Below are 54337 nucleotides of genomic sequence, written 5' to 3'. Positions count from 1 at the left end.
CCAGATGGTCGCCGAAAAGGCCGCGCAATATGCGGCCCAGACCGAGAGGCTGGAACAAAGGGTTCAGGTTCTGGAGCGGATCATCACCGATCGCGGCGTTGCCATCGCCGAAGAAATCGAACAGCTGCGCGACGCGCCGCTGAACTAGAAAAAGTCGCGCAGGCCGCGGCAAATTCAAGGAAGCATCGAAATGATGATCGTTATATTCGCAGTGCTTGCAGCACTGGGAGGGGGCGCTATCGCCCTCGCCGAAAGCCGGGATCGCCCCCGCCGTCGCGCGGAACGCCTGGCCCGCGCATCGCAGGATTGAGCGCCGCAAGGCGTCTGAGGGAGTAGAGCCAATGAATCCGTTCGAAATGGTCGTCGCAATCATCGTCATCGTGACGATCGGCAGCGTGATCAAGGCGCGCTACGGCATCTCGAAGGACAAGGAAGGCAATGAAGTCTTCCGCGCTACCGACGGCGCCACCGCGGCCGAAAATGCCAGGCTCCGCGACGAGTTGCGCGCGATCAAGGAACGCGTCCAGGTCCTGGAGCGCGTGATCACCGACAATGAGACGAGCAGCGTCCGCCTCGATCGCGAGATCGAATCGCTGCGCGACAAGAACCCCCTCTGATCCGGGAGGCATGCCATGACTTTGGAACCCAATCTCTACATCACCGTCGCGGTCTCCGGACTTGCCGGGCTCGGCATGATCACCGCAGCGGGGCTCTCCGGCTGGCGCGGCTGGCTCGCCCTCAAGCGCCAGGAACTGCTCGAGCGCCACATGGCGCCTTCGAGCGAAGCAGGCTCGATCCCCTCCGCAGCCTCACGCATCGAAGTCGCCGACTTGAAGGAGCGGATCCGCAAGCTCGAGGCGATCGCGGCGGGCGTGGATTTGTAACGACCCGTCACCCCAGCGAAAGCTGGGGTCTCAGGCGGCGCATCAGGCCCGCGCGGCACGAGATCCCCGCTTTCGCTGGGATGACGACAGGTTGGAATAGCAGCCGGGAACGCTATAGCCCGCCCGATGCAGACGCTCACCGACCTCCAGGAAGAATATGGCTTCCTCGATCCCGACGATCGCTATCGCCTGCTGATCGATCTCGGCCGCAGCCTCGAGCCGATGCCCGATCCGCTCAAGACCGATGCGACTTTGGTCCGCGGCTGCTCGGCCGCAGTGTGGGTCTACCCCACCCGCGGCGAGGACGGCAGGCTCCACTTTCTGGCGGATTCGAACGCCGCGATCACCAAGGGCATTATCGCTTTGGTCCTGTTGACCGTGCAGGACCGCAGCCCGGCCGAGATCGTCGCCACCGATATCGACGCCGCGCTGGCGCCCTTCGACCTGCGGAACCAGCTCAGCTCAAACCGGACCCAGGGCATCCCCAACATGATCGCGCTGATCCGCGCGACGGCGGAGCGCTACGCCGCAGGCTGATCCAGCCCGAGCGCGTCAGCCAACGCGGTAAGATCGGCGCCTTCAGGCACCAACAGCCACTCGCGCGACGCCGCGCCGTTGACCACGGAGACCGCCCCGCGCGGGCAAACCCCCAGGCATTTCACCTCCACGATCCCCGCGGCGCCCTTGCGCCCCTTCTTCAGCCCGAGATGCTTGCGCAGCGCTTTCGCCAGCGGCGTCCGCCCCTTCGGGCCAAAGCCGCCGTCCAGCTTCTTCGAACATTTGGCGCAGACCAGAACCGCGTTCGACCAGTTCGATCGGACGTGGCGCTTCAATCGGGCTTCCAGGTCCGCCGCTCCTCGGCCGCCTTGAGCACCTCATAGGCCGCCTGGATCGCCTGGAAGCGTTTGGCCGCCTCGGCATCGCCCGGCTTCACATCAGGATGGTTGGACTTGGCCATCCGCCGCCACGCCAGCCGCACGCTCTCGAAATCGGCATCGACCTCGAGCTCGAACAGTTCCAGCGCGCGCAATTCATCGCGCGATCGGCTGCCGTCGCCGGGGCCGGCCCAGGCATTATGCTTCGATTCCGAAAAATCCCCCGCATCGCGCCGCTCCTGCGCCTCGCGCTCGGCGGCTTCCTCGGCGGTCAGCCCTTCGAAATAATTCCAGTTGCGGTTATATTCGCCCGCATGGTTCTCGCAGAAATACCAGCGCTCGGGGCTGTTGGGCGATTTGGGGGCGGGCCGATCGCCCTTCTCGGTGCAGCCGAAGCGATCGCACAGCCGCACGGTCACGGCTTCGCGATCGGCGCCATATTCGCGCCAGCGGGGAAAACCCCAATCCGATGTACGAGTTGAACGCGCCATAAGGGGTGGCAGATAGGGGCGCGGGCCCGCAATGGCCAGCGCGCAGGAGGGATAAAGTGCCAGAGGGTCTGTAAGCCGGGTTCTGTCCTCCGCCGTAGCCCCGAAGAGCGTGGGCGGATGTGCGGCCATTCCTCTAGGAGACGGATTGCTCCGCCCCTCAAGCAACCAACCCGGACGACGAGGCGGAACACCTCATGCGCCGTCCCTATTCGGTCTTGCTCCCGGTGGGGTTTGCCATGCCGCTTCCGTTACCGGTCGCGCGGTGCGCTCTTGCCGCACCCTTTCACCCTTGCCCTTACCCCGGCCCGAAAGCCGTGGCAGCGAGCGGTCTGCTCTCTGTGGCACTTTCCCTGGGGTCGCCCCCGCCGGGCATTACCCGGCACCGTCTTTCCGTGGAGCCCGGACTTTCCTCGCGTGCTTGCGCACCCGCGGCCGCCCAACCCTCTGGCTTGGCGGGGATAGCTGCCGAGGGAACAGCATACAATCCCTCTCCCATCGACAGAGGGAATCAGATCAATCATCGCCCTGCGGCTTGGGCAGCAGCAGCGCCAGCAGAAGGCAGCGGCACTCGCCGTCGATCTCCCCGTCGATCATCTCGGGCCGAAACCGGCGTTGAAACGCGGTCACCGCCGCCACCCGATCCTCGACGTCATAGCCGAACCGCTCCAGCGCCAGCATGAACCCCGCATCGGGCCAGCCCGGATCGACCAGGTTCCGGGTCGGCCGCGGCAATGCCAGCCGCAGCCGCGCCAGCGCATGCCAGTTGAACAGCTCGCCCGGATCCCTCTTGCGCGCCGGGGCGATATCCGAATGGCCGACGACGTTGCCCCGGGTGATGCCGTGCCGCGCCTTGATCTCCGCCACCAGCGGGATCAGCGCGCCCATCTGCGAATCGGTGAAGGGATGATAGCCGAATTCATGCCCCGGATTGACGATCTCGATCCCCACCGACGCCGAATTGACGTCGCGTATGCCCCGCCACTGCGATTTGCCGGCATGCCAGGCGCGCTTGTCCTCGTCGACCAGCCGCAGGATCGTCCCGTCCTCGTCCACCACATAATGGGCGGAGACTTCGGCGGCGGGATCGCGCAGCCGGGCGATCGCCGCCTCGGCGCTCTCCATCCCGGTATAATGGAGCACGATCATCGAGACCGGCAGCGCGCGCGCGTTGAAATTGGGCGACGGGGCGTCGACGATGGAAAGGCCGCTGGTCATGCGCCCTCATCGTAGGGGGGCATCCGGGTCCGCCGCAAGCGGGTATCAGCCGTGGGCGCGGCTTGCGTCGCTCCCCGGTTCGCATGCGCGATAGAAGCCGCGATACTCGTCGCACGGCCGGAAACGATCGGTCTGCCCGATCACCGTCTCGCCGGCGCCCAGGACCAGCAGCCCGCCGGGTCGGACCGCCGAGGCGAGCGTTCCGAACACGCGCTGGCGCACCTCGCCGGAGAAATAGAGCATGACGTTGCGGCACAATATGATGTCGAACTTGCCCGGCGGGGCCGGGTCGGCGGTCAAATTCTGCTGGCGGAACTGGATGCGGCGCAGCAGCTCGGACTTGGCCGACCATTCGCTGCCGGCGCCGTCGAACCAGGCCAGCATCCGACGCACCGGAAGCCCACGCTGGATCTCGAACTGCGAAAAGCGCCCCGCGCGCGCACGCGCCAGCGCGGCAGGCGAAACGTCGGTCGCTATGATCTCGGGCGCCGCCATGCCTTCGCGCATGCCCTTCTCGTCGAACAGCATCGCCAGGCTCAAAGGCTCCTGCCCGGTCGAGCAGCCCGACGACCAGATCCGGATCCGCCGCCCCGCATGGCTGGCGACCATCGCCCGCGTCGCCTCGGCGACCTGATCGAGAACGGCGGCATCGCGAAAGAAGCTCGTCTCCTGGTTCAGAAGTGCGTCGACCACTTGATCCCCCAGTTCGCCGGTGCGCGTCGCCACCAATTGCCCCACCAGATCGTCCAGCGTCGCAAGTCCGCGTGCGCGCAATATCGGTTTCAGCGCCGTCTCGATGCGCCAGGCGCGATTGGCCGCGATCTGCTGGCCGGTGCGCTGCTCCAGCAGCGCCGCGATCATGTTCATCGCGCTCGACGATCCCGTCTGGCTGTGGGGATAATGGTGGATCATGCGCCCCTGGCCCCACGCGCGATCAGCCGACCGATCTCGTCTGGAGGCAGCACCGCGCTGGCATTGCCGGCATTGGCGACCGCGCCGGGCATGCCCCAGACGACCGAGCTCTCGCGGTCCTGCGCCAGGATGCGGGCGCCGGCTTCGACCAGAAACTGGGCGCCCTCGGCGCCATCGCGGCCCATGCCGCTCAGCACGACCGCCAGCGCCCTTCTCCCGTAGACTTCGGCCAGCGATTCGAACATCGGATCGACCGAGGGCATGCAGCCGCTCGTCACTTTCTCATGCGTCAGCCGCACCGCCGCGCCGTCGGTCATCCGAACCAGGCGCATGTGCGCGTCGCCCGGTGCGACGATGATCCGGCCCGGACGAACCCGCATCCGATCGGTGGCGACCTCGCACGGACGCCCGCCCAGCACCGCGAGCTGCGCCGCGAAATAGCCCATGAACGAGGCCGGCAGATGCTGCGTCACCAGGATCGGCACCTGGAAGCTCGCCGGGATGCCGCGAAGCAGCTGGCTCAGCGCGTGGATCCCGCCGGTCGATGCGCCGATCGCGACGATGTCGAAATCGTCGGGCGCCGCGATCGGGCCAAAGCTGCTCGATGCCTGCAGCGGCAGACCGGTCGGCGGCTCGATCAGCTTGGCCAGCCGTTCCTCGAGCACTTCGGCAAAGCGCCCGCCGAATGCGCCGACGCCCGGCTTCACCAGCGTGTCTGCGGCCCCCAGCGCCAGCGCCTGAACCGTCACGGCCGCGCCTTCGTCGGCGGAGGATGATACGATCAACACCTTCGCTCCCTTGCCCGCGGCAACGACGTCCGGAAGCGCCGTGAGTCCGTCCACGCCCGGCATCTCGATGTCGAGCAAGACGATGTCGACGGGATAGGTTTTGAGATAATCCAGCGCGGCGCGGACGTTGCCGACTGCGCCGGCGACGCGGAAATGCCGCATCCCGTCGATCATGCGCCCGAGCACCGAGCGTGCGACGACCGAATCGTCGACGATCAGGACCCGCGCGGTGCCCGCGGGCGCAAAGCCGGTATCGGATGGAACAGGAAGGCCGAGCACCGCTTTCGGTCCGTCAGGCGACGCCGACGATCTGCAGCTTGCTTTCCAGCGTTTCACGGTCGAACGGCTTCATCACATATTCGTCGGCGCCCGCCTCGATCGCGGCACGGATATAGGCCATGCCGTTCTCGGTGGTGCAGAACACCACCTTGGGGCGCACGGGAAGTCCCGAATCCTTGAGCGCGCGCAGGAAATCCATCCCGCTCATCACCGGCATGTTCCAGTCGAGCAGGATCACGTCCGGCGGCGTGGCGAGGCACGAATCGAGCGCCTCGCGGCCATCGCCGGCCTCACGCACTTCGAAATCGAGGGTCTCGAGGATGTGCCGCGCAACCTTGCGGATCACCTTCGAATCGTCGACGACGAGACAGCTCTTCATGGTACCCTGAACCCCGCTTGGTGTTTACGCAGCCACTGTGCCCGACAAGGTGTAAGCGCCGCGTTAATCGGACCTTTTAATCCGCGGCGACGGCACCCGGCACGAGCGCGGCGAGGTCGATCGTCAGGATCGGCTCGCCGTCGCGCTCGACGATTCCGCGCGCCGCATCGCGCCACGCCCCGTCCAGCGCGCACCCTCCGGTCAGCGGCAACAGGTCGAACGGTGCGACGTCGTCGAGCGCGTCCACGAGCATCGCATAATAGTGCCCCTCGACATGAGTGATCACCGCCCGCTTCGCCTTGCTGCCGCTTGCCATGCCCAGCGCCGATTGGGTGTCGACCACGGTCACCACCCGGCTGCGCAACGCTGCCAGCCCCAGCACATGATGCGAGGCACGCGGCACCGCGGTGATCTCGCCGATATCCACCACTGATTCGACCTGGTCCGAATCGATCGCCACCGCACGCCCGGCGACCTGCGCGATCAGATAAAGATGCGCCATCAGCCTGTCTTCCCCGTGACGCGCGCCTCGAGCGCAGAGAGCAATCCCGAACGATCATAGCGATACACGCTGTCATCCTCGGCGCCAGCGGCGGCACGCCGCCGCCGCAGCCGCACCACAGGCGTCGTGCTGCGAAGCTCGGACGGCATATCTTCCGACGACAGCACCACCGCGGCAACCTCGCCTTCGCCCAGCGACACCGCGACGCGATACCCCGCCGTCTCCAGCAAGGGCCGCACGAACGACATCATCCAGCCATCGGCGTCGCCCGCGATCAGGCATAGCGGCGCGCTCTCTTCGCTCTCGCGATCGGCATGCTCGTCGAACACCCACAGCACGTCGAGCAGTTCGACCTGCTCGCCGTCGATCAACGCCACCCCCGAGATGGGGCCCGGCTCGCGCGCGGGTATCACATCCTCAGGCAATACGATGATGTCGAGCGCCTCGCCGATCGCGTAGCAGACCTCGCTGGCGCCATCCTTGAGCCTCAGGACGCTCAATTGCGTCCGCCCTTCGATCTCGCCTTGTGTCGCCAGCGGCAGGATCCGACCCTCGATCGTCACGCGGAAACGTCCCGCCGCGAAGCGCACCGTCGACGGGTCGACCTGCTCCACGCGATCGACCGCACCCAGCGGCACCGCGCGCCGCATCCCGTCCAGGTCGGCGAACAGCAAGGCAGGCACCCCCGGCACTTCGTGGACGGCCACTTCCTCGTCAAAGCGATCGACGCCATCGCGGGCGAAATGCAGTCCTGCGACCTGGGCCATCCCGGCGCTGTCGAGCATAAGCATCGGCAGCCCGCTGTCGGGCAGCGTCTGCCCGGCATAGAGCCCCGTGGTCATCACCGCCGGCGATGCCGGCTTGATCACCAATTCCTCATTGTCGAGCACGGTATCGACCGCGAGCGCATAGCTGCCTTCGCTGACCCCGACGATCACGAGCATCTGCCCCTCGTCGCTGCCCGAAGGCTCGATCCCCAGCAAATCCGCCAGCCGCACCAGCGGCATCCGCCGATCGCGCACCGTTGCGATCGCCGCGCCGCCCAGTTCGTCGATACGGATCGCGCCGTTGCGCTCGGTGACGATCTCCTCGATCGCCTGCCGGGGAATAGCGAAGCGCTGGCTTCCCACCCCGACGACGATCGCCGAGATGATCGAGAGCGTCAGCGGCACATGGATTGCCAGCCGCAGTCCCTTGCCGGGCGCGTTGTCCAGCTCGACTCGCCCACCCAACTGCTCGATCGAGGCGCGAACCACGTCCATCCCCACGCCGCGACCGGAGATGGCGGTAACCTCATCCTTGCTCGACAGCCCTGGCTCGAACACCAGCTCCAGCTTGGCCCGCTCCGAAAGCGCGCGCAGCTCGCGCTCATCGCGTCCTTCGGAGACCAGCTTGGCAACCAGCCTCTCGACATCGATCCCCCGCCCGTCGTCGACGATCTCGATGATGATCTGATTGCCGGCCTGCCGCGCCGAGACGACCAGCCGGCCATTCTCGCGCTTGCCGCCAATCCGCCGCTCGGCTGGCGGCTCGATGCCATGATCGATGGCATTGCGGACGATATGGACCAGCGGATCGCGCATCATCTCGATCATCTCGCGGTCCAGCTCGACGTCCGAACCCTCGACATGGAGCGTTACCGATTTGCCCAGCGATGCAGCGGTGTCGCGCACCATCCGCGGCAACGCCGAGAACAACGCCTCGATCTTCTGCATCCGCGTCCGCGTCACGGTATCGCGCATTTCGCCGACGGTCAGCGAAAGCCGCTCGAGTGCGCCTTCGATCATCGGATCGACCTCGCCCTGCCGCAGTCGCCGCGCCAGTTCGTTGCGGGCCAGCACCATGTCCGACATGCCGGACATCATCCGGTCGAGCAGTTCGACATTGAGCCGCACGCTGCGCGCCGGTGCTCGCTGGAGCGGCGAAACCGGAGCCTGCGCCACTTCGTCGGATCCCTTGGCGAGCGCCGCGATCAGCAGATCTTCGCCGCTATCGTCCAGACTGACCCCGGCATCGATCGCCTCGACCAGCTCGCCGATCCGGTCGACCACGCCGAGCACCGCATTGACCAGCGCGCGATCAGGCGACCGATCGCCCGAACGCACCTGTGCCAGCACATCCTCGGCGGCATGGCTCAATCGCGCGAGTCGCGGCAGATCGAGAAAGCCGCAGCTCCCCTTCACGGTATGGACGAAGCGGAAGATCGCATCGAGCCGTCTTTTGTCGTCGGGATGCGACTCCCACGCGACGATCTCACCCGAGAGCGCCTCCAGCGTCTCGCGCGTCTCCGCGATAAATTCCTGAAGCAGGTCGTCCATGGGGCCCCGGTGCAACTAGTCCGGGCCCTTCTGCGCCTGCGCTGGTTAAGGCCGCGTTAGTCTCACCCGACCCGGAAGCCCGCGCCGAACAGCAGCACGTCCGATTCCGGGGGCGAGACCTGGAGCGTGCCGCCCCCCTCCGTCACAAGCGCATGCGCCAGATAGGCGGCAGCCGCGCGCGGGGTGATTGGCTGGTTGTCCTTGCCGCCGGCAAGCGCGCTGCGCAATTCGGGGTCGAGCACGATCCGAGGACCATCGGCGCGCACGACGATCTCGATGCTGCCGTCGACGATTTCGGCACCGATATCCAATTGTCCGCCGCGGATCAGCGCATCGCCGCCGATCAGCGCCAGGTTCAGCAAGACCTTGATCGCCTGCTTGGGCAGGACGGGATCCTCGACCATCCAGCCAAGCTTGACGCGATGATTGTCGCCGAACAGCCCCTCGATCGCGCCCTGCGCCTCGCGCGTATCGACGGTCTCGCCGAAGCCGCCCGCGGCGCCGAAGGCCAGGCGAAAGAATTTCAACTTGTTCGCAGACGCCTTCGCACTCTCGTTGAGCAGATCGAGGCAGCGTGCGCGCATCTCCGGATCCTGCTCGTCGGCGAGCAGTTCCAGCCCATTGTTGAGCGCACCCACGGGGCTCAACAAGTCGTGGCACAGCCTCGAACAAAGCAAGCTGGCGAAATCGGTAGGGCTAATATTCAAAAAAAGGCTCCAGCTTCTCCCGGCCTCTTTGAAGCAGCCGGGGAGAAGCTGCAACCGCTATGCAAGGCCAGGCTAGACGACCTTGCGACCCGAAAAGAGCTGGATGAGGCCGACGATGATGGCGACCACCAGGATGATGTGAATAAGCCCGCCGGCAACGTTCAGCGCGAAGCCAAGCAGCCACAAAACGAGCAGGATTACGGCGATTGTCCACAGCATCTCAGGCAACTCCCTTTTGAACCTGCCAAGCTAACGTAGGTCGGCCCCGAAACGTTCCCGAAGGTCGATCGGGTCGAACCGCTCATGCACGACCCCGCCTTCCACGGCGCGCCAGCAGGTCACCTCCTTCCCCGCGACTATCACCCACAGCTTCCGGTCCGGCGCCGCCATCGCCGCGTCGGTTGCCGATGGCCGCGCATCTCCGCTCGGATGCGAATGCCAATAGCCGACGATCCGAGGCCCCCCGGCCCGCTCCGCCCGCAGCGCGGCAAACAGCGCCGACGGATCCAGCTCGAACCGCGTCTCGGGCGTCTGCGCCACATTCTCCGCAGCTTGGAACGCCGTGATCGCATCGGGTTCGCCGAACAGCAGCCCGCACGCCTCGTGCGGCGCGGCATCCGCAGAAATCCGCCGGATACCGATCAGTACAGATCTTGAAATCCTACACCGCATCCCCATCTTCCTAGGACATGAAACGGGGGGTTTCCATTGTCGAGGCGCGTATTGCGGGGTCAGCCGATGGTTGGCGCCTGGATCGCGCGCTTGCCGACGCGCTGCCCGAGATGTCGCGCGAGCGGCTCAAGGCGCTGATTGGCGCTGGGCAAATCAGCGGGACAGGGGGCCCGGTGCGCGATGCCTCGAAGAAAGTGGCAGCCGGTTCCTTGTTTATCGTTGAGATCCCCGATCCCACCCCGCTGCACAACGAAGCGCAGGATATCGCGCTGAATGTCGTGTTCGAGGACGAGCATCTGATCGTGATCGACAAGCCGGCGGGGCTGGTCGTCCATCCCGCCGCGGGCAATCTCGACGGTACTTTGGTCAACGCCTTGCTCCACCATTGCGCCGGCAGCCTCTCGGGCATCGGCGGGGTGGCGCGGCCCGGCATCGTTCACCGGATCGACAAGGATACGTCCGGGCTGATGGTCGCGGCCAAGACCGACGCGGCGCATTTGGGCCTGGCCGCGCAGTTCAAGGAACATTCGATCGACCGCCGCTACAAGGCGATCGCCGCCTGGCGGACGCAAACCGAGGGCGGCACGGTCAACGCCCCACTCGGCCGCTCGCCGACGAACCGAAAGAAAATGGCCATCGCCCGCGAAGGTAGCGGCAAGCACGCGGTCACCCATTGGCGTAAGCTTCGTCAACTTCGCGACGCGACGTTCATCGAATGCAGGCTGGAGACGGGACGAACCCACCAGGTCCGTGTCCATATGTCCTCGATCGGCCACCCTTTGCTAGGGGATCCGGTCTACGGAAGCGTCAAACAGGCGCAGCGCGAGCTTCTGGCAACGCTGGGTTTCCGGCGCCAGGCCTTGCACGCCGCGCATCTGGGGTTCATCCACCCCGTTAAAAGCAACGCTTTGGCGTTCGATAGCGAAATGCCTGCGGATATGCAGGAACTGTTCAATAAGCTCATCGTATGATGTTCGACGCGTGTGGCTTCGGCTACAGCGTTCAGTGAAGGGAGATTAAGATCATGGCTAGCGGCAGCAACGTCCCATCGACGATTCCCGCTCTCGGCGGAGAGGCGAGCCTCAACCGCTATCTGGCCGAGATCAAGAAGTTTCCGATCCTTACTCCGGAGAAGGAGTATATGCTCGCGAAGCGTTTCCAGGAGCATGGCGACACCGACGCCGCGGCGCAGCTCGTAACCTCGCATCTGCGCCTCGTGGCGAAGATCGCGATGGGCTATCGCGGCTATGGCCTGCCCGTGTCCGAGCTGATCTCCGAAGGCAATATCGGCCTGATGCAGGGCGTGAAGAAGTTCGAGCCCGAGCGGGGCTTCCGCCTGGCGACCTATGCGATGTGGTGGATCCGCGCCTCGATCCAGGAATTCATCCTGCGCAGCTGGTCGCTCGTGAAGATGGGCACCACCGCCGCGCAGAAGAAGCTCTTCTTCAACCTGCGCCGGATGAAGGCCAAGCTCGACGCGTTCGAGGATGGCGATCTCTCGCCTGAGCATCTCGCCAAGATCGCCACCGATCTCGGCGTGACCGAGGAAGAGGTCACCTCGATGAACCGCCGCATGGCGATGGGCGGCGACACGTCGCTCAACGTGCCCATGCGCGAGGATGGCGAGAGCCAGTGGCAGGATTGGCTGCAGGACGATGGTCCGTTGCAGGACGAAGCCGTTGCCGAGGCGCAGGAAGCCAGCGTTCGCCATACGATGCTGGGCGAAGCGATGGACGATCTCAACGATCGCGAAAAGCATATCCTGACCGAGCGTCGCCTGACCGACGATCCCAAGACGCTCGAGGAATTGAGCCAGGTTTATGGCGTCTCGCGCGAGCGCGTACGCCAGATCGAGGTTCGCGCCTTCGAGAAGCTGCAAAAGGCGATGATGCGTCTCGCCGGCGACAAAAGGCTGCTGGCGGCCGTCTGATCCTCCGCCACGACCGCGGGATGTCTCTTGCGGTCGCGGCGACGTCGCGCCAAGCGTGCAGCCATGGCTGACGAGAAGGACAAGAAAAGCCCCCAGGTCCGCTACGCGCGCGCGCAGGTCCCGCCCTTGGCTGACCCGCGACCGCCCGCCGACTGGACCGATTCGACTCCGCCGGAGCCGCCGCCGCTGGGAGAACCGCCCCTCGCCGATCTCACCCCCCTCGGCAGCGCTGGGAGCGGCCCTCGCTTCGCAAGGCAGGGTGCCGCCCCACCCCTGCCGCCTCCCCCGCCACCAGTCCGAGGCCAGATGAAATCGGAGCGTCCGCGCAAGCCCTTATGGCGCCGCTTGCTATTCCTGCTGCTCAAGCTCGTGCTGATTTTCCTGCTCGGCTCGCTGCTGTGGGTCGTGGCGCTGCGGTTCATCCCGCCCCCGATCACCCTCACAATGGTCGGCGACATCGTCGCCGGCCATGGCGTCACCAAGCGCTGGATGCCGCTCAGCCGGATCGATCCGAGCATGGCGCGCGCCGCGATCGGGGCCGAGGATTCGCGCTTCTGCCAGCATGGAGGATTCGACTATAAGGCGATCGCCGCGGCGGCAGTGCGCAACGCGACGGGGACGAAGCGCATCCGTGGCGGGTCGACGATCAGCCAGCAGACCGCGAAAAACGTCTTCCTGTGGCAGGGCGGCGGCTATTTCCGCAAAGCTCTCGAGGCCTATTTCACTGTCCTGATCGAGAATATCTGGGGCAAGCGCCGGATCATGGAAGTCTATCTCAACGTCGCCGAGACGGGGATCGGCACCTACGGCGTCAACGCCGGCGCGATGCGCTATTTCAAGCATGACGCATCCCGGCTTACCGCGCGCGAAGCGGCGCAGATCGCCGCCGTCCTGCCACTGCCAAAAAAACGCGCCGCGATCGACCCCAGGGGCTTCACGCGGCGCTACGGTAACTCGATCAGCAAGCGTATCAGCGTCGTCCGCGGGGACGGGCTGGACGCCTGTCTGCGGTGATCAATCAGGCTTGACTGCATCCTTCGCGGCCGAGCCGACATCCTTGGCTGCGTCACGGACGCCTTCGGCCGCACCCGTGATGGCGTCGGTCTTGGCGGCCTCGCGGCTGTTCTGGTTGATAAGGTAGATTGCGCCGATCACCACCGCGATCAGCACAGCGAGCCCAATCAACAGGCCTGCACCACTACCGCGACGCTCGATAACCGTCGTCGTGCCACCCGTCTCGGTCACGCGCTCCGCGGTCACGCCGTCGGTTCGCTCGGTAACTCGCTCAACCATGATACTCTCCTCCTTTTACTGCCGCAGCAACTGCGGAGCAGGGAGGATTGTTCCGGGCGCGGACCTATCTCGATCAGAAAGGCAGCTTGAAGCCCGGTGGCAGCGGGATGCCGCTGGTCATCTTGCTCATCGTTTCCTGCGATGCCGCGTCGGCCTTGGCCCTGGCATCGTTGAGCGCGGCGGCAATAAGATCCTCGACCATGCCCTTCTCGGAAGGCGCGAGCAGCGATTCGTCGATATCGACGCCGATGATCCGGCCCTTGGCGCTCGCCTTGACCTTGACCAGCCCGCCGCCCGATGCGCCCTCCACCTCGATATTGTCGAGATCGGCCTGCGCCTTGGTGAGTTCGGCCTGGACGTTCTGCGCCATGGCCATGATGTCTTCGAGGCTCTTCATGCCTGATTGCTCCGCTTGTTGGACCAGCCGATCAGTTCGGCGTCGGGAAAGGCTTCCATTGCTGCCGCGACAACCGGCGAGCGCAGCACCGCTTCGCGCTCGGCATTCTGCTGCGCTTCCAGTTCCTCGCGCAGAGTCGGCGCTTCCGCGCTCTCAACGCACCGGAAGCGCCAATTGACCCCGGTGGTCTCGCGCAAGGCCGCGCCTAGATCGCGAAGAAAATCATGTGGCAAGGTCCGAGTTGTGCCGAACTCGACTTCCGATCCCTCGAACTTGCCGGGGCGCAGATAATCGCGGACCTGTTGCGCGAGTTGCCGCCGCTTATGCGTCTCGAGATGCTCGGCCAGTTCGGCCATCCTCGTCGGCATCGCCGTTGCGCTCGGTGACGCCGGTGCAGCTGCAGCCGATACGGAAACCGCCCCGCTCGCAATCTGCCGCGCCAGCTCGCCCGGATCGGGCAATTGCGATGCATGGATCACCCGCAGCAACGCCATCTCGCAAGCCTCGATCGGCAGCGCCGCCTTGGCGACCTCGTCATGCCCGCGCAGCATCAATTGCCACAGCCGGTGGAGCGCCGGGAAGGAAAGCCCCGCCGCCCATCGCTCGAGCGCCTTCACCTCCTCGGCCGACTGCCCCTTGCTGGCCTCGGTGCCCAGCTTGGCCAGCGTCACGCCGTGCACCGTCTCCAGCAGCGTGCGCAGCACCGCCTGCGGATCGACACCCAGGTCATATTGCCCGCGCAAGGTCGCCAAGGCGGCAACCGCGTCCCCGGCCAGCACCAGCGCGAACAGCTCCCGGATCGCCCCGCGATCGGAAAGCCCCAGCATCCCGCGGACCATGTCGGCCTTCACGCCTTCGCCCTCCAGCCCCGCATGTGCGATCGCCTGGTCGAGGATCGAAAGCCCGTCGCGCGCCGATCCTTCGGCGGCCCGGGCGATCATCGTCAGCGCCTCGGGCTCAGCCTCGACGCCTTCGGCTTCGGAAACCCGTGCAAAATGCGCCGCGAGCATCTCCGCGGGGATTCGCCGCAAGTCGAAGCGTTGGCAGCGCGACAGCACCGTAACCGGCACCTTGTTGACCTCGGTCGTGGCGAACAGGAACTTCACATGCGCCGGCGGCTCCTCAAGCGTCTTCAGCAGGCCGTTGAACGCGGCCTTCGACAGCATATGCACTTCGTCGATGATATAGATTTTGTAGCGCGCCGACACCGCCGAATAGCGCGACGCTTCGATGATCTCGCGGATATCGTCGATGCCGGTATGCGACGCGGCATCCATTTCGATCACGTCGATATGCCGCCCCTCGGCGATCGCCACGCAGGGCTCGCAGACGCCGCACGGATCGATCGTCGGGCCGCCCTGCCCGTCCGGCCCGATGCAGTTGAGCGCCTTGGCGATCAGCCGCGCGGTCGAGGTCTTGCCCACCCCGCGCACGCCGGTGAGCAGAAAGGCATGTGCCAGCCGATCGCGCTTGATCGCATTGCCCAGCGTCTGGACCATCGCATCCTGCCCGATCAGCTCGGAAAAGGTCTGCGGCCGATATTTGCGCGCGAGCACGCGATACGCTTCCCCCTTGGGCTGGGGCGGTTCGTCAAGGCCAAGCAGGGAATCGGACATCGTACGCCTATGTAGGCGGGCACGCCGCGGATGTCGAAGCCTCAGAGGTGGCGGACGGCGCTCATCCGGTGGTGGAGAATGCGCTCGGTATGCAGTGTGCTCCGGCCGACCCGATAAAAAATCAGGTGGCTCTCGGGCCGCAGCTTGCGATATCCGCTTACTCGCTCAGGCGCGCTGCCGAGCAGCAGCTGGCCCAGCAATTTCGCATAGGCCGCGTCGAACGAACCGACATAGCGATCCGCTTGCTCCAAGCCCCAACGCTCAACCGTGTAATCGAAGATCGCATCGAGATCGCGACGGGCGGCTGCCGATATGGCTAGCTCAGGCGCTACAACACTTGGGTCCGTCGGCAATGCCGGCGGAATCGGGTGGGAGCCGGAACGACCCGCGGCGAAATCGTTGTGGCTGCTTCCTTCCGGATCTGACCAGGTTGGCGACGACCACGTCCGCCCGACTCCCGCGGCGCATATGGGCGAAACCGGCTCGCCAGGCAAGGGCGCCCTGCCTGGCGAGCCATGGGCAGAACTTAGCGCCGGATGCGAACCTGGCGGCAGATGCGGACGCGCCGCCCGTTGCGCCACTGGCGGCTGCACACGGTCCGTGTCCGCACGCGCCGCGGACCGCGGCGGACATTGCGGCGTACCGTCCGCCGCTCCCAGCGGCGCTCCTGAGCATCGGCAAAGCTCGCCGTGGCCGCGGTCGTCGTCAGCGCAGTCGTCGCCGGTACCGGCGCTGCCGATGCGGCCGGGATCGAAAGCATTGCAGCGGCGGCGGCCGCAACGAGGGTTAGCAGCTTCATATCGAGATTCTCCTGCTCGGCAGCGATTCCTGCCACCGGGTCAATCCCGTGGCGAACGGCTTGTTCCCTGTGAAATCGCTTCAGCGCCCCTGCATGTCGCGATGCGTCGGCGGCATCCGCACGGTTAGCCTGTCGAAATCCGGCGTCAGCACGATTTGGCATGCCAGCCGGCTGGTGCGCGCCGCGCCGATCGCCAGATCGAGCATATCCTCTTCCTCTTCGCTCGCCGGCGGCAGCCGCGCGAAATCATCGGCCGCCACGATCACATGGCAGGTCGAGCAGGACATCTGGCCTTCGCATGTGCCCTCCAGCGGCTGCCCGTCATTCTGGGCCACTTCGAGGAGCCGCGCACCCTCGGCCGCAACCACCTCGCGCTCTTCGCCACTAACGCTTATGAAGCGAACCCGGATCAAGCCATTCTCCCCTGCGCGCGCGCCGCCGCGTCGATTCGCTCGATCGCGGTCATCAGTTCGTCCTCGTCGGTATAGCGCCCAAACCCCAGCCTTATGCTCGATCGCGCTTCCGCGTCGCTCAGCCCGATTGCGCGCAGCACATGGCTCGGCCGCCCCGATCCGCTCGCACACGCCGAGCCTGCCGAGAAGGCAATGTCGCGCAGCGCGGACACCAGCCGCGCCACATCGAGCGCGGCTCGCCGTAGGTTGAGATTGCCGTGATAGCGGTCCTCCTGCGATCCGTTGAGCGTCCAGTCGCTGCCGATATGCGCAAGCGCGGCACGAAACAGCTGCTCGCCATGCGCATGGTCCGCGCCGAACCGCTGCTTCGCCAGCTTCGCCGCCGCGCCGAACCCCGCGCACAAGGCCGGCGACAAGGTGCCCGATCGCCCGCCCGGCTCCTGCCCGCCGCCATGGAGCAGCGGCTCAATGCTCACGCCGTCCCGGATCCACAAGGCCCCCACCCCCTTGGGTCCGTGGATCTTGTGGGCGGAGACCGCGACCAGATCGCATTCGTCGGGGATCAACACCCGCCCGAAGCCCTGCACTGCGTCGCACAGGAACAGCGCGCCGGCCCGATTCGCCAGCGCGGCCAGCTCGGCGATCGGCTGGATCACCCCGATTTCGTTGTTGACCAGCATCGCCGCGACGATCCCGGTCCCCGGCCCGATCGCCGCCCGCGCCGCCGCCAGGTCGACCAGCCCCTCCGCCCCCACCGGGAGCATTGTCACGGCCCGCCCCTTGCGCGCCTCCGCCTCCACCGTGTCGAGCACCGCCGCATGCTCGGTCGCCAGCGTGACGATGCCGCCCTTGCTTCCCTTGATCGCCCAGTTGAGCGCCTCGGTTGCGCCGCTGGTGAAGCTCACCGCCCCGCCCGGCGGCATCAGCCCGGCGACATCCTCACGCGCCACGTCCACCGCGGCCTTGGCCGCCCGCCCTGGCGCATGCGCCGAATGCGGATTGGCGTGATGGCTCTCCAGCCAGGGCAGCATCGCCGCAAGGGCCTCAGGCGCCAGCGGGGTCGTCGCCTGGTAATCGAGATAGATCATGCCGCTTGCGCCCGCCCATCGGCCGTCGCGCGCCAAAGCTCGATGAAGCGATCCACATCCGCCTCGCTCGTCGTCCGCCCGAAGCTCACTCGCACCACTTCGCGCAGTTCAGGCTCAGCCCAGCCCATCGCCGACAGCACATGGCTGGGCCGCATGCTCCCCGACGAACAGGCGCTGCCGGCCGAAACCGAAATCCCCCCCAGATCGAATCGGATCAACTGCGCCCCGGAGGAAACCCCCGGCATCCGATACGCCCCGATCAGCGGCGTTCGCGGGCCCGCGTCGCCCACCACCTCGCCCCCGCCCGCCCGGATAGCGGTCTCAAGCCGCGCCCGTAGCGTCCCCATCCGCTGCAAATCCTCGGGCTCAGAGATTGCTGCGGCATAGCCCAAAGCTCCCGGCAGATTCTCGGTCCCCGCGCGATACCCCTTCTCCTGCCCACCCATCGGCTGTAGGACGCCGAAGTCGCGCACCAGCAGCGCCCCGATCCCCGGCGGCCCGCCACGCTTGTGCGCCGACACCGCGACCAGATCGGCATGCCGGATCACTTCGTCATCGGCGCGAGCCGGCATCTGCGCCGCATCGACCAGCAAGATCCCCCCCGCCGCATGCACCACGTCGGCGATTGCCGCGATCGGCTGGCGCACCCCGGTTTCGCTGTTGGCCCACTGCACGCACACCAGCGTCCGCCCGCCCAGCGACGCTCGCAGCGCGTCAAGGTCCAAGATCCCGCCAGCGTCGACCGGGAGCACCTTCGCCCCTTCCGAATGCCGCAGCACCGAATCATGCTCCACCGCCGTGATGAACCGCCGCTCCGCCATCGATCGCGTGAGCGCCATCTGCAGCGATTCGCTCGCGCCCGACGTCAGCACCAGCTCGTGCGGCCAGCCATAGGCAGCGGCGATCCGGGCCCGCGCCTCCTCCAGCGCAGCCCGTGCCCCGCGTCCTTCGGCATGCGGTGAGGACGGGTTCGCCCAGCGTCGCATGCCTTCGGTCACCGCCTCGATCGCCACGGGCAGCATCGGCGTAGTCGCAGCATGGTCGAGATAGATGCGGTCGGCCAAATGATCGTTCCAATTGCGCAAGAAGCTGCGCTGCCTATATAGCGCGCAACTTCCCGCGCTACACTGCGCGCCCCCAAATCAGCAGGTCCACCTTGCCCGAAGTCATTTTCCCCGGTCCCGAAGGCCGCCTCGAAGGGCGTTTCGCGCCCGGTCCCCGTCCCCGCGCGCCCGTCGCGATGATCCTGCATCCCCACCCGAACGCGGGCGGCACGATGAACAATCGGATCACGCAGGAACTTTACAAGACCTTCCAGCGCCGCGGCTTCGCCACGCTGCGCTTCAATTTCCGCGGCGTCGGCAAGAGTCAGGGCACGTTCGACAACGGCATCGGCGAATTGTCGGACGCCGCCAGCGCGCTCGACTGGGTCCAGAGCTTTCACCCGGAGGCCTCGACCACCTGGGTCGCCGGCTTCGGATTTGGCGCCTGGATCGGCATGCAGCTGTTGATGCGCCGCCCGGAGATTCGCGGCTTCATCTCGGTCGCCCCGCCCGCCAACATGTTCGACTTCACCTTCCTCGCCCCCTGCCCCTCCTCGGGCATCATCATTCAGGGCGAGAATGACGAGGTCGTCACGCCCGGCGCGGTCCAGAAGCTGGTCGACAAGCTCCGCACCCAGCGCCACATCACGATCGAGCACGACACGATCCCCGGCGCGAACCATTTCTTCGAGCATGAGATGGTCGAGCTGATGGGCAGCGTGGACAAATATCTCGACATGCGGCTGGACCCGAATTCGCCGATTCGTTGATCAGCTCGTTGATCGGATCCACTCCTTTAACCGTCACCCCGGCAAAAGCCGGGGCCCATCTCCAAAGCGGGCAGCAGACACGACGGGTATAATGGCGGATAGGACAGGAGATGGGCCCCGGCTTTCGCCGGGGTGACGACCACTCCTCAAACCGACCAGATCAGCAAATTCCCCAGCAACACCAGCGCCGCGACCAGCATCAGCACCCCCTTCTGCCGCTCGCCCGCACGAAAGGTGCGAACCCCGCCCCACACGAGCGCAAACATCGCCACGACGGCGATGCTCAGCAGGATCGGATTGAGCGACGGATCCGTCATCGCACCAGCCACCGGATCAGAAACCCAATTCCCACGATCACCGCCCCCCCCGCTGCGAAATAGCCGATCGCCCGCGCGTCGCGGCGATAGACCACCATCAAGATCCCGAAGATGATATAGCCCACCGGCCGCAGCACGATGCTGAGCGCCGTCGCCGCAACCGCGCCCACGCGACCGCCCACCATCAGTCCTTCGATCCGAGCACGGCGGCATAGGCTTGCGGGTCGACATTGCCACCCGAGAGAATGATCAGCAGCCCCGGCTTCACTTCGATCTTCCCGGCCAGCAGCGCCGCCAGCGCCACCGCACCGCCGGGCTCGACCACCATGCGCAGCTTCGCCGCCGCCCAGCGCTGCGCCTCGCGGATCTCCGCCTCGCTCACCGCGAGCCCCGTCGCCCCGCGCCGCGACAGCACGTCGAAGGTCAGTGGTGAGACTTCCTTGGTTTGCAGCGCATCACACGCAGTCGGCGGCGGATTGTCTCCCACCGGCTCGATCCAACCCGCCTCCAGGCTGCGGCGCATATCGTCCCAACCCTCCGGCTCGACGACGACGATCTCGGCATCAGGCAAGGCCAGCGCCAGCCCCGCCGCGAGCCCGCCGCCGCCGCACGGCACCACCACCTGCGTCGGATCGGCCAGCTTGGCCTCCACCATCTGGGTCATCGCCTCGATGCCGGCGCTGCCCTGCCCCTCGATGATCCACGGATCGTCGAAGCTCGGCACCAGCACCGCACGCCGGGCATGCGCCAGATGCGCGGCGATCTTCTCGCGGCTCTCGGTCGCGCGGTCGTAGCGGACCACCTCGGCCCCCATCGCCAGCGTCGCCTCCAGCTTTACCGGCGGCGCATCGGCGGGCATCACGATCACCGCCGGCATTCCCAGCTTGCGCGCCGCCCAGGCCACGCCCTGCGCGTGATTGCCCGATGAGAAGGCGACGACGCCCCGCTCACGCGCCTCCCCGTCCAGGGCGGTCAGCCGATGCCACGCCCCGCGTATCTTGAATGCGCCGACGGGCTGGAGCGACTCCGCCTTGAAGCAAACCGGCACTCCATGAATTTTCGAAACAAACAGAGGGGTTTGCGGCAATATGGCGGCGATCTTGGCCGCAGCATCGCGCACGCCGGCGCGGGTGGGGCGTCGCAATATCGTCACGCTTCAACCTCGCCGTGCATTTCCCGACCCCGAATCGCTTTACAGCCGGACTCATCGTCCTTATGTGCCGCCTTCCGCTGCCCCATGGGACTTCCAACCGCAAGGCAGCTTTTCACCGTACGGCGCAAGCCACTTGGAGGTCCCTTGAATTGCACAAGCATCCTAGAGCGTTGGGGCTAGCTATTGCCCCGTCGATCGCCGCACGCGGCATCGACATCGCCAAGCATGGCCCGGTCCAGCCGGTCACGCTGACTCGTCCGCACGCCGCATCGCGTGCCGCCCGCTTCTTCGTGGAGAAGTTTCCGGGTCGCTCGATGTATGCCGTGAAGGCGAACCCCTCCCCGGATCTGCTGCAGATCCTGTGGGAGAGCGGCATCACGCATTATGACGTCGCCTCGATCGCCGAGGTTCGCCTTGTCGCATCGACGCTGCCAGAGGCGACCTGCTGCTTCATGCACCCGGTCAAGGCGGTGGAAGCGATTGCAGAGGCCTATTTCGATCACGGCGTACGCGTGTTCAGTCTCGACAGCCTGGAAGAGCTGGACAAGATTGTCCGCGCCACGGACGGTGCCGAGAATCTCACGCTCTGCGTGCGGCTCCGCGTTTCCTCGGACCATTCGAAGCTCAGCCTCGCGTCGAAGTTCGGCGCAATCCCGGGCGAGACCAAGGAATTGCTCATCGCCACCCGCCAGGTCGCGGATGCGCTCGGCATCTGCTTCCATGTCGGCAGCCAGGCGATGTCGGCCGAGGCCTATGCCAATGCGATGGAGCGCGTCCGCGCAGCGATCGTCGATGCGGGCGTCACCGTCGATGTCGTCGATGTCGGCGGCGGTTTCCCGTCGTCCTATCCCGGCATGGAGCCTCCGCCGCTGGAGCGCTATTTCGCGACCATCCACCGTGCCTTCGAATCGCTGCCGGTCAGCTATTCGTCGGAACTGTGGTGCGAGCCCGGCCGTGCCTTGTGCGCCGAATATAGCTCGATGATCGTACGCGTCGAAAAGCGCCGCGGCGACGAACTCTACATCAACGACGGTGCCTATGGCGCTCTCTTCGATGCGGCGCATATCGGCTGGCGTTTCCCGGTCCAGCTCCTGCGCGAGCCCGATTCGAACGCGCGCGACATGGAGTTCAGCTTCTACGGCCCGACCTGCGACGATCTCGACCATATGGCAGGCCCCTTCCTGCTCCCCGCCGACGTTCGCGCGGGGGACTATATCGAGATCGGCATGCTCGGCGCCTATGGCTCGGCGATGCGCACCGCGTTCAACGGCTTCGGCTCGGACCAGACCGTGATCGTCGACGACGAGCCAATGGTTTCGCTTTATGTCGGCGCCGATGACCAGCGGGCTCTGCCCTCGAACGTCGTCAAGCTGTAGTAATAGTCCTTCATTCCGGCGGAAGCCGGAATCCAGGGTGTTGAAGCTGTTCGCTTTTGGCTCTGGATCCCGGCTTTCGCCGGGATGACGGCGTAAATCGGGGCGGCAACCACCGTCTCCCACGGGTTCCCGCGTCCCCTTTGAATGACGGCGGTTCTTGTGAAGATGAGACTATGACCGACACTCTGGTACCCAACGACAACCGCAAGGCCGAGCTGCTCTCGAAGCAGGTCAAGCATATCGACATCACCAGCTTCGACGCGCGCCCGATCGTCGATGCGATGAGCGACATGAGCTTCACCAGCCGAGATCTCGGCCGCGCGACCAAGATCTACAACGACATGCTGGCGGACAAGGATTGCACCGTCGTCCTCGTCATCGCCGGCAGCACGTCAGCCGGCGGCTGCATGGACCTCTATGCCGAGCTGGTCCGCTCGAACATGGTCGACGTCATCGTCGCCACCGGCGCCACCATCGTCGACATGGATTTCTTCGAAGGCCTCGGTCACAAACATTATCAGGCGCTCGAAGTGCCCGATGACGATACGCTGCGCTCGCTGCTGATCGATCGGATCTACGACACCTATATCGACGAGGAAGAGCTCCAGCACGTCGATCACACGATCTTCGAGATCGCCGAGACGCTCGAGCCCAAGGCCTATAGCTCGCGCGCCTTCATCCGCGAGATGGGCAAGTATCTCGTCGAGCATGGCAAGAAGGACAACAGCCTCGTCAAGCTCGCCTACGAGCATGACGTCCCCATCTTCTGCCCGGCATTCGTGGATAGCTCGGCGGGCTTCGGCCTCGTGAAGCACCAGGTCGATTCGGTGAAGGCCGGCAAGCCGTACATGGTCCTCGACGCCATCGCCGATTTCCGCGAGCTCACCGACATCAAGATCAAGGCCGGCACCACCGGGCTGCTGATGATCGGCGGGGGTGTTCCGAAGAACTTCATCCAGGACACCGTCGTATGCGCCGAGATCCTCGGCCACGACGATGTCGAGGTGCACAAATATGCGATCCAGATCACCGTCGCAGACGTCCGCGACGGCGCCTGCTCCTCCTCGACGCTGCAGGAAGCGGCGAGCTGGGGCAAGGTCAACACCGGCATCGAGCAGATGGTCTTCGCCGAAGCGGGCAGCGTGATGCCGCTGCTGGCCTCGGACGCCTACCACCGCGGCCACTGGAAGGACCGCGCCAAGCGCGCCTGGGCGAAGCTGTTTTACTAAGTCCAACCTCCTTCTCCCCTTGTGGGAGAAGGAAGGGGCCCGCTCGCGTAGCGAGTGGGAAGAATGAGGGGGACTGGGTCTCACTTCCCAGCATCAGGTCGCCCATGCCCCCGGCATGGGCTAAACAGCGCGGGGCGCTGTTTGCCTGATGCTCCTTCCGCCGACTTCGTCGGCTTATTCCCTCTCCCACAAGGGGAGAGGGAATTTGCTTCACCCCTCCCGCGCCGCTTTCGCCATCGCGTTCAACTGCAGCAGCGTGGCATCGAAACGCCCCTCGGCCTCCGCATCGCGCAGGAACTTCACCCGCTCCACCAATATCTCCGCAGGCGTCGGCACCTGGCCGAACAGCGCCATCACCTCCGCCGCAAACTCTTCCAGCGGCTGATAGCCCGGCCGGTTCTCCTGCCCCGGCGTCAGCCCCGTCTGCACCGCCGGCGGCGCCAGCTCGATCACCTCCACCTCACCCTTCAGCAGTTCGCGCAGCGCCACCGTATAGCTGTGGATCGCCGCTTTGGTCGCATTGTAGGTCGGCGTGGTCAGCAGCGGCACATAAGCCAGCCCCGACGTCACGTTGACGATTGCCGCATCCGCCCGGCCGCGCAGATGATCGACCAGCGCATCGATCAGCCGGATCGGCCCGAGCAGGTTTGTCGCGATCGTCGCCTCGGCATCGGCCAGGTCGCGGCGCTGGGTCGCATCCTCGAAGCGCATGATCCCGGCATTGTTGATCAGAACGTTGACCTGCGGATGCGCTGCCAAGAGCCGCTCGGCAAAGTCCGCCACGCCCTCCGCGCTTTCCACATCGAGCGTCATCGCATGCATGTTCGGCCGCCCCGCGCATGCCGCCTCCAGCGCGTCCAGCCGCCGCCCGGCGACGATCACGCTGTTGCCCGCGTCGTGGAAGCGCTGCGCCAGCGCCGCGCCGATCCCCGATCCGCCGCCGGTGATCAGGATGGTGTTGCCTTGAGTCTTCATGATGCGTGTCTCCGGAATGGCTCGTCCGGTACATCTAGGAACCCCTCCGGCATTCGGTGACCCCCCGCCCCCAATTTGCAATCGACCGCGCAGTGGATAAGTCTGGCCCGGAACCGGAGGGGAAAGCCATGCACGCCGAAATCCTGAAACCTGTCGTCCTGCTGATCGCCTGGTCGCTTGTGATGCTTGCCTGGATGATGGCCATCCGCATGCCTGCGCTGAAGAAAGCGGGCATCGATTTGTCCAAGGCGCGCGGCGGTCGCCCCGGCATCCTCGATGGAATGCTGGCCGAGCGCGATCAGTGGCCGGCGCACAATTATATCCACCTGATGGAGCAGCCGACGATCTTCTATGCGGTCGCGCTCACCCTTGCGCTCATCGGCGCGGGCAACGGCGTCAACGCCTGGATCGCCTGGGTCTATGTCGGCCTTCGCATCGCCCACAGCCTCGTCCAGGCGACCTTCAACAAGATCGCGATCCGCTTCACCTTGTTCCTGCTATCGAGCCTGGCCCTGGTCGCGCTGACGCTGCACGCGGCAATGGTAGTGTTCGCGCAATAGCCTCGTTCAGCCGCCCGGCTTCGCCTTCCCGTCGATCAGCACGGCCTGCTGCCATCGGCTGGGCGCCTTGTCGGTGCGGTGGATGCATCCGGCCCAGCAGCAGGGCCGTTTCTTGCCCTCCACCAGCTCTTCGCGGGTCCGCAGGATGCGTCTTTTCCGCGTCGCCGGCTGCTTCGCATCCTCGACCCAGCAGATGAACTCGTTCCGGCCGAGCGGCGTCAGGCTCTCCCACAATGCCAGGATCCCCGGATCGGATCGCAAAGCCGCCTGAAGGTCATCGGCCGCCGCATGGACGGTCCCGTGCGAAAATGCGTGTCCCACGCAAATCTCCTTTATCCGAAGAGCCGAACCAGACTCCGCTCGAGCATCAGCAACTGCCACAGGGTTCGGCCATGTTCGGCCCGCCCGGACTTATGCTCCGCCGCCAGTTTCTCGATCACCGATAGATCGAACCAGCCCGTCCCCGCCAGCACCCGCGATCGCCCTAGCGCCGCCGCCTCGTCGGCCAGCGCCTTGCGGAACCAGGCGCTTACCGGGGTCACGAACCCCATCTTGGGCCGATAGAGTATCTCCTTCGGCAGATAGGGCTCGAGCGCCTTCTTCATCAGCCATTTGCCTTGCCCGGCCTTGATGCGCAGCGACGGCGGCAGCGTCGCCGCGAACTGGACCAGACGATGATCAAGCAACGGCTCGCGCGCCTCCAGGCTCACCGCCATGCTGGTACGATCGACCTTGGTCAGGATGTCGCCGGGCAGCCAATGCTGGATGTCGGCATATTGCGCGCGGTCGAGCCCGTCGCGCGCCGGCGCCCGGCGCATCGCGTCGACATAGCGCTGCTCGGCGCGGTGCCCGCCCAGCGATTTCAGCGCCTCGGCCCGATACAGCCGCTCGCGGAGCGCCGGGTCGGTCACCCCCACCGCCTTGGGATAGGCGAACTCGCCATTCTCGGCGAGCGCCAGCAGCGTGGTCTTGGCGCGGAACGGCCGCGGCGCCCAATCGGCCTTGGGATAAAGCCGCCCCAACGTGCCGAACAGTTTCGCGCGCAGCTCTTCCGGCAGCAGGTTGCGCAACCGCTCTTCGGCGGCGAAGAATTTGTAGCGCCGATAGCCTGCAAACGCCTCGTCCGCGCCGTCGCCCGAAAGCGCCACCGTCACGCTCTGCCGCGCCAGCTCGCACACCCGATAGGTCGGCAGCGCCGATGCATCCGCAAACGGCTCGTCGAACGCTCTCACCAGCGTATCGATCAGCGAGAAATCGTTCGAATCGACGCTTTTCACGCTGTGATCGGCGGCAAAGCGCTGCGCGATCAGAGCGGCATGCGCGGTCTCGTCATGGTCCGCCTCGTCGAAGCCGATCGTGCAGGTCTTCACCGCCGATTTGCTCGCCTCGGCCATCAGGGCGACCACCGCGCTGCTGTCCACCCCGCCCGAGAGGAAGGCGCCCAGCGGCACGTCGGAAATCATCCGCGATCGCACCGCGCGGCGCATATGGTCGATCAGCTCGGCTTCCAGATCGCGCTGCTTGCCGGTCGCGCGCTTGCTGAAGTCCAGATCCCACCAGCGTTTTGGCGCTGGCACCGGCTGGCCGCGCCCGAGCAGCAGAAAATGCCCCGCCGGCAGCTTCTTCACCCCCGCTACCAGCGACGCATCGTCGGGCACATAGCCGAGCCCGAGATAATCCTCGACCGCGCGAAAATCGGGCGAGCGTCGCAGCAGCGGATGCGCGAGCAGCCCCTTGAGCTCGGACGCGAACGCCACCGCGCCGTCCGAAAGCTCGGCATAGAGCAACGGCTTCACCCCGAACCGGTCGCGCGCCAGGAACAGGCTCTGCGCATTGGCATCGTAGAGCGCGAAGGCGAACATCCCGTTCAGCCGCTCGAGCATCCCCGGGCCCCATGCCCGCCAGCCGTGAAGCAGCACTTCGGTATCGCTGTCGGTCTGGAACCGCGCGCCCTTTGCCTCCAACTCGGCGCGCACCTCGCGAAAATTGTAGATTTCGCCGTTGAAGGTGACCGCCACCCCCTGGTCGGGCGTCGCCATCGGCTGGATGCCGCCCTCCAGATCGATGATCGCCAGCCGCCGATGCCCGAGCCCCACGCCGGGCGCGATCCACACCCCTGACCCGTCGGGCCCGCGATGCCACAATGCATCGCGCATCGTGACAATGCGGGCGGGATCGACGGGCTTCGCAATGGCGGGGTAATAAAGCCCCGCAATGCCGCACATCCTAGCGCGTGCCGGCCATGCGGTCGGCGAAGGCGTCGACAGGGCCGAGCACCTTCAGGAAGTCGTCGATCGCGCCGCGCGCGCCCGGTTGCTCGGCCGAGAGCAAGACAGCCACGCCCGCCTGGTTTCCGCCCAGCAATTTGGTCTTCAGAGTCTCGAGCTTCACGCGCCTGTCGCTCCCGGTCAGCATGTCGCCGATGCGGTACCAGCTCACCGTCTCGCGTTCCACCCGTCCCGGCCCGATCATGCGGATCGCATGGCCGCGCGCGTAGGACGGCACGTCCTCGATCCGCACCCAGCGGTCATTCTCGCGGATCGCCCCGATCCCGAAGCCGACCAGTTCCTTGTCCTCATGCTGGCTGGCATAGACCGCCACCGCCAGATCGACCGCCTGTCCGCGTCCATTCGAATAGCGCCCGATCAGCATATGATCCGCGCCCGGAAAATCGGGGCTCCACGGCGCGACCGCGCTTGCCCCCACCCGCTGCCAGCCCGCGACCTGTGGCAGTTCGATGCGTGGCGGCAGCGGCGCCGCGCGCGCCGCGATCAGGCTAGACCAGCCGAGGAACAGGCTCGCCACGGTCAGCGCCAGCAGCCCGGCAATCGGCGCCTCGACCCGGCGCCGCACCGAGGCCTGCAACGCCATCGGATCGAACCAGGCCGCATCGGGATCGCGATCGAACCATTTCCAGCCGATCGCCAGCACGACGGCCATCACCAGAGCGAAGAAAAGCCAGCCGTAGACAATATGGTCCATCCCCGTCGCCTGCTCGACCGAAGTCCACCAAGCCGCATAAACGGTGCCATAGGCCCGCAACCCGTTGGCGAGGATCGGCACCACCAACGCCATCGCCAGGAAAGCCGCGCGCCGCCCCCACGAGACGTAACAGACGTTCGCCACCAGCACGCCGTACGCGATCATCGCGATGACGAACTTCGCGCCCGAGCAGGCCTCGGCCACTTCGAAAAAGCCGTTGGGCGTGGTGATCAGCACCCCGTCCAGCGTCGCAGGTACCCCCGAGAGATGCAGCAGCGGCATCATGATCGCGATCGTGATGTCCTGCAACGGGCCTTCGAGAAAGTCGCCGAACGGCACCAGAAACAGCATGTACGCCAGCGGAAACAGCAGCGCCCGCGAGACGTTCGGCCCGAGCACGGTCACCACGGCGCCCTGCAGCATCAGCACAAGCCCGGCATGGCGGAACAGCGCGACGCTCGACGCATCGCCGAGCAGCCAGCCAAACCCGCCCGCGCCGACCAGCGCCAGCCCCGGCCACCAGCCCTGCGGCGGCACCAGCGCCAGCTCCTGCCGCCGCTGCCACACCAGCCAGCCGATCACCGGCGCGATGAACAGGCAATGCCCGAAGGTGGTGTTGGTCCAATAGATGGTCGCTAGATCGGCGGTGTCGCGGGAGAACAGCAGCAGCAGCGCCGCCCACACCCCGGCCAGGATCGCGGCGTGCCGCTTCCAGCGCGCATCGAAGGCGGTGCCGGCTGGCCTGAAATCGGCCGGGTTCAGCGCCACGGTCATGCCGCGCTCCTTTTCGGGTTCGTCTGCTCGACTGCGGGCAAGTCCATTAGTCCGGCCAGGGGCGCCAGCCGCGCCTCCCAGCTATAGCGGGCAATCACCCGTTCGCGCGCCGCAGCGCCCAGTTCAAAAGCACTACGCGGATCGGACAGCAAGCCGATCACCGCCGCGCCGATCTCTTCGGCCGTCGTGCCGACCGTAATTGTCGCGTCATGGTCGATTCCCTCGGCGGCAGCGGCGGAGGCCACCACCGGCCGCGCCATCGCCATGCCTTCCAATATCTTGTTCTGCACGCCCCGCGCCAGCTTGAGCGGGGCGACGACGACGTCCGCGCGCGCCAGCCAGCCGCGCACGTCACGCACCTCGCCCGTCACGGTCACACCGGGAAGCCTGCCCAGCGCCGTCACCGCATCGGTCGGGTTGCGACCGACGATCACGAAGCGCGCGTCGGCGTGGACCCGCCGGATCTGCGGCAGGATCGCCTCGGCAAACCAGCGCACCGCCTCGATATTGGGCCGATAATCCATCTGCCCGGTGAAGACGATCGCCGCCCCCGTCGCATCCACTGCCTCGAACCGCGTCGCAGGATCGAAATAGTCCGTATCGATGCCATTCTCGATCGCATGGACGCGCGGGGCGCCCGTGCACTCGCGAAACAGATCGGCCTCGGCCCGGCTCACGAACAGGCTCGCATCCGCCCGCGCCGCGACCGCTTTCTCATGCGCCAGCAGCAACCGCGCCTCGCGCCGATAGATCCACGAAATCGGCCAGGCTGCACCCTCGGCATAGGCCGCGAACTTGGCCGAATCCATGTCGACGAAATCCATGATCACCCGCTGGCGGACGTGCCGCGGCAGATATTGCGCCATCTGGCTCGAAAAGAGGAAGACCGTGCCGATCGCATCGCCGGCCAGCGCTTGGGCCACCTGCACCCGCACCGCATCGTCACCGAACGCCGTAAGCGACAGAGGCCGCCCCGAGAGCAGGGCCTCGATGCCCGCGCGCAGCTGCGACTTGCCCCGCCAGACGATCGAGCGGCCCGCGGCACTCTGCGCCACCAGCCCGCTTCGCTCCGCCATATCCTTGGGATCGTCGGCAAAGGCGATCAGCCGGACCCGCTTCCGGGCCGATAGGAACTTCAGCAGGTGGAACCCGCGTATCTTGTCCCCCCGGTCGGGTGGAAAGGGCACGCGGTGCGCCAGGAACAATATGTCGCCCATCAGCCCAGGCCCCGGGCGATCCACGGTCCGACCCGGTTGGCGACGGCCAGCGGCAGCTTGCTCCAGACCGCGACCTGCATCCGGTATTTCGGGTTCAACGGACTCGCATCGCGCGGTGCCGCGCCCTCGGCGGTGCGCTCATAATAAGTCAGCGGCTGCGGCTCGAAGCCCCAATTTTTCTTGAACGCCGCCGCCCCCGTGCCCGTCTTCGAGCGGCCGAAATCGAACCGCTTGCAGCCGCGCGCCCGGGCATGGTGCATCAGTTCGAAATACATCCGGTCGTTGGCGCGCAAGGTCCGCGCAGCCGCGGTGCCGCCGCCCCAATAAGGATAGACCGTGCCCTTCCAGTAGAGGCTCAACACGCTCGCCACCGCCGCGCCGCCGCTCCGCACGGTTAGAATATCGGCCGATTGCCCGAACTCGCGCAGCACTTCGGCAAACAGCCGCCGCGGAAAGACCGGCGTGCCCAGATTGCGGACCGACTCGGCATAGACGGCATAATGCGCCGCCGCATCCTCGGCGCCCGAGCCGATCGACACCGTCAGATCCTGCCCCAACGCCTTGCGCACCTCGGCGCGCTGCTTGCGCGGGATCGCGGCCAGCTCGGCCTCGTCGTCGCTCGCCAGCGGCCGGCTGAAGCCCAGATAATGTTCGGTATCGACCAGCCATTCCGGCCCCGGACGCGGCCCCCCGCGAACCTCCATCGTCGGGCAGTGCAGCCGCTCCGCAAGCTGCCAGGCATGCTTTCCCAGCGCCGCGACTCCGCTGCCATTGTCGGCCAGGATCCCCCCACCCACGCCAAAGCCCGCCGAGACCAGAGCCCGGCCGAACAGCGGCGAATGGATCTCGGTCAGCGGCATCACGCCGACGATCTGGCCGTTGCCGCCCTCGGCCACGAGATAATGGCTGCGCTGCCCACAGCCCCGCGCGACCGCGATGCTCCAGGCGGGCAGATGGAAGGGCGTACCGTCGGCATGATCGTGCACGAACGCACCGATCCGCGCGCGCTCGATCGCATCGTCCAGATCGGCCACGCGCAGCGCCACGGGCCGGGAAAGCATCGGCGCGTTCACTGCAGCCGCGCGGCTTCGCGCGCCGCGATCTGGTCCATCCGGCCCCATTCATGCGTCGCGATCAGCCGCTCCAGCTTGCCCGCCATCGCGCCCAGTCGCGCATAATGGCGTAGCTTCGATTTGAGCGGCGCGCCGGCGACGCGCGGCTGACCGGGATCGATTTCCCAGGGGTGGAAATAGAATATCGCCGGGCGCGCCGCGGCATTCGCGCCGCGCACGGCACGATCCGTCACACGGTTGGGCAGCAGGCGGAAAAAGCCCCCGCCCGTGGTGATCTCGCGGCCCATCACCGCGGCGATCGTGATCGGCAGCTCGACCAGCGGCGCCCCCTCGACCGGGCGAAAGGCCCGTCGTGGCGCATCGGCCCAGCCATAATGGTCGTGACGGATCGGCGCGATGCTCGACGAATAGCAATAGCCCTCTTCGGCCAGCACGATGTGCGCCCATGGCGTCCGGGTGTCGATTGAGAAGCTCGGCGCGCGATAGCCGGTGACCCGGGTCCCGCCGGCATCCTCCAGCGCCGCCTTCGCCGCGGCAAGATCGGCGCGAAACTGCTCCGGGCCCATCGTGAAGACCCGCTGATGGTCCCAGCCGTGGCTGGCGACCTCGTGCCCTGCGTCAGCGATCCGCCGGATCAGCGCGGGATAGCGATCCGCCACCCAGCCGAGGATGAAGAAGGTGCCCTTGACCCCGCTCGCGTCGAACAGGGCCAGCACCCGATCGGTATTCGCCTCGACGCGATGCTCCAGCCCGTCCCAGTCGGACCGTGCGATCGTCGTCTCGAAGGCGCCAACCTGGAACCAGTCCTCGACATCGACGGAAAGGGCGTTGACCAGCATCCGTCAGGCCGCGGTCCCGCGGATCGTCGACAGGTCCGGGCGCCGGCTCATGTCGCCGGTCTCCACCCAATCGACCAGCAGCGTCAGCACGCGGCGCAGCGCCTCGTCCTGCTCCTGCATCTGCTTCTCAAGCATCGCGATGCGCTGACCCAGCGCATCCGCACTTGGCTCGGCTACCTCCTCGGCAACCGGAGCCAGTTCCTCGATATCCACTTCGACCGGCTGTGCTTCTTCCTGCGCGCGAACCACGTCGGTCTCGATGCCGAGCGCCTCGATCTCAGCCTCGGCCCGGATCGGACGCAGCTCGAACGGTTCGCCCGCGGCAACCCGCGGTTCGACCTGGATCGGACGCGGCTCATTGGGCACGATGCGAGGCTCGGCGCGAATCGGGCGCGGCTCGGCGGGCGCGGAAGGCGTCGGCGTGCCCATCGGCAGCGGCGCGATTTCGTCACGCTCGATCCCCTCGATCGCGGACGCTTCCGCCGGGCTTTCGTCGGCCGGTTCTACCACCGGTTCTTCGACCGGGTGCTCGATTGACTCGGCCGTGGCTTCTTCCTGCCTCGGCGCATGCGGAAACGGGCTGTCGACCGCGAGATCGTCGATCACCGCGGCAAGTTCGGCAGCGCCGAAGGTCTCGATCCGCTCGACCGCACCGAACAGCAACACGCGGCTGACGAGCTGGTTTATCTTGCGCGGACTTCCGCCCGACCAGCGATAGATCGCCGTCACCGCGTCGTGGGTGAAGCGCGGTTTGCCGTTCCAGCCCACGCAGGAAAGGCGGTGCATCAGATAGGGTTCGACCTCTGCGGCTTCCATCGGCTCGAGATGATGCATCGCAATCACCCGCTGGCGCAATTGCTCGAGCTTCGGATTGTGCAGCATCGCCCGGAATTCGGGCTGGCCGAGCAGGAATATCTGCAGCAGCGGATAGCCGCCGGCCTGAAAGTTGGAGAGCATCCGCAGCTCCTCCAGGCTTTCGAGCGGCAGCGCCTGCGCCTCGTCGACGATCAACAGCGTGCGGCGGCCGCTGCGCGCAACCGCATGCAGGCCGCGCTCGATGTCGGCGAGCATCGCCGCCTTGGACGCGCCCTTCGGATCGACGTCGAGCCCCGCGCTGACCATCCGCAACAGATCGTCCGCGCCGATCTGCGACGAGACCAGCTTGATCACGTTCAGCCGCTCGACATCGATCTCGCCGAGCAGATGCCCCACCAGCGTCGTCTTGCCGACGCCGGGTTCGCCGGTGATCACCACGAAGCCCTCGCCCTGGCTCAGCCCATAGCCGAGATAGGCCATCGCCTTGCGGTGCGTGGCGGTGTCGAACCAGAAGCGCGGGTCAGGAGTCAGCTGAAACGCGCGCCCGCTCAATCCATAATGATCGTCGTACATTCTCGCTCTTTCCCGACTTAGAAGCCGTAGCGGAGACCGACCAGCGCCTGCGCAGAGGCACTGGTATCGCCGTCTCTCTCGAAACCGAAAAGCCCGAGCGACGCGATTGCGCCAAGCTGCCCGAAGCTATGCGTGTAAGCCGTGTTCGCCCCCCAGCCGAGGACGCCTTCGGCGCCGGCCAGGTCCGTATCGGTATAGCTGGCGAACAGGCTGCTGCTCACCGAGCCGTTGCGCCCGACTTCGCCCGAGGCGAAGAGCTGGGCATAGACCGCTTCATCGGTCACGCCGTTGATCGACACGGTGCCGGTCGAACGCGGCGCGATGAAGTCGCGGCGCGAATAGCCGCCGCCCACACCGATCCGGGTGCCGCGCGTGTTGAGCACGGCGACGCCGGTGATCCCGCGCGATCGGAATGCCGAGGTCGCCGACGATGCGAAGACCTGGTTGAGGCACCCGCCCGCCGCCGCGCCGGTCGTCCCATAGATGCAGCCGCTATATTGATTGCCGAACGGATCGTTCGAGGTCTGGAAGCTGGTGGGCAGCGACGAGAGCGAATTGCCGACCTGCTGGCCGAAGGTCTCGACGCTGTCATAGACGCCGATCTGGACTCCGCTACCTTTGCCGATCTCGTAGCTTGCGGAGCCGGTATAGCTCATCGAGCCATAGCGGCGGCCGACGCGCGCCTCGAGGAAGGTGCGGCTGCTCGGACGCCAGATGACGCCCGCATCCCAGAACAGCCCGTCGAAATCATAGGCTATCCGCCGCGGCGACGACGGGTCGGTCACGAAGCGTCCGCGATTGTCCACCACGGGCGCACCCGCGGGGGTCAGCAGCGCATCGCGCTGGCTGATCTCGATATTCTCATAGCCGACGCCGCCCGCCACCGCGACTCCGCGCGAGACGGGCACGACCACGTCGCCGCGCAGGAACTTGCCTTCGAAGCGCTGGTCGAGCTGCCCCGCATCCTCGCGCGTGAACGAACCGCTGGCAGTCACGCCTACCGGCAGGATCGTACCCGATTTGGCGCCGATGCTGGCGGTGGCGACATGGACCTTCGAATCGTCATAATAATCGAGCCGCGGCTGGCCGGGCGCCACGCCGGTCGCGAAGGGCGCTTCCACCTTGGTGTAGCCGAAACGATAGGCGGCATTGGCGAAGAGCGGGCCGATATTGGTCGAAAGGTTCGGGCCGATGAAGGCCGAATAGATCTGGCTGCTGTTGCGGACATTGCCCTGGTCGGTGACGAGCGCGTCGCCGCGGATGTCCGAGCGCGTTCGCGTCGCGATCGCCCCCGCCTCGATGCTGAGGGCAGGCGTCACGCGCGCACGCACCCGCGCCAGGCCGCTATGTGTCTGGTCGTTGGCGAGCTGCTTGTCGTAGGCGAAGCGCCGTTCGTAATTGTAGCTCACCTGCACCTCGACACGGCGCGTCTGTGCGGTCACATCGACGCCCGCGCCGATCGTCGAATAGGTCAGCAGGTCGGCGCCGTTGGTCAGGTCGGAAGTCAGCACCTGGCTGGCCTCGATATAGGGCGCAACCTGCAGGCGCTGGGCGCTTGCCGGCTGAACCGCGCAGACAAGCCCTGCGCCGGCGATCAGCAACAGCCGGGTCACTTGCCCGCCTCCCCATAATAAGTGCCGAAGCGGCGTCCGCCCGGCTGGAACGAGACGGCGTTGAGGACGAGCTGGATATGCTCGCAGCCGTCGAGCGTGCTCACCGCCTCGCGCAGGTCGCTCTCGCTCGTCTGGTCGGCGCGCACCACGAGCATCGCCTGCCCGACATGCAGCGCCAGCACCGATGCCGGCGAGGCGGCGAGCGCGGGCGGCGAATCGAAGATCACGATGCGGCGCGGATTGGCCTGCGCCAGCCCGTCGATCACGGCGCGCGCACGATCGCTTGCCAGCAATTCGGTGTCGTTGTTGGTCTTGGTGCCCGCCGAAAGCACCGAGAGCTGCGGCACGTCGGTATCGACGATGCAGTCCTCGACATTGGCGACCGATCCGGACAGCGCATCGAGCAGCCCGGGCCCCTGCGGCAATCCCAGCCGCTCGAGAATGTCGGGCTTGGCGAAATCGGCGTCGACGAGCAGGATTTCGACATCCTTCTCGGCCGCCATCGAAAGCGCCAGGTTGATCGCGCAGAAGGTCTTGCCCTCATCGGCCTGCGCCGAGCAGACCAGGATCATCCGCGCCTTGTCGGCAGCCTGGACGGTCTCCTTGGCGGCGACGGCGCGCGCGGTGAGCAGCAGCTGGCGCTTCACCATGCGGAATTCCTCCGCCAGCGCGGTGATCGCGCTTCCAGGCACGATCATCCCCGCATCGACCAGCAACTGGCGATCGATCCGCGCGGAGCGACGGCCTGCCGCGCGGCGCAGCGTCGGCTCTGCCGGCTTGGCCGCCGGCACGTCGGGGACGGGCACCACGGGTGCGGCGACCTCGGTTTCGATCGTCGGAACGGGCTCCGGCGGCGCGAATTGCAGCGCCGCCGCCCGCTCGAGCAGGCTGCCCTGATATCGGCGCGGACTCTGGTCGTTCATCGCGTCATGCCCCCATTCCGCGCTGGATGAATTCGACGCTGACCAGCCCCACATAGGCGATCGCCAGCGCGGCGAGTCCCCCGGCAAAGAGCGTCAGTTTCTTGCGGCGCAGCTCGGCCTGCGCCGCGGACACCACTTCGCCGATCGATCCGATCACCGGCATGCCGCTGGCCTTTTCGAGCCGCGAGGCGGTCGAGAAGGTGGCGGTCAGCTTGTCGAGCGCGAACGCCGCAGCCGCACCGGCGCCCAGCCCCAGGATCAGCACCGCGGTGAGCAACAGCGGCCGATTTGGCGCAGTCGGAGCGTTGGGCAGCGTCGGCGGATCGACGATGTTGAACTTCTCCGCGTCGGTCTCGGTCTGCGCCTGGCTACGCAGGCGGATCTGCTCGCGCTGGGCGAGCAGCTTGTCATATTGGTCCTTCAGCACCGCATATTCGCGGTCGATCTGGCCTTGCTCGGCGGCAACGCCGGGCTCGCTGGTCATCTTGGCCTGCAGCGTCGCCAGGTCGCCTTCGATCTGGCTCTTGCGCTGCACCAGTGCCGCGACCTGCGCGCCGCGATCGGCCTGCAGTGAACGCAGGCTCAGATAGAGCGGGTTGGATGAAGCGCCGACCCCGCCGCCCGTCACCGGCTCGTTGCGCGCGGCGGCCTGCGCTGCGCCGAGCTGGCTCTTGAGCGCCACCATGTCGGGATGATTGTCGGTCCAGCCGCGCGAGCGCGCCTCGGCCATCTGCCCCTGGATCGCCGCGAGTCGCGCCCGAGCCGGGCCGGCGACCGCGCCGCCCCCTGCGCCCGCGACATTGGCCGGGGTGCCGGACATCTGCGCGTTCACCGCGTTGAGGCTGCTTTGCGCCGCCGCCAGGTCGGCCTGGACCTGCGAGAGCTGGGTGCGTGCCGCGCCGATCCGGTCGTTGAGCGAGCCGGTGCCCGGCAGCGAGCCGAGATAGCGGTTGGTGAAGTCGGACTTCTTGACCTCGGCTTCCTGCAGCGCCTTCTGGCGCAGGTCGAGCTGCTGGTCGAGGAAGCGGAGCGACTGTCCGCTCTGGTCGCGGTTGTCGGCCAGGTTCTGCTCGACGAAGATGTCGATGAGCTTCTGCGCGATCTGCCGCGCCAGCTTGCCGCTTGGCGCCGTGACCGTGATTTCGAACAGATTGTCCTGCTGCGCGGTCAGCTTGATCGCCTTCTGCAGCCCGGCCACTCGATCGGCGATGTCGCGATCGTTGGAGACGGTGCGCGCCAGGTCGGTGCCGCGCACGACCTTGTCGAGATTGACTGCCGAGGTAAGCGTCTGGCGAACCCGGTCGATATCCTTCTGCTGCTCTAGCGCCGACACCCCGTTTTCGCTGGGGAGGATCTGGCGCAGCTGCACGAAGATCCGCGCCCGCGATTCATAGCGGTTCGGCATTTGCGACACGACAAGCCAGCCCACCAGGCAGAGGCCCCAGGCCACTGCCAGCGCAAGCCAGCGGCGCATCCAGACCGCATGGAGCGCGGCGCGCGCTTCGTCGAAAAGACTTCCCATCCTGCCGGGCCCCTCAGAACATGCTCTCGGGGATGATGATCACGTCGCCCGGTTCGAGTTTGACGTTCGCGGAAATGTCACCGTTCTTGAGCAGGTCGCCCAGCCGAATCCGATATTCGCGCTGCTTGCCGGTCGCCCGGTCCTGCCTTACGAGACGCGCGCGGTTGCCCGACGCCATCTCGGAAAGCCCGCCGACCGAGATCATCGCGTCGAGCACGGTCATGTTGGCGCGATAGGGGATCGACGCCGGCTTCTCGGTCGCGCCGACGATGCGGACCTGCTGGCTATAGGTGCCGGAGAAATTCTCGACGATCACCGATACGATCGGGTCCTTGATATATTCGCCCAGCGCGAACTTCATGTCGTCCGCGAGCATCGCCGGGGTCTTGCCCACCGCGGGCATGTCGCTGATCAGCGGAGTCGTGATGCGGCCGTCGGGGCGCACCTGGACCTTCGACGAAAGCTCGGGGTTGCGCCACACGAAGATGTTGAGCTGGTCGAGCGGGCCGATGATATATTCGTCGCTCGGCGCCTCGCGCGTGCCGACGAAGCTGGCAGGCGGCAGTTCCGGACGACTTCCGCCACCCGCGCACCCCGACAATAGCGCAGAGGCTGTCCCCACGCCGATGAAAACCTTGCCGAATCCCATGAAACGCATCTTCGAGCTCCCTCCGACCCGGGTACGCGCACCCGACGTCTCGGCTGCTTCCCGCTGGATCGGGGTCAGCTATGCGAGGGAGAGGTAAAGATAGCGTTAGTCGTGCAGGTGCGGGACCAGCGTCTCGCGCACCGGCGGATGCCCCAGGAAGGCCGAGGGGCTCGCGGTCGCGCCATAGGCCCCCGATGCGAAGATCGCGATGACGTCACCCGGCTCGGCCCGCGGCAGCGCCACCCGGTCAGCCAGCCGGTCGAGCGGGGTGCAGAGCGGCCCGACGATCGTCACCACTTCCTCGGGCGCATCTTGCATCCGGTGCGCCACCGCGACGGGATAATTGCGGCGCACGACCGTCCCGAAATTGCCCGTGGCCGCCAGATGGTGGTTGAGCCCCCCCTCCACCACCAGGAAGGTCTCGCCCTGGCTCTCCTTCCGGTCGACGACCCGCGCCAGATAGACCCCCGCCTCGCCCACCAGCCAGCGCCCCAGCTCGATCGCGAAGCCGGGCCCCGGAAACCGCGCCAGCGTCTCCCCCAGCGCCGCGCCGATCGCCTCGATGTCGAGCGGCAGGTCGCCCGGAAAATAGGGGATGCCGAACCCCCCGCCCAGATTGACCAGCGGCGGCGCTTGTCCCGCTTCCTGCGTCAGCCGCAGCGCCAGCGCCACCGTCGCCGCCTGGGTTTCGATCACCGCCTGCGTATCGAGCGACTGCGATCCGGCGAAGATATGGAACCCTCGCCATTCGGCCCCCGCTTCGAGCAGCATGCGAACCAGCGCCGGAACCCGCGCCGCGTCCACCCCGAAGGGCGACGCGCGCCCTCCCATCTTCATCCCCGAACCGCGCAGTTCATGATCGGGATTCACCCGCACCGCCAGCCGGGGCCGCACGCCCAGCCGATCGCCAAGCGCGAGCGCCCGCACCGCTTCGCCTTCAGATTCGAGGTTGATCGTCGCCCCTGCGGAGATCGCCGCCTCGAGCTCGAAATCGCGCTTCCCCGGACCCGCAAAGCTGATCGCGCCCGCCGCCATGACGTCAGCCGCGCGGACCAGCTCTCCCGCTGAGGCCACATCCAGCCCGTCCACCAGCGGCGCGATCGCCCGGAGTAGCGGCGCAAAGGGATTGGCCTTGATCGCATAATGCACCGCCACCCCCGCCGGCAGCGCCGCACGCAGCCGCGCGATCCGGGCGGCGACGATGCCGAAATCATAGACATAAGCGGGGGTAGCCTGATCGAGCCACGGCAGCGCGGCGAGATCGCGAAACTCGGGCGGGATCGGACCGAAGGGCTTTGAGGTCATCACTCCCCCTCCTCCCCTTCGTCATCCCCGCGCAGGCGGGGATCCAGTGTCACGAAGGGCGTGGCTCCGCCATGCTGGATCCCCGCCTCCGCGGGGATGGCGGGAAAGGAAAAATCCGCCTTCAAAGCAGCTCGATCCAGCTTACCGTTCGCATTCCGTGGCAACGCCTCGCGCCAGACATAGTGCGCCGGCTGCATGAAACTCGGCAAGTCCCGCCGCAGTCGCGCCCGCAACGCATCCTCCAGGCTGCCGTCGCCCCGCGCGACAAGCAGGATCGCCTGCCCCAGCCGCTCGTCCTTCACGCCGAACGCCGCCGCTTCGGAAACCTCGCCCCCACGCAACACCGCTTCCTCGACTTCGGTGGGGCTGATCCGGTTGCCGGCGCTCTTGATCATCTCGTCGTCCCGCCCGACGAACCGCAGCAGCCCGTCCGCGCCCTCCACCACCGTATCGCCCGACCAGACCGCCATGCCACCGCTTGTGGCGAATATAGGCGCCGGACGGAAGCGCTGCGCGGTCCGCTCGGCATCGCGCCAATAGCCCTGTGCCACCAGCGGCCCGGCATGCACCAGTTCCCCCGGCTGTCCGACAGGCGCTCGCGTCCCGTCCGGCGCGACCACCATCACCTCGGCAAAAGGGATCGCCCGCCCCATCGAATCGGGATTGGCGTCGACCAGCTCGGGGGCCAGATAGGTCGATCGAAACGCCTCGGTCAGCCCGTACATCGGATAGAGGTCGGCCCGCGGAAACCGCTCCCGCAGCCCGCGCACCAGCCGCGGGGTCAACGCCCCGCCCGAATTGGTCAGCCGCCGCAGCCTTGCCGCCGTCTCCGCGGCCCACTCGGCCTCCAGCAACTGCACCCACAAGGGCGGCACCCCGGCCAGGGTCGTCGCGCCAAAGCGCTCGACTGCTTTCACCACATCGCGCGCCGTCAGATAGTCGAGCGGGATAAGCCGCGCCCCCGCCGCCCAAGTCGAGAATAGCTGGTTCTGCCCATAATCGAAGCTGAGCGGCAGCACCCCGAGCACCCGATCTTCAGACTCGATCTCAAGATAATGCGCCACACTGATGGCCCCGAGCCATAAATTGGCATGGCTTAGCATCACCCCCTTGGGTCGCCCGGTCGATCCAGAAGTGTAGAGGATCGCCGCCAGCGCGTCGGGGTCGGCGCTCGAAGGCGGCACCACGCCCACCGGGACAATGTCCTCCTCGGTGACCACCCGGCATCCCGCGGGCACATCGCCGGGTTCCAGCGAATCGATCCGGCTCGCCTGCGTCACCAGCAGCGTCGCGCCGCTGTCCGCCAGGATATGCGCCACCTGCGCCCGCTTGAGCACCGGATTGATCGGCACATGCACCAGGCCCCCGCGCGGCGCCGCCAGCGGCAGGATGCAGGCGGTGCGCGTCTTGGGCAGCCAGCTCGCCACCCGTTCGCCCGGCGCGATCCCCTGTCCGGCCAGCCAGTGCGCGAGACCGCCCACGGCCGCCTCGAGCCCCGAATAGCTGAGCATTCCGGCGCGATCCTCGAGCGCCACGGCGCCCGGCGCCCCGCGCAGCGGCAGCCTGTCGATCGGGCATGGCGTCGGATCGAGTTCGATCATCCGCCTACCCTTACCCTTGGCAGCGCACCCGCCAACCCTTAGGGCAGCGAAAAATGCGCCTCAGGGGAATGTTCAGTGCAGCGCGATGGGTTGGTCGAAGTAGAAAATGCGGTGCGCGGTGTCCTGCGCGACGTACTGGGGCTCAGCGAAGCGCGTGCCCATGCCTTCACCGAAGCGACGCCGCTGTTCGGCGCGCTCCCCGAACTCGATTCGCTCGCGGTCGCCGGGGTTCTCACCGAGCTGGAAGACCGGCTCGGCGTCGTCATCGAGGATGACGAGGTCGACGGCGAGATGCTCGAGACCTTCGGCGCACTCACGCGCTTCGCCGCGGACAAAGCCCTTGGCTGATCGGGCGCTCAGGTGATCGATCACTATGATTGGGCCGGTGGGCGCGAAGCGATGCTCCGCTTCGGTCCCGCAGACGGCCCGGTCATAGTCGCGGCGCTCCCGCTGTTCGAGGAAGCGAACCGCACGCGGACCTTTGTGGTAGCGCTGCTGCGCGCGCTGGCCGAGCGCGGCATCGCTGGCGCGCTGCCCGATCTGCCCGGGCAAGGCGAGAGCTGCTTAGCGACCGAGAAGGTCTCGCTGATGGATATCCGTGACGGCTTCGAAGCGGCCTGCGCGCGCATCGCCCGGCCGGTCTATGCGTTAGGCATCCGAAGCGGCGCCCTGCTCGACACGCTCGCCCCGGCCGAGGGCCGCTGGCACTTCGCCTCGCAGTCCGGGCCCGAACTGTTGCGCGAACTCAAGCGAATGGCCCCTGCCGCCGCCTCGCTCGACGATTGCTGGTGGGCGGCGGCGGACGTCACCGAGATTGCCGGCAATCGGATTTCGATCGCGATTCTCAGCGCGCTGGAAGGGGTCACGCCCTTCGGCCCGGAAGACGAACTGCCGCTGCGGGTGGTACGGCACGAAAGCGATCCGAAGCCCGCCGACCTCAAAGTCCCCGGATCCCCCCTCTGGCGCCGCGCCGAGCCCGACAACGACCCCGCACTCGCCGCGCTCCTCGCCGACGACATCGCCGCCTGGGTCCGCGCATGCGAAGGCTGATCGCCTTCCCCTGCGCGGGCGAAACCCTCGTCGGCTCGCTCGACGAAGCCCCCGGCACGACCGGCCTGCTCATCGTCTCGGGCGGCAACGAAGTCCGCATGGGCGCACACCGCGGCATGGCAATGCTTGCCGCGCGCCTCGCCGAGGCGGGCCACCCGGTCTTCCGCTTCGATCGCCGCGGCATCGGAGACTCCACCGGCGAAAATCAAGGCTTCGAAAGCAGCGCCGAGGATATCGCCGCCGCCGCCGCCGCCTTCCGCGAAGCAGGCGTCGAGCGGATCGTCGCGTTCGGAAACTGCGACGCCGCCACCGCGCTGGCCTTCTTCCACCGCCTGGCCGGCATCGACGCGCTGATCCTCGCCAATCCCTGGGTGATCGAGGCAAGCGACGACCTCCCCCCCGCCGCCGCGATCCGCGCCCGCTATGCCGAACGGATGCGCGATCCGAAGGAATGGCTCAGGCTCGCGCGCGGCGGCGTCAGTATCATCAAGCTATTCAAAGGTTTAGCGAAATCATCGCAGAGAAAATCTGAGGCACGCGATGGTCTGGCCCCCCGCCTCGCAACGGCTCTGGCCGCAACGAATGTGCCCATCACCCTGTTGCTCGCTCAGGGAGACAATACCGCCCTGGCCTTCGCCGACGCCCTCAAGGGCCGGGCCTTCGATCCAGTCCGCCCCCGCCTCAAGCTGGAGCAACTCGACAGCGCCAGCCACAGCTTCGCCTCAGTGTCCGACAAGGATTGGCTGTTCGAGCGAATCCTAGCGGCTCTCGCTTAATCCCTCTCCCCTTGTGGGAGAGGGAGGGAGCCGATGAAATCGGCGGAAGGGTGAGGGGGAGTGCGTCTCACCGGACGTCCCCTCATCCTTCCCGCTGCTTCGCAGCGGGCGCCTTCCTTCTCCCACAAGGGGAGAAGGAGAAAGTCACTCCGCCGCCTGGTGCACCACCGTCTCGAAGTCCGCCTCGGCCAGGAACTTCTCGGCATCGAGCGCCGCCATGCAGCCGGTTCCCGCCGCGGTCACCGCCTGGCGATAGACCTTGTCCATCACGTCCCCGCACGCGAAGACGCCCGGCACGCTGGTCCGGGTGCTCCCCGTCTCGACCGAAATATAGCCATCCTCATCCAGCGCGATATGCCCGCGGAACAGCTTGGTGGCCGGATGATGCCCGATCGCCACGAAACCGCCGTCGACCTCCACCTGCGAGATCTCGCCGGTCACCATGTCCTTCAGCTCGATCGCGACCAGCCCCTCGGGGCTGCCGCCGCCGATGAAGCGCTCGACCTTCTTGTTCCACAGAACGCTGATCTTCTCGTTCGCGAACAGCCGCTCCTGCAGGATCTTCTCGGCGCGCAGCGTGTCGCGGCGGTGGATCAGCGTGACGTCATGGCTATGGTTGGTGAGGTAAAGCGCTTCTTCCACCGCGGTGTTGCCGCCGCCGATCACCGCCACCTTCTTGCCGCGGAAGAAGAAGCCGTCGCAGGTCGCGCAGGCGCTGACGCCCTTGCCCTTCATCAGCTCTTCCGAATCCAGCCCCAGCCAGCGCGCCTGCGCGCCGGTGGCGATCACCAACACGTCGCCGACATAGACGGTGCCGCTGTCGCCGACGAGGCGGAAGGGCCGCTGGGTCACGTCGATCTCGGTGATCGTGTCCCACATCATCTGCGCGCCGACATGCTCGGCCTGCGCCTGCATCTCCTGCATCAGCCACGGTCCCTGCACCACGTCGCGGAAGCCCGGATAATTCTCGACATCGGTGGTGGTGGTCAGCTGCCCGCCGGGCTGGATGCCCTGGACGACGATCGGCGCCATCCCCGCACGCGCGCCATAAATGGCGGCGGACAGGCCGGCCGGGCCCGAGCCGAGGATGAGCATGCGCGTGGAATGGGTGGCGGTCATGATGTGCTTTCCGGAATCGATTGTCGGCTGCTTCTAGGGGGAGGTCCTCCCCCTAGGCAACATGGGTGCGCGAACGGGCAAGACAATGCTGTTTGCGACCCGCTCGGCTGTGCATCGCTGAACCAAGCTCCGGGCAAATACCTAAGCGATCGAACACCTATTCCCAAAGCTCCGCAGCATAGACGTCCCCCGCTCGCCACGGCGCGAACCGGACGTGCTGCTCGAGAACCATTGCAAAGAATCGGGGATACAGATGGCTACGACGATTTCGGCGGCGGCTAGTGGTTACGAAGGTAACCCCGGTTCGAATGGATCTGCGACCTTCAGGATAACGCGGACGGACAGCACCATCCTGCAGACTTTCATGTACGGCTTGTTGGGCGGAGGGAGCGTCACCGCATCGGACTTTGCGACACAGCCTTACGCTCCCGATCCCACTTATGGCGGATACGCTATGGTCGGCTTCTTCCGCGTCGAGATCCCGATCGGCAGCCTTTTCGTGGACGTCGTCGTGCCGCTCCAGGGCGATACAAATGTCGAGAATGACGAGATTGTCACTGTAGAGATATACGATCGAACCAGTGGTATAGGCGACTACTGGCAGATGCCGTTGACGATATTGAATGACGATGTCGCCACCACATTGTCGATCGGCAACGTCTCGGTCGCCGAGGGCAATCCGGGCACGACGCTCATTGGGTTCACCGTCACGCGAAGCGATACGAGCGGTTCACCCACCGCGACCTACACGATTGTCGATGGGACCGGCTCGAATGCCGCCGACGGCAATGACTTTGCCTTCACCAGCCAATATCCGCGAACCGGCACCGTGACGTTCGCCACCGGATCGACGACGGCTGTCATATATCTTCCGGTCACGGGCGACTTCGCGGTCGAGGCCAACGAAACCTTCACCGTGACGCTTTCGAATCCCGCCGGCGCTACGATCGCCACGGGTGCCGGCACCGCGACGGTGACGATCGTCAACGACGATGCCGGCGGCACGCTGACGATAGGCGACGTGACCGTCACCGAAGGCGATGCTGGAACCAGCCTCGCCACCTTCACGCTCAGCCGCAGCGGCGGTGATGCACCGCTCGAGGTGACCTACCGCACCGCCGATGGCGATATACCGGGCAAGAATGCTCTGGCCGGCACCGATTACGTTGCAACCTTTGGCCAGGTCAGCTTTGCCGCCGGCCAGACCAGCGCGGGCTTCTCCGTGGCGCTCCTCGGCGACACGCTACGCGAAGGCGACGAGCAGTTCCGCGTGCTGATCAACGACGCGACCTACACCGCCATGCTGCCGCGCAGCTTTGCGGTCGCCACGATCGTCGACAATGACAGCATTCCCGGCGCGCAATATGGCAGCGCGGGCAACGACATATTGATCGCCGACCAACCAGACGCCACGCTCGCGGGCGGTGCAGGCGACGACACCTATCTGGTCCACAACCAGCGCTCAGTGGTGATCGAGGTGGGCGGCGAAGGCGTCGACATCGTCTATAGCGACGCCAGCTACAATCTCGGCGGCAACGCGATCGAGGCGCTGTCGACCCTCCTCCACCTCGACACCACGGCAATCAACCTCACCGGCAACTATCTCAGTCAGCAGATCATCGGCAATTATGGCGACAACCTGCTCAACGGCGGATCCGGCGTCGACACGCTGATCGGGCTCTATGGCAACGATCTCTATGCGGTGGGCGACAGCCGCATCGTCATCGTCGAGAGCGACGGCCAGGGCAGCGACACCGTGGTCGCCAGCGTCGATTATGCGCTGGGCGTCGGCGTCTCGGTCGAAGTGCTGGCGGCGCAGGATCGTGGCGCGACCGGCGGACTGGCGCTCAGCGGCAACGGCTTTGCGCAGGTGATCGCGGGCACGGCGGGCGCCGACACGATCAACGGCGGCGGCGGCAGCGATGTGCTGCTGGGCGGCGCGGGCAACGACCGGTTCGACTTCACGACGGCGCTGGGCGCCGGCAACGTCGACGGCATCGCGGATTTCGCGGCCGGCGATCGGATCCGACTCGCAAGCGACATTTTCTCGGTCGGTAGGAGCCTGGCGGCAGGCGCGTTCGTTCCAGGCACCGCCGCGCTCGATGCGGACGATCGCATCGTCTATGACGGCACCAGCGGCCGAATCTTCTACGACGCCGACGGCAGCGGCGCCGGCGCGGCAATGCTGTTCGCTTTGGTAGCGCCGGGAAGCGCGCTCAACGCCGCCACCTTCGAGGTGATCGCTCCGACCCCGACTATCGGCTGAACCGCAAGGATATGGGATAGCGGGGCTGATCCCCGTCGCACGAGGAAGGATTGGTAGCGGAGGAGGGACTTGAACCCCCGACCCCAGGATTATGATTCCCGTGCTCTAACCAACTGAGCTACTCCGCCCTACCAAGGCGGCCCCTTCGGGCGAGCGGGCGACATAGGTCCCGCTTCCCGAGCGGTCAAGCGAACATATGCCGGGAATTGGAGTCCCAGGGGCCACCTCGATACCACCAGCTCGCCAGCCCGGCGATCTCGACCTCGCGTGGCTCGAAGTCGCGCGACAGTGCCGCCAGCACGGTCTTCGCGAGCACCGGCGTAACCTTGTTCTGCACGGTAACGTGCGGCCGCCAGCGTCCAGAGTCCTGCGCGCTCAGCAGCCCGGCGAACGCCTCTGCCAGCTCGGCACGAATTGCCTCGAGCTCTGGGGAGTCGATCCGATACGCCACCCCGCGCCCCAGCGACATCAGGCCGGTGACCCGAACCCGTGGCGCCCGCACGCCCCGCGTCGCCGCCGACAATCGCCGCTTGAGCTCGTCCGCCGCCGAGGGCGGAAGCTGGTGGAACAGCGTAAGATGCGCATCGATCACGTTGCGCTCGGGCGGATAATGCTCGCGGCGCAGCGCATTGAACCAGGCATGATCCTGCCTCCCGAACAGCGCCGTCACGATCAGCGGCGCTCCCCGGACCGGTTCCGGAGTCAAATCTCCACCTGGCTCCCCAGCTCGACGACGCGGTTGGTCGGCAGCCGGAAGAATTCCATCGCGCTTTCGGCGTTGCGCAGCATCCAGGCGAACAGCTTCTCGCGCCACACCATCATCCCCGGCTTGGCCGAGGGAAGCAGCGTCTGACGCGCCAGGAAGAAGCTGGTGTCCATCATCTTGAACTCGGCCCCACAGGTGCTCACCTGCTTGAGCGCTGCCGGCACGTCCGCATCCTGCATGAAGCCGAACTTGATCACGACGCGGTGGAAGCCCTTGCCGAGATCCTCGATCCACATCCGTTTCTCGTCCTCGACATAGGGCTCGTCGGCGATCTTCACGGTGAGCAGGATCACGCGATCGTGGAGCACCTTGTTGTGCTTGAGGTTGTGGAGCAGCGCGTGCGGCACGCCGTCCGGGGTCGAGGTCATGAAGACCGCCGTCCCCTGCACCCGCGCCGCGGAGTTGGCGGCCGATTCGATGAAGATGCGGATCGGCATGGCGCTCTCGCGGAGCCGCGCAATCATCAGCTGACGGCCCTTCGCCCAGGTCGTCAGCAGCGTGAAGGCGACGAGGCCGACGAGCAGCGGGAACCAGCCGCCATCGGGTATCTTTGTGACGTTCGACGCGAAATAAGCGCCGTCGAACACCAGCAGCACCGCAATCAAGGCAATCGAGATGAGTCGCGGCCAATGCCAGACGCGCCGGATCAGCACCGCGAGCATGCAGGTGGTGATGAACATCGTGCCCGTCACCGCGATGCCATAGGCCGCGGCGAGGTTCGACGATTCCTTGAAGGTCAGGACGAGCACCAGCACCATCACCATCAGCGCCCAGTTGACGACCGGCAGATAGATCTGGCCGTGCGCCGACGCGGACGTGTGGTTGATCCGCAGCCGCGGCATCAGGCCGAGCTGGACCGCTTGCTGACAGACCGAGAAGGCGCCGGTGATCACCGCCTGGCTCGCGATGATCGTCGCCATCGTCGCCAGGATCACCAAAGGCAGTCGCCAACCCTCGCTTGCCAGCATGAAAAAGGGATTCTCGGCCGCCGAGGGATCGCGCAGCAACAGCGAGCCTTGGCCAAGATAATTTAGCATCAGCGCGGGAAAGATCAGCCAGACCCACGCGACCTGGATCGGCCGGCGCCCGAAATGGCCCATGTCGGCGTAAAGCGCTTCCGCACCGGTCAGCGCGAGCACCACCGATCCCAACGCCAGGAACGCCAGGCTCGGGTCAGCCGCGAAGAAGCGCACGACCCAGATCGGATTGAACGCCTGGAGCACATCGGGCCGCTCGAGGATGCTCAGCGTGCCGAGCAGCGCCAGCGTCAGGAAATAGACTAGCATGATCGGCCCGAAGAATTTGCCGATGATGTCGGTGCCGCGCGCCTGGATGATGAAAAGTCCAACCAGTATCGCCACTGCGATCGGCAGCACGAACGGCGCAAAGCCCTCCTGGACGACCGCCAGACCCTCGACCGCCGAAAGCACCGAGATCGCCGGGGTGATCATGCAATCGCCGAAGAACAATGCCGTTGCCAGCACGCCGAGCATCACCAGCCCATGGCTCCACCGTCCCGGTCCGCTGCCGCTCTTGCGCTGGATCAGCGCCAGCAGCGCCAGGCTGCCGCCCTCGCCCTTGTTGTCGGCGCGCATCGTCAGGAAGATATATTTGCCGGTGACGATGATCAGCAGCGACCAGAAAATCAGGCTGACCACGCCGAACACGTGGACCAGGTCGACCGCCAGCGGATGATGGCCGACGAACGTCTCCTTCATCGCATAGAGCGGCGAGGTGCCGATGTCGCCATAGACGACGCCCACCGCCCCCAGGGCAAGCGCACGCATGCTGCCCTTCGGGTGATGCCCGTGCTCGGCATCGTCTTCGTGAACCGCGGCGCTTGGCGCTGGTTCGGTGCTGGCGGCTGTCACTGGGGCTGTCGCGCGGCGGAGAGAAGGGGAAGGGTCATAGCGACCTGGGTTCTCGACTGGCTCTGGAACGCGCGCAGTTAGCATTTGCAGCATGGCCTAGCAACGGGCCATTCCAGCGCCATCGCGGGACAGGTCGTTCACCGCGCCGCAAACAGCGCATCTGCTTCGCTGCGGGTGGGCACGGCGCGCAGGACGAAACTGGAATTGATCGTCACCACGCCCGGCAATCGTCCAAGATGCTCACGGTGCAGCCGCTCATAATCGTCGAGATCGCGCGCGAGTATCTTGAGCCGATAATCCTGCCCGCCCGAGACCAAAGCGCATTCGACGACCCCGTCGATCGCCGACACCGCGCGCTCGAACTGGGCAAGATCCTCCTCCACTTGGGTGCCGAGCGTGATGTCGACCAGAGCGGTCACCTTGAAGCCAAGTTCGCGATGCCCGAGCTTGGCGCCATAGCCCTGGATATGCCCGGTCGATTCGAGCGCCTGGATGCGCCGCGTGCAGGCCGATTGCGACAGCCCGACATCGGCCGCGATTCCGCTCACCGACGCCCGGGCGTCGGCGGCGAGCAATTTGAGGATCGAAGTGAAAATGCGGTCCATCAGGGATTATCTGCGATCATGGCCGCGAATATAGCAAATCCATGCGCGGTCGCTAGCCGCGACGCACATCTTTGCAGGGATTCGCCGCACCGCTTCGCGATAGGTTGTCCTCATCGCATTCAGGAGAGCTGCCATGAAGATCGGTGTCCCCAAGGAAATCAAGAATCACGAATATCGCGTCGGGCTGACCCCCGCCTCGGTCTCCGAACTCGTCGCCGCCGGCCACCAGGTGCTGGTCGAGACCCAGGCCGGCATGGGCATCGACTTCGCCGACGAAGCCTATGTGAACGTCGGCGCGACGATCGCCGCCGATGCCGCCGCGGTCTTCGCCGGCTCGGACATGATCGTGAAGGTCAAGGAGCCGCAGCCGAGCGAGATCGCCTTGCTCGAGCCGCGCCACTTGCTCTTTACCTATCTCCACCTCGCCGCCGACAAGCCCCAGACCGAGGGTCTGATCGCCTCGGGCGCTACCTGCATCGCCTATGAGACCGTCACCTCGAACTCGGGCGCCCTTCCCCTCCTCAAGCCGATGAGCGAAGTCGCCGGGCGCATGTCGATCCAGGTGGGCGCGCATTATCTCGAAAAGGAACAAGGTGGCCGCGGCGAATTGCTAGGCGGCGTCCCCGGCGTTGCCCCATGCAAGGTGGCGATCCTAGGCGGCGGCGTCTCGGGCATCAACGCCGCGCAGATGGCGGTCGGCCAGCGCGCCGACGTGACGATCTACGACATCAACAACGAACGCCTCGCCGAGCTCGACATGCATTTCGGCAGCCAGATCAAGACCGCCTACGCTTCCAAGGCCGCGATTGCCGAGGCGGTCGCGCGCTCGCAGGTTGTCATCGGTGCCGTGCTGGTTCCCGGCGCCGCTGCGCCCAAGCTCGTCACCCGCGACATGCTCAAGACGATGATGCGCGGGTCGGTTCTGGTCGATATCGCGATCGATCAGGGCGGCTGCTTCGAGACGAGCCACGCGACCACCCACGACGATCCGGTCTATGAAGTCGATGGCATCATCCATTATTGCGTGGCGAACATGCCCGGCGCGGTCGCGCGCACCTCGGCCTTTGCGCTCAACAACGCCACCCTGCCCTTCGTCCTCAAGCTGGCAAACCTCGGCGCCGGGGCCGCGATGAAGGCGGACCGGCATCTTGCAATGGGCCTCAACGTCTCGGGCGGCAAGATCCGCCACGAGGCAGTCGCCGAGGCGCTTGACCTGCCGTTCGAAGCTTGGGCGGGCTGAACCGCGATAGGGAACAGGATAGGAACATCCAGCGTTGAGCCCCGCGAAAACCAAGCGAGGACGATGCGATGATCGATCAAGCCAATCCCAAGGCAGAACCCGTCGGCAATGCCGAGAAGGACCCCGACGACTGGGTCACCGGTCAGGAGCCGATGACCGGTGCTCAGGCCTCCTATCTCAAGACGCTGAGCGAGGAGGCACATGCGAGCTTCGACGATCAGCTGACCAAGGCCGAAGCCTCCAAGCGGATCGACGCGCTGCAGGACGAAACCGGGCGCGGCCAGTAATGCTGAACCCACGGTATCCCGGCGCCCGCCGGGATGCCGGTCAGGGTGTCGGTTCGGGCACGTCCGGCAACGTGTCCCCCGCCAGATAGCGATCGAGCAGGAACAGCCGCATCATCAACTCCGGCCGATAGCTCGCTTTCTCCGGGGTCAGCGCCACCGCCTTCGCCCAATAGGGTCGGGCTTCGGCGAACTTGCCTTCGCGGACCAGCGCCAGCCCGTGGAAAAAGGGCGGTCCGGGATGCTTCGGCCCTATTGCCTCGGCCTTTTCGAACGCAAACCGCGCACCAGGGGAGATCTGGTTGCCGTCATGCTCCGCCAGAGCGGCCCCGAGCCCGGTCCAGAGCCCGGCATCCTGCGGCGATTTGCGCACCGCGCCGACCATCACCCAGGCCGCCTGCTGCGGCAACCCGGCGCGCTTCATCGCGTCGGAAGCAATGAAATAGCTGTAACTGAAGTTGAACCGGCCAAACATCGCGTCGCGCAATGCGACGAGGTTCGGGTCGATCTCGACGGTCTGGTCGGTGGCGAGCACCGGGCGACCCGCGAGCGCCGGCTGGCCCTGCCACGCATAGCCCGCCGCGCCGAGCATCAGCGCCGTCGCGGCGACCGTCCACATCCGCTTTGGAAAGCCCGTACGCCACAGCAGCAGCGCGGATGCCAGCGCCAACAGCGCGAACAGAACCCAGCCCATCATGGCTTGGGCCTCCCGAAATTGCGGCGCGCGATGAAAAAACCCGCCACGAGCAACATGATCGGCGCGAGCCACAGCGGAGCAGTCACCCAGCTCAACGGCGGGTCATAGGTTACATAGTCGCCATAACGCTGGACGAGCCATTTGCGGATTTGATCGGGATTCTCCCCCGCCGCGATCCGCTCTCGCACAAGCGAGCGCATGTCGCCTGCCATTTCGGCGTCGCTGTCGGCGATCGACTGCCCCTGGCAGACGAGGCAGCGCAGCGTGTCCATCAATGCCTTGGCCCGTGCTTCCGCCCCCGGATCGGCGAGCTGCGTATATGCCAAGGGCGCCGACGGACGACTGGAGTCGGCCCATGCCGCAGTCGCCGAAAGCGTCGCCGTCAGTCCAATCATCAAGGAGAAGAGCCGCGCGCTCACTTCGCCGCCTCCAGCGCAGCAAGAAGCTCCGCCACATGCTCGGCGCGGATGTCGCCGACATGCTGCTTCACGATAACGCCGCGCGAGTCGATCAGAAAGGTTTCCGGTACGCCCGACGATCCGAGCGCTAGCTGCCCCACACTGGCCTTGTCGTCGCCGATCCGCGTATAGGGATCGCCGTTGCGCGCGAGGAACGCCCGCACTGCCTCCGGCGTATCGCGGATGGCGATCGCGTCGATTTCCGCCCCCGCCGCTTTCAGCGCGAGCAGGTGCGGTGCCTCGGCGATGCACGGCACGCACCAGCTCGCAAACACGTTGAGCAGCCGCGGCTTGCCCTTGAGCTGCGCGGTTGCGATCCCCGGCTTGCCCGGCAGCAACGCAGGCAGTTCGATCGTGGGCAGCGGCTTGCCGACCATCGCCGAATAGATCGTCCGATCGGCCGGCTTGAACAGCCCGGCCGCCGCCAGCCCGAACACGATCGCGAACAGCGCCAGCGGCGCCCAGATCAGCGCCCGCTTCATGCGTCGTCCTCACGCCGCTCGCGCCGAACCCGCCCGATCAGCGCCAGCAGCCCGCCCAAAGCGATAAGCCCGCCGCCCAGCCAGATCAGCGTCACCCATGGCTTCCACCACAAGCGGAGTTGCCAGCGTCCGTCCTCGGCGCCTTCGCCCAGCACGGTATAGAGCTGGCCGTCGAACAGCGTGCGGATCGCCGCCTCGTTGGTGTTGGTCGGCGGGGCGGAGAAGAAGCGCTGTTGCGGCATCATTTCGAAAACCTGGCCGTCCTCGCCACGCCGGACCTGCAGCCGTGCCTCCAGCGCCGACCAGTTGGGCCCGATCGCCGGCCGCACTTCGGCAAGCGTCACGCGGAACGGCCCGACCGTGACATTGTCGCCGACATGCACCGCCGCCAACCGCTCGGTCTTGAACGCGCTATCCGCCGCCATCCCGGCGAGGCTCACCGCCACGCCCAGATGCGCGATCACCATGCCCCAGACGTGCATCGGCGTGCGCCGCAGGTTGCGCCGGACCAGCGGCAGCACGCTCGCCACGCCGAGCCCGACGGCGAAGGCGATCGCCAGCACCGGCACGGGATGCGTCCCCCGCGAAAGCGCGAACACCAGCGCGAAGGCGACCCCGGCCGCGCCCACCGGGACCAGCAGCTTGCCGAGCAGCGCATTCATGCTGTCGCGTCGCCAGCGCAGCAAGGGGCCCGCCGCGGTCGCCGCCACCAGCGCGAGCGCCACCGGCGCGGTCGCTTTGTTGAAGAAGGGCGCGCCGATCGAGAGTTGCACCCCCATCGCCTGCGCGAACAGGGGATAGAGCGTGCCGATGAAGACGATGCCCAGGATCACCGTCAGCAGCAGATTGTTGAGCACCAGCGCGCCCTCGCGGCTCACCAGCCGGAACGTCGAGCCCTGCGTCACGGTGCCGACGCGCAGGCCGAACAGCGCCAGCGCCCCGCCGATATAGATTCCGAGCAGCGCCAGGATGAAGCTGCCGCGTGTCGGATCCACCGCGAAGGCATGCACGCTGACGAGGATCCCCGATCGCACCAGGAAGGTGCCGATCATCGACATTGCAAACGCCACCAGCGCGAGCATCAGCGTCCAGGCGCGCAGCCCGTCGCGCGTCGCCAGCACCGTCACCGAATGGAGCAAGGCGGTCGCCGCCAGCCACGGCATCAGCGACGCATTCTCCACCGGATCCCAGAACCACCAGCCGCCCCAGCCAAGCTCGTAATAGGCCCAATAGCTGCCCGCGGTGATCCCGATCGTGAGGAATATCCACGCCGTCAGCACCCAGGGACGCATCGCCTTGGCGAAAGCGGGGCCCACGTCGCGCATGATCAGCGCGCCGACCGCGAAGCTGAACGCCACCGACAGCCCGACATAGCCGATGTAGAGCGTCGGCGGGTGGAAGGCCAAGCCCGGATCCTGGAGCAACGGGTTCAGCCCCTGCCCGTCCGGCGCCGGCGGATCGAGCCGTATGAACGGGTTCGAAGCGAAGACCAGGAAGGCATAAAAGCCGATCGCGATGAACGCCTGGGCCCCCAAAGTGGCCGCGAGCGTGGCCGACGCCAGCCGCCGCTCGAACAAGGCGACCCCCGCCCCCGCCGTCGCCAATACGGCGACCCACAGCAGCATCGAGCCCTCATGGTTTCCCCATGCGCCGGCGATCTTGTAGATCAGCGGCTTGGCCGAATGGCTGTTGGTGGCGACGAGCACGACCGACATGTCGCTGCGCACGAACAAAGCGATCAGGAGCCCGAACGAAAGCAGCGCCAGCAGACCCTGGAGCAGCGACACACGACGCAGCGCGGTCATCAGCTCGTCTGCCTGCGCGGTCCCATTGGCCCGCACAGCTCCCCAGGCGA

The 54337-nt window shown here is 66.4% G+C and carries 61 protein-coding genes, 1 tRNA gene and 2 other RNA genes (2 of these 64 cut by a window edge); 17 read left to right on the top strand and 47 right to left on the bottom strand.

The window, feature by feature from the left end; translation table 11 throughout:
* From OKW87_RS01440 to OKW87_RS01425, 4 genes are all read left to right on the top strand, one after another.
* Positions 1–148 carry the 3' portion of a hypothetical protein gene (locus tag OKW87_RS01440; protein ID WP_265541671.1) on the top strand. It extends 119 nt beyond the left edge of the window, so 148 of the gene's 267 nt are visible here — the last part of the coding sequence; its start codon lies off the left edge, out of view; the stop codon is at positions 146–148.
* Positions 149–341: 193 nt separating this feature from the next.
* Positions 342–617, top strand: coding sequence for a hypothetical protein (locus OKW87_RS01435; RefSeq protein WP_265541669.1), 276 nt, complete (start codon positions 342–344; stop codon positions 615–617).
* A 15-nt stretch (positions 618–632) separates the two neighbouring features.
* Entirely contained in the window at positions 633–884 is a 252-nt protein-coding gene (locus OKW87_RS01430) for a hypothetical protein (protein WP_265541668.1), read from the top strand.
* A 126-nt stretch (positions 885–1010) separates the two neighbouring features.
* The gene (locus OKW87_RS01425; protein ID WP_265541667.1) at positions 1011–1421 is read left to right on the top strand and encodes a SufE family protein; all 411 of its coding nucleotides are present in this window, start codon (positions 1011–1013) and stop codon (positions 1419–1421) included.
* On the opposite strand, the gene OKW87_RS01420 is transcribed toward OKW87_RS01425, so the two are convergent.
* The 12 genes from OKW87_RS01420 to OKW87_RS01365 all read right to left on the bottom strand — a co-directional run bounded on the left by OKW87_RS01420 (position 1406) and on the right by OKW87_RS01365 (position 10028).
* On the bottom strand, positions 1406–1717 hold the full coding sequence (locus tag OKW87_RS01420; protein WP_265541666.1) for a (2Fe-2S) ferredoxin domain-containing protein: 312 nt from the start codon (positions 1715–1717) through the stop codon (positions 1406–1408). The two genes, OKW87_RS01425 and OKW87_RS01420, sit on opposite strands and share 16 nt — an antisense overlap.
* On the bottom strand, positions 1714–2250 hold the full coding sequence (locus OKW87_RS01415; RefSeq protein ID WP_265541665.1) for a J domain-containing protein: 537 nt from the start codon (positions 2248–2250) through the stop codon (positions 1714–1716). Before OKW87_RS01415 ends, OKW87_RS01420 begins: the two co-directional genes overlap by 4 nt.
* Before the next feature lie 55 nt (positions 2251–2305).
* An RNA gene (gene rnpB, locus OKW87_RS01410) (RNase P RNA component class A) lies at positions 2306–2698 on the bottom strand.
* 65 nt (positions 2699–2763) lie between these two features.
* Positions 2764–3465 (bottom strand): N-acetylmuramoyl-L-alanine amidase, encoded by a 702-nt coding sequence (locus OKW87_RS01405; protein WP_265541663.1) that lies wholly within the window; start codon positions 3463–3465, stop codon positions 2764–2766.
* Positions 3466–3510: 45 nt separating this feature from the next.
* Positions 3511–4377: a CheR family methyltransferase gene (locus tag OKW87_RS01400; RefSeq protein WP_265541661.1), complete on the bottom strand. Its 867-nt coding sequence runs from the start codon at positions 4375–4377 to the stop codon at positions 3511–3513.
* Entirely contained in the window at positions 4374–5444 is a 1071-nt protein-coding gene (cheB, locus tag OKW87_RS01395; RefSeq protein WP_265541657.1) for a chemotaxis-specific protein-glutamate methyltransferase CheB, read from the bottom strand. The genes OKW87_RS01400 and cheB overlap by 4 nt, the downstream gene beginning before the upstream one ends.
* A 13-nt stretch (positions 5445–5457) precedes the next feature.
* A complete protein-coding gene (locus OKW87_RS01390) occupies positions 5458–5823 on the bottom strand; it encodes a response regulator (protein ID WP_265541655.1) in 366 nt (121 codons plus the stop codon).
* A 76-nt stretch (positions 5824–5899) separates the two neighbouring features.
* Positions 5900–6325: a chemotaxis protein CheW gene (locus tag OKW87_RS01385; RefSeq protein WP_265541654.1), complete on the bottom strand. Its 426-nt coding sequence runs from the start codon at positions 6323–6325 to the stop codon at positions 5900–5902.
* Positions 6325–8643 (bottom strand): chemotaxis protein CheA, encoded by a 2319-nt coding sequence (locus OKW87_RS01380; RefSeq protein WP_265541652.1) that lies wholly within the window; start codon positions 8641–8643, stop codon positions 6325–6327. Before OKW87_RS01380 ends, OKW87_RS01385 begins: the two co-directional genes overlap by 1 nt.
* A gap of 62 nt (positions 8644–8705) precedes the next feature.
* Positions 8706–9350 carry a histidine phosphotransferase family protein gene (locus tag OKW87_RS01375; protein ID WP_265541650.1) on the bottom strand — a complete coding sequence of 215 codons (645 nt, stop codon included), beginning with the start codon at positions 9348–9350 and terminating at the stop codon, positions 8706–8708.
* A 72-nt stretch (positions 9351–9422) separates the two neighbouring features.
* Positions 9423–9569 carry a lmo0937 family membrane protein gene (locus OKW87_RS01370; RefSeq protein WP_265541648.1) on the bottom strand — a complete coding sequence of 49 codons (147 nt, stop codon included), beginning with the start codon at positions 9567–9569 and terminating at the stop codon, positions 9423–9425.
* A gap of 30 nt (positions 9570–9599) precedes the next feature.
* Entirely contained in the window at positions 9600–10028 is a 429-nt protein-coding gene (locus OKW87_RS01365) for a M67 family metallopeptidase (RefSeq protein ID WP_322740321.1), read from the bottom strand.
* 11 nt (positions 10029–10039) lie between these two features.
* Between OKW87_RS01365 and OKW87_RS01360 the strand changes: the two genes are divergently transcribed.
* From OKW87_RS01360 to mtgA, 3 genes are all read left to right on the top strand, one after another.
* Positions 10040–10993, top strand: a complete 954-nt coding sequence (locus tag OKW87_RS01360) for an RluA family pseudouridine synthase (protein WP_265541647.1) — start codon at positions 10040–10042, stop codon at positions 10991–10993.
* Between the two features lie 53 nt (positions 10994–11046).
* Positions 11047–11952, top strand: coding sequence for an RNA polymerase sigma factor RpoH (rpoH, locus tag OKW87_RS01355; RefSeq protein ID WP_265541645.1), 906 nt, complete (start codon positions 11047–11049; stop codon positions 11950–11952).
* Between the two features lie 306 nt (positions 11953–12258).
* Entirely contained in the window at positions 12259–12966 is a 708-nt protein-coding gene (mtgA, locus tag OKW87_RS01350) for a monofunctional biosynthetic peptidoglycan transglycosylase (protein WP_265543937.1), read from the top strand.
* On the opposite strand, the gene OKW87_RS01345 is transcribed toward mtgA, so the two are convergent.
* The 9 genes from OKW87_RS01345 to OKW87_RS01305 all read right to left on the bottom strand — a co-directional run bounded on the left by OKW87_RS01345 (position 12967) and on the right by OKW87_RS01305 (position 18622).
* Complete coding sequence (locus OKW87_RS01345) at positions 12967–13245, bottom strand: hypothetical protein (RefSeq protein WP_265541644.1); 279 nt, start codon at positions 13243–13245, stop codon at positions 12967–12969. It abuts the gene before it with no gap.
* A gap of 73 nt (positions 13246–13318) precedes the next feature.
* On the bottom strand, positions 13319–13642 hold the full coding sequence (locus tag OKW87_RS01340) for a YbaB/EbfC family nucleoid-associated protein (protein ID WP_265541643.1): 324 nt from the start codon (positions 13640–13642) through the stop codon (positions 13319–13321).
* Positions 13639–15258 carry a DNA polymerase III subunit gamma/tau gene (locus OKW87_RS01335; RefSeq protein ID WP_265541642.1) on the bottom strand — a complete coding sequence of 540 codons (1620 nt, stop codon included), beginning with the start codon at positions 15256–15258 and terminating at the stop codon, positions 13639–13641. The genes OKW87_RS01340 and OKW87_RS01335 overlap by 4 nt, the downstream gene beginning before the upstream one ends.
* A gap of 41 nt (positions 15259–15299) precedes the next feature.
* On the bottom strand, positions 15300–15611 hold the full coding sequence (locus OKW87_RS01330; protein WP_265541641.1) for a type II toxin-antitoxin system RelE/ParE family toxin: 312 nt from the start codon (positions 15609–15611) through the stop codon (positions 15300–15302).
* Positions 15612–15622: 11 nt separating this feature from the next.
* Positions 15623–15720: signal recognition particle sRNA small type (gene ffs, locus OKW87_RS01325), an RNA gene on the bottom strand.
* Between the two features lie 64 nt (positions 15721–15784).
* Positions 15785–16093 carry a hypothetical protein gene (locus OKW87_RS01320; RefSeq protein WP_265541638.1) on the bottom strand — a complete coding sequence of 103 codons (309 nt, stop codon included), beginning with the start codon at positions 16091–16093 and terminating at the stop codon, positions 15785–15787.
* 44 nt (positions 16094–16137) lie between these two features.
* Complete coding sequence (locus OKW87_RS01315) at positions 16138–16470, bottom strand: 2Fe-2S iron-sulfur cluster-binding protein (protein ID WP_265541637.1); 333 nt, start codon at positions 16468–16470, stop codon at positions 16138–16140.
* Entirely contained in the window at positions 16467–17558 is a 1092-nt protein-coding gene (locus tag OKW87_RS01310) for a cysteine desulfurase family protein (protein ID WP_265541635.1), read from the bottom strand. Before OKW87_RS01310 ends, OKW87_RS01315 begins: the two co-directional genes overlap by 4 nt.
* Complete coding sequence (locus tag OKW87_RS01305) at positions 17555–18622, bottom strand: cysteine desulfurase family protein (RefSeq protein ID WP_265541633.1); 1068 nt, start codon at positions 18620–18622, stop codon at positions 17555–17557. The genes OKW87_RS01310 and OKW87_RS01305 overlap by 4 nt, the downstream gene beginning before the upstream one ends.
* Positions 18623–18714: 92 nt before the next feature.
* Between OKW87_RS01305 and OKW87_RS01300 the strand changes: the two genes are divergently transcribed.
* Entirely contained in the window at positions 18715–19371 is a 657-nt protein-coding gene (locus OKW87_RS01300) for an alpha/beta hydrolase (RefSeq protein ID WP_265541632.1), read from the top strand.
* A gap of 146 nt (positions 19372–19517) precedes the next feature.
* Here the strand turns inward: OKW87_RS01300 and OKW87_RS01295 are convergent, their stop codons facing one another.
* Genes OKW87_RS01295 through OKW87_RS01285 form a run of 3 tightly spaced genes read right to left on the bottom strand, consistent with a single transcriptional unit; the run spans position 19518 to position 20841 of the window.
* Positions 19518–19688 (bottom strand): hypothetical protein, encoded by a 171-nt coding sequence (locus OKW87_RS01295; RefSeq protein ID WP_265541631.1) that lies wholly within the window; start codon positions 19686–19688, stop codon positions 19518–19520.
* Positions 19685–19873 carry a hypothetical protein gene (locus tag OKW87_RS01290; RefSeq protein WP_265541629.1) on the bottom strand — a complete coding sequence of 63 codons (189 nt, stop codon included), beginning with the start codon at positions 19871–19873 and terminating at the stop codon, positions 19685–19687. Before OKW87_RS01290 ends, OKW87_RS01295 begins: the two co-directional genes overlap by 4 nt.
* Positions 19873–20841 carry a threonine ammonia-lyase gene (locus OKW87_RS01285; protein ID WP_265541627.1) on the bottom strand — a complete coding sequence of 323 codons (969 nt, stop codon included), beginning with the start codon at positions 20839–20841 and terminating at the stop codon, positions 19873–19875. The genes OKW87_RS01290 and OKW87_RS01285 overlap by 1 nt, the downstream gene beginning before the upstream one ends.
* A gap of 149 nt (positions 20842–20990) precedes the next feature.
* On the opposite strand from OKW87_RS01285, the gene OKW87_RS01280 reads away from it, so the two are divergent.
* Complete coding sequence (locus tag OKW87_RS01280; RefSeq protein WP_265541625.1) at positions 20991–22217, top strand: type III PLP-dependent enzyme; 1227 nt, start codon at positions 20991–20993, stop codon at positions 22215–22217.
* A 173-nt stretch (positions 22218–22390) separates the two neighbouring features.
* Positions 22391–23446 (top strand): 1,9-bis(guanidino)-5-aza-nonane synthase, encoded by a 1056-nt coding sequence (locus tag OKW87_RS01275; protein WP_265541624.1) that lies wholly within the window; start codon positions 22391–22393, stop codon positions 23444–23446.
* A 210-nt stretch (positions 23447–23656) separates the two neighbouring features.
* On the opposite strand, the gene OKW87_RS01270 is transcribed toward OKW87_RS01275, so the two are convergent.
* Positions 23657–24421 carry an SDR family oxidoreductase gene (locus OKW87_RS01270; protein ID WP_265541622.1) on the bottom strand — a complete coding sequence of 255 codons (765 nt, stop codon included), beginning with the start codon at positions 24419–24421 and terminating at the stop codon, positions 23657–23659.
* Positions 24422–24549: 128 nt separating this feature from the next.
* Between OKW87_RS01270 and OKW87_RS01265 the strand changes: the two genes are divergently transcribed.
* Entirely contained in the window at positions 24550–24981 is a 432-nt protein-coding gene (locus tag OKW87_RS01265) for an MAPEG family protein (protein ID WP_265541620.1), read from the top strand.
* A 6-nt stretch (positions 24982–24987) separates the two neighbouring features.
* Here OKW87_RS01265 and OKW87_RS01260 read toward each other — a convergent pair whose 3' ends face one another.
* The 13 genes from OKW87_RS01260 to OKW87_RS01200 form a co-directional block, all read right to left on the bottom strand.
* Complete coding sequence (locus tag OKW87_RS01260; protein WP_265541618.1) at positions 24988–25302, bottom strand: YdeI/OmpD-associated family protein; 315 nt, start codon at positions 25300–25302, stop codon at positions 24988–24990.
* An 11-nt stretch (positions 25303–25313) separates the two neighbouring features.
* Entirely contained in the window at positions 25314–27206 is a 1893-nt protein-coding gene (locus tag OKW87_RS01255) for an XrtA/PEP-CTERM system amidotransferase (protein WP_265541616.1), read from the bottom strand.
* 1 nt (position 27207) lies between these two features.
* On the bottom strand, positions 27208–28737 hold the full coding sequence (gene xrtA / locus OKW87_RS01250) for an exosortase A (RefSeq protein ID WP_265541615.1): 1530 nt from the start codon (positions 28735–28737) through the stop codon (positions 27208–27210).
* The gene (locus tag OKW87_RS01245) at positions 28734–29954 is read right to left on the bottom strand and encodes a TIGR03087 family PEP-CTERM/XrtA system glycosyltransferase (RefSeq protein WP_265544186.1); all 1221 of its coding nucleotides are present in this window, start codon (positions 29952–29954) and stop codon (positions 28734–28736) included. Before OKW87_RS01245 ends, xrtA begins: the two co-directional genes overlap by 4 nt.
* Positions 29954–31015 (bottom strand): FemAB family XrtA/PEP-CTERM system-associated protein, encoded by a 1062-nt coding sequence (locus OKW87_RS01240; RefSeq protein WP_265541613.1) that lies wholly within the window; start codon positions 31013–31015, stop codon positions 29954–29956. Before OKW87_RS01240 ends, OKW87_RS01245 begins: the two co-directional genes overlap by 1 nt.
* Positions 31016–31023: 8 nt before the next feature.
* Positions 31024–31866, bottom strand: a complete 843-nt coding sequence (locus tag OKW87_RS01235) for an XrtA system polysaccharide deacetylase (RefSeq protein ID WP_265541611.1) — start codon at positions 31864–31866, stop codon at positions 31024–31026.
* Between the two features lie 3 nt (positions 31867–31869).
* Entirely contained in the window at positions 31870–33255 is a 1386-nt protein-coding gene (locus OKW87_RS01230; protein ID WP_265541609.1) for an ExeA family protein, read from the bottom strand.
* A gap of 17 nt (positions 33256–33272) precedes the next feature.
* Positions 33273–34868, bottom strand: a complete 1596-nt coding sequence (locus OKW87_RS01225) for a hypothetical protein (protein ID WP_265541608.1) — start codon at positions 34866–34868, stop codon at positions 33273–33275.
* Positions 34865–35791, bottom strand: coding sequence for an AAA family ATPase (locus OKW87_RS01220; RefSeq protein WP_265541606.1), 927 nt, complete (start codon positions 35789–35791; stop codon positions 34865–34867). Before OKW87_RS01220 ends, OKW87_RS01225 begins: the two co-directional genes overlap by 4 nt.
* 4 nt (positions 35792–35795) lie before the next feature.
* On the bottom strand, positions 35796–37313 hold the full coding sequence (locus OKW87_RS01215; RefSeq protein WP_265541605.1) for an XrtA system polysaccharide chain length determinant: 1518 nt from the start codon (positions 37311–37313) through the stop codon (positions 35796–35798).
* Between the two features lie 13 nt (positions 37314–37326).
* Positions 37327–37971: an XrtA/PEP-CTERM system exopolysaccharide export protein gene (locus OKW87_RS01210; protein ID WP_265541604.1), complete on the bottom strand. Its 645-nt coding sequence runs from the start codon at positions 37969–37971 to the stop codon at positions 37327–37329.
* A 96-nt stretch (positions 37972–38067) separates the two neighbouring features.
* Positions 38068–39267 carry a pyridoxal-dependent decarboxylase, exosortase A system-associated gene (locus tag OKW87_RS01205; protein WP_265541603.1) on the bottom strand — a complete coding sequence of 400 codons (1200 nt, stop codon included), beginning with the start codon at positions 39265–39267 and terminating at the stop codon, positions 38068–38070.
* A complete protein-coding gene (locus OKW87_RS01200) occupies positions 39267–40868 on the bottom strand; it encodes an acyl-CoA ligase (AMP-forming), exosortase A system-associated (protein WP_265541601.1) in 1602 nt (533 codons plus the stop codon). The genes OKW87_RS01205 and OKW87_RS01200 overlap by 1 nt, the downstream gene beginning before the upstream one ends.
* Before the next feature lie 75 nt (positions 40869–40943).
* Here OKW87_RS01200 and OKW87_RS01195 point away from each other — a divergent pair, with 75 nt between their 5' ends.
* From OKW87_RS01195 to OKW87_RS01185, 3 genes are read left to right on the top strand one after another with little or no spacing between them, the layout of a single operon-like run.
* On the top strand, positions 40944–41216 hold the full coding sequence (locus OKW87_RS01195) for an acyl carrier protein (protein WP_265541599.1): 273 nt from the start codon (positions 40944–40946) through the stop codon (positions 41214–41216).
* Positions 41217–41228: 12 nt separating this feature from the next.
* On the top strand, positions 41229–41918 hold the full coding sequence (locus tag OKW87_RS01190; RefSeq protein ID WP_265541597.1) for a hypothetical protein: 690 nt from the start codon (positions 41229–41231) through the stop codon (positions 41916–41918).
* Positions 41906–42694, top strand: coding sequence for a hydrolase 1, exosortase A system-associated (locus OKW87_RS01185; protein ID WP_265541595.1), 789 nt, complete (start codon positions 41906–41908; stop codon positions 42692–42694). Before OKW87_RS01190 ends, OKW87_RS01185 begins: the two co-directional genes overlap by 13 nt.
* Before the next feature lie 144 nt (positions 42695–42838).
* On the opposite strand, the gene trxB is transcribed toward OKW87_RS01185, so the two are convergent.
* Positions 42839–43813 carry a thioredoxin-disulfide reductase gene (gene trxB, locus OKW87_RS01180; protein WP_265541593.1) on the bottom strand — a complete coding sequence of 325 codons (975 nt, stop codon included), beginning with the start codon at positions 43811–43813 and terminating at the stop codon, positions 42839–42841.
* 364 nt (positions 43814–44177) lie between these two features.
* On the opposite strand from trxB, the gene OKW87_RS01175 reads away from it, so the two are divergent.
* Positions 44178–46079 (top strand): Calx-beta domain-containing protein, encoded by a 1902-nt coding sequence (locus tag OKW87_RS01175; protein WP_265541591.1) that lies wholly within the window; start codon positions 44178–44180, stop codon positions 46077–46079.
* Positions 46080–46130: 51 nt separating this feature from the next.
* Here the strand turns inward: OKW87_RS01175 and OKW87_RS01170 are convergent.
* The 4 genes from OKW87_RS01170 to OKW87_RS01155 form a co-directional block, all read right to left on the bottom strand.
* Positions 46131–46207 (bottom strand) — tRNA-Met (locus OKW87_RS01170).
* A 56-nt stretch (positions 46208–46263) separates the two neighbouring features.
* Positions 46264–46749, bottom strand: coding sequence for a 2'-5' RNA ligase family protein (locus OKW87_RS01165; protein WP_265541589.1), 486 nt, complete (start codon positions 46747–46749; stop codon positions 46264–46266).
* A 32-nt stretch (positions 46750–46781) separates the two neighbouring features.
* Positions 46782–48632, bottom strand: a complete 1851-nt coding sequence (locus tag OKW87_RS01160; protein WP_265541587.1) for a potassium transporter Kup — start codon at positions 48630–48632, stop codon at positions 46782–46784.
* Positions 48633–48853: 221 nt separating this feature from the next.
* Positions 48854–49321 carry an Lrp/AsnC family transcriptional regulator gene (locus OKW87_RS01155; RefSeq protein WP_265541585.1) on the bottom strand — a complete coding sequence of 156 codons (468 nt, stop codon included), beginning with the start codon at positions 49319–49321 and terminating at the stop codon, positions 48854–48856.
* A 133-nt stretch (positions 49322–49454) separates the two neighbouring features.
* On the opposite strand from OKW87_RS01155, the gene ald reads away from it, so the two are divergent.
* Positions 49455–50561, top strand: coding sequence for an alanine dehydrogenase (ald, locus tag OKW87_RS01150; protein ID WP_265541583.1), 1107 nt, complete (start codon positions 49455–49457; stop codon positions 50559–50561).
* Between the two features lie 68 nt (positions 50562–50629).
* A complete protein-coding gene (locus OKW87_RS01145) occupies positions 50630–50848 on the top strand; it encodes a DUF3072 domain-containing protein (protein ID WP_265541581.1) in 219 nt (72 codons plus the stop codon).
* Positions 50849–50888: 40 nt separating this feature from the next.
* On the opposite strand, the gene OKW87_RS01140 is transcribed toward OKW87_RS01145, so the two are convergent.
* The 4 genes in view from OKW87_RS01140 to OKW87_RS01125 are tightly spaced (at most 20 nt apart) and all read right to left on the bottom strand, a layout consistent with a single transcriptional unit that may run on beyond the window.
* Entirely contained in the window at positions 50889–51542 is a 654-nt protein-coding gene (locus tag OKW87_RS01140) for a tetratricopeptide repeat protein (protein ID WP_265541579.1), read from the bottom strand.
* The gene (locus OKW87_RS01135; RefSeq protein WP_265541577.1) at positions 51539–51937 is read right to left on the bottom strand and encodes a cytochrome c-type biogenesis protein; all 399 of its coding nucleotides are present in this window, start codon (positions 51935–51937) and stop codon (positions 51539–51541) included. Before OKW87_RS01135 ends, OKW87_RS01140 begins: the two co-directional genes overlap by 4 nt.
* A gap of 20 nt (positions 51938–51957) precedes the next feature.
* The gene (locus OKW87_RS01130; protein WP_265541575.1) at positions 51958–52482 is read right to left on the bottom strand and encodes a redoxin family protein; all 525 of its coding nucleotides are present in this window, start codon (positions 52480–52482) and stop codon (positions 51958–51960) included.
* Positions 52479–54337 carry the 3' portion of a heme lyase CcmF/NrfE family subunit gene (locus OKW87_RS01125; protein ID WP_265541573.1) on the bottom strand. It continues 67 nt past the right edge of the window, so the window shows 1859 of its 1926 coding nt (coding positions 68–1926); the start codon falls outside the window, past its right edge — the gene reads right to left on this strand; it ends in the stop codon at positions 52479–52481. The genes OKW87_RS01130 and OKW87_RS01125 overlap by 4 nt, the downstream gene beginning before the upstream one ends.

It is taken from the genome of Sphingomonas sp. M1-B02 (genome assembly GCF_026167525.1).
Taxonomy (GTDB): domain Bacteria; phylum Pseudomonadota; class Alphaproteobacteria; order Sphingomonadales; family Sphingomonadaceae; genus Sphingomonas.
This window is presented reverse-complemented; position numbering and strand designations above follow the sequence as displayed.

Bases quoted from the DNA above. Each gene is read 5' to 3' on its own strand.
- OKW87_RS01435 (WP_265541669.1), top strand. From the start codon at position 342: ATGAATCCGTTCGAAATGGTCGTCGCAATCATCGTCATCGTGACGATC.
- OKW87_RS01430 (WP_265541668.1), top strand. From the start codon at position 633: ATGACTTTGGAACCCAATCTCTACATCACCGTCGCGGTCTCCGGACTT.
- OKW87_RS01425 (WP_265541667.1), top strand. From the start codon at position 1,011: ATGCAGACGCTCACCGACCTCCAGGAAGAATATGGCTTCCTCGATCCC.
- OKW87_RS01415 (WP_265541665.1), bottom strand. From the start codon at position 2,250: ATGGCGCGTTCAACTCGTACATCGGATTGGGGTTTTCCCCGCTGGCGC.
- OKW87_RS01405 (WP_265541663.1), bottom strand. From the start codon at position 3,465: ATGACCAGCGGCCTTTCCATCGTCGACGCCCCGTCGCCCAATTTCAAC.
- OKW87_RS01400 (WP_265541661.1), bottom strand. From the start codon at position 4,377: ATGATCCACCATTATCCCCACAGCCAGACGGGATCGTCGAGCGCGATG.
- OKW87_RS01390 (WP_265541655.1), bottom strand. From the start codon at position 5,823: ATGAAGAGCTGTCTCGTCGTCGACGATTCGAAGGTGATCCGCAAGGTT.
- OKW87_RS01385 (WP_265541654.1), bottom strand. From the start codon at position 6,325: ATGGCGCATCTTTATCTGATCGCGCAGGTCGCCGGGCGTGCGGTGGCG.
- OKW87_RS01380 (WP_265541652.1), bottom strand. From the start codon at position 8,643: ATGGACGACCTGCTTCAGGAATTTATCGCGGAGACGCGCGAGACGCTG.
- OKW87_RS01370 (WP_265541648.1), bottom strand. From the start codon at position 9,569: ATGCTGTGGACAATCGCCGTAATCCTGCTCGTTTTGTGGCTGCTTGGC.
- OKW87_RS01365 (WP_322740321.1), bottom strand. From the start codon at position 10,028: ATGGGGATGCGGTGTAGGATTTCAAGATCTGTACTGATCGGTATCCGG.
- OKW87_RS01360 (WP_265541647.1), top strand. From the start codon at position 10,040: ATGAAACGGGGGGTTTCCATTGTCGAGGCGCGTATTGCGGGGTCAGCC.
- rpoH (WP_265541645.1), top strand. From the start codon at position 11,047: ATGGCTAGCGGCAGCAACGTCCCATCGACGATTCCCGCTCTCGGCGGA.
- mtgA (WP_265543937.1), top strand. From the start codon at position 12,259: ATGAAATCGGAGCGTCCGCGCAAGCCCTTATGGCGCCGCTTGCTATTC.
- OKW87_RS01345 (WP_265541644.1), bottom strand. From the start codon at position 13,245: ATGGTTGAGCGAGTTACCGAGCGAACCGACGGCGTGACCGCGGAGCGC.
- OKW87_RS01340 (WP_265541643.1), bottom strand. From the start codon at position 13,642: ATGAAGAGCCTCGAAGACATCATGGCCATGGCGCAGAACGTCCAGGCC.
- OKW87_RS01335 (WP_265541642.1), bottom strand. From the start codon at position 15,258: ATGTCCGATTCCCTGCTTGGCCTTGACGAACCGCCCCAGCCCAAGGGG.
- OKW87_RS01310 (WP_265541635.1), bottom strand. From the start codon at position 17,558: ATGATCTATCTCGATTACCAGGCGACGACCCCGCTGGCGCCTGAGGCC.
- OKW87_RS01295 (WP_265541631.1), bottom strand. From the start codon at position 19,688: ATGACGGATCCGTCGCTCAATCCGATCCTGCTGAGCATCGCCGTCGTG.
- OKW87_RS01290 (WP_265541629.1), bottom strand. From the start codon at position 19,873: ATGGTGGGCGGTCGCGTGGGCGCGGTTGCGGCGACGGCGCTCAGCATC.
- OKW87_RS01275 (WP_265541624.1), top strand. From the start codon at position 22,391: ATGACCGACACTCTGGTACCCAACGACAACCGCAAGGCCGAGCTGCTC.
- OKW87_RS01270 (WP_265541622.1), bottom strand. From the start codon at position 24,421: ATGAAGACTCAAGGCAACACCATCCTGATCACCGGCGGCGGATCGGGG.
- OKW87_RS01265 (WP_265541620.1), top strand. From the start codon at position 24,550: ATGCACGCCGAAATCCTGAAACCTGTCGTCCTGCTGATCGCCTGGTCG.
- OKW87_RS01255 (WP_265541616.1), bottom strand. From the start codon at position 27,206: ATGTGCGGCATTGCGGGGCTTTATTACCCCGCCATTGCGAAGCCCGTC.
- xrtA (WP_265541615.1), bottom strand. From the start codon at position 28,737: ATGACCGTGGCGCTGAACCCGGCCGATTTCAGGCCAGCCGGCACCGCC.
- OKW87_RS01245 (WP_265544186.1), bottom strand. From the start codon at position 29,954: ATGGGCGACATATTGTTCCTGGCGCACCGCGTGCCCTTTCCACCCGAC.
- OKW87_RS01240 (WP_265541613.1), bottom strand. From the start codon at position 31,015: ATGCTTTCCCGGCCCGTGGCGCTGCGCGTGGCCGATCTGGACGATGCG.
- OKW87_RS01235 (WP_265541611.1), bottom strand. From the start codon at position 31,866: ATGCTGGTCAACGCCCTTTCCGTCGATGTCGAGGACTGGTTCCAGGTT.
- OKW87_RS01230 (WP_265541609.1), bottom strand. From the start codon at position 33,255: ATGTACGACGATCATTATGGATTGAGCGGGCGCGCGTTTCAGCTGACT.
- OKW87_RS01220 (WP_265541606.1), bottom strand. From the start codon at position 35,791: ATGAACGACCAGAGTCCGCGCCGATATCAGGGCAGCCTGCTCGAGCGG.
- OKW87_RS01215 (WP_265541605.1), bottom strand. From the start codon at position 37,313: ATGGGAAGTCTTTTCGACGAAGCGCGCGCCGCGCTCCATGCGGTCTGG.
- OKW87_RS01210 (WP_265541604.1), bottom strand. From the start codon at position 37,971: ATGCGTTTCATGGGATTCGGCAAGGTTTTCATCGGCGTGGGGACAGCC.
- OKW87_RS01205 (WP_265541603.1), bottom strand. From the start codon at position 39,267: ATGACCTCAAAGCCCTTCGGTCCGATCCCGCCCGAGTTTCGCGATCTC.
- OKW87_RS01200 (WP_265541601.1), bottom strand. From the start codon at position 40,868: ATGATCGAACTCGATCCGACGCCATGCCCGATCGACAGGCTGCCGCTG.
- OKW87_RS01185 (WP_265541595.1), top strand. From the start codon at position 41,906: ATGCGAAGGCTGATCGCCTTCCCCTGCGCGGGCGAAACCCTCGTCGGC.
- trxB (WP_265541593.1), bottom strand. From the start codon at position 43,813: ATGACCGCCACCCATTCCACGCGCATGCTCATCCTCGGCTCGGGCCCG.
- OKW87_RS01175 (WP_265541591.1), top strand. From the start codon at position 44,178: ATGTACGGCTTGTTGGGCGGAGGGAGCGTCACCGCATCGGACTTTGCG.
- OKW87_RS01160 (WP_265541587.1), bottom strand. From the start codon at position 48,632: ATGCGTGCGCTTGCCCTGGGGGCGGTGGGCGTCGTCTATGGCGACATC.
- OKW87_RS01155 (WP_265541585.1), bottom strand. From the start codon at position 49,321: ATGGACCGCATTTTCACTTCGATCCTCAAATTGCTCGCCGCCGACGCC.
- ald (WP_265541583.1), top strand. From the start codon at position 49,455: ATGAAGATCGGTGTCCCCAAGGAAATCAAGAATCACGAATATCGCGTC.
- OKW87_RS01145 (WP_265541581.1), top strand. From the start codon at position 50,630: ATGATCGATCAAGCCAATCCCAAGGCAGAACCCGTCGGCAATGCCGAG.
- OKW87_RS01140 (WP_265541579.1), bottom strand. From the start codon at position 51,542: ATGATGGGCTGGGTTCTGTTCGCGCTGTTGGCGCTGGCATCCGCGCTG.
- OKW87_RS01135 (WP_265541577.1), bottom strand. From the start codon at position 51,937: ATGATTGGACTGACGGCGACGCTTTCGGCGACTGCGGCATGGGCCGAC.
- OKW87_RS01130 (WP_265541575.1), bottom strand. From the start codon at position 52,482: ATGAAGCGGGCGCTGATCTGGGCGCCGCTGGCGCTGTTCGCGATCGTG.